The organism is Microbacterium sp. p3-SID336 (genome assembly GCF_025143365.1).
Classification (GTDB): Bacteria; Actinomycetota; Actinomycetes; order Actinomycetales; family Microbacteriaceae; genus Microbacterium.
The window spans coordinates 1-53,051 of sequence record NZ_JALXPE010000028.1 but is presented as its reverse complement, the minus strand read 5'-3'; the positions used below and the strand labels follow the sequence as shown (position 1 = coordinate 53,051).

The window sequence follows — 53,051 nt, the reverse complement described above, 5'->3', positions numbered from 1 at the left end:
AGTCCACGGTGGAGGTGCCCTCGGCCCCGGCCCCAGCGATCACAGTCGTCAAGTCGGCCACCCCATCAGCGATGACCACGGTGGGGCAGATGTTGACGTACTCGTTCGTCGTTACTAATGACGGCAACGTTGCGCTGAAGGACGTGACCGTCGACGAGACCGAGTTCTCAGGAGAGGGAGAACTGTCGTCCATCGAGTGCCCGGATGATGCGGCGAACCTGCTGCCTGGTCAGGTGATCGTCTGCACAGCGACTTACACGACCACGCAAGGCGATGTGGACTCTGGGCTGCTGACGAACACCGCCACAGCCACAGGCGTCCCGCCCGCAGGGGCACCGCCCGTCTCGCCTCCTTCAACGGTGGATGTGCCATTCGACGGTGCCACCACTCTTGGGATCGAGAAGCGCGCAACAACTGTCGACGTCAACCGAAACGGCGTCGCAGACCTCGGGGACCGCATCGAGTGGTCGATCCTCGTCACCAACACAGGTGCGCAGACCATCGATGACATCACCGTCTCCGACCCCGCGGCCGGAACTGTCACGTGCCCGACCACGACGCTTGCATCGGGCGAGACCATGACATGCACGGTGCCAACTCATTCGATCACGGCGGCGGATGTGAGCCGTGGCGAGGTATGGAACGTTGCGACGGCGTCGGGCAACGCGCCGAACGGGGACCCGGTCGACCCGCCATCGGCGCGTGCGGTGACTCCAGTCGTGCCGACCCCCGCATCCGGGCTGGCTGTCACCGGAGGTACAGTGTCCGGCGGCGTGCTCATCGGTGTACTGATGCTGTCTCTCGGCGCGCTACTTCTTCCTGGAGCGCGGAGGCGCAAGAGTCACGCGTAGAAAGCTCAGATTCGCGGGGGTTCGCGTCGCGTTACCCCCGCGAATCTCGACATCAAAGGATTGAAAATGTCATTCTCCGAACGTGGACACCTCGTATCCCGCATCGTGGCCGTCTGTGCGGTCGTCCTCGCGATCACGGCCTGCACACCGCAAGCCCAGGAAGAGACGCCTCGTCCGAGTATCACAGCGACGAGCGGCCCGCAGCTCCCCGGCGAGGAACCAGGAGTCGTCGGCGCGACGAAGCTGCCGTCGGATATCCCGAACTCACCGGCCGTGCGTAGCGCCGCGAAGATCACCTCCTGTGCCGCGTCCGATGGCGGCTGGACGGCAGCTGGTACAGTCACAAACCCCACCGAGGATGACGCGTCGTACGTGGTGACCGTGTTCTTCACGAACTCGGCGGCTACGGTGGTTGGTTCCGGTCAGGCAACTGTCGAGGTCGACGGCGGAGCTACGACGGACTGGTCGGTGACCTCCGACTTCGTCGCTCCGAACGAGACACTGTGCGCGCTTCGCGGCGTCGGTTGATGGAGTCATTGAAGCGATGAGGGGCATCGACACGTCGATGCAGTGGGCAGCCGTGCGCTGATTTCGACGGCTGTCCACGACCGTCGATGGCCAGTGTGCGCACAGTGGAGCGGGGCGTCCGACGGGTGACCCGTCAGACCTGCGACCCAGAGCGTGGCGTTCCTCCACAGATCGGTGTTTTGCGGGGGTGTCCACGAGCATCGTGGCGCGGTCCCGTGCGACGCGGGGCACAGGCTTAGCGTGGGCTGATGCCCGCTGCCGATGCCCCGTCGCCTCCGCCACCCTTCCGCCGGCGCCTGCGACTGAGCGTGGGCGCGGCCGTCGTGCTCGGCATCGTAGTGCTGTCCGCGGCGGTCGGCCTGGGGCTTCTCCGGGGTCGGGCCGCACCGGACGCCGCGGTGCCGTGGACAGAGCAGAGTGCGCCGGCCACCGCGGTTGCCGCGGTCGGAGAGCTCTACGTGCACGTGCTCGGGGCGGTCGGGAGCCCGGGGCTGTACGTGCTCGCTGCGGATGCGCGCGTCATGGATGCGATCGCGGCGGCGGGCGGTACGAGCGACACGGCCGACCTCGCGGCGGTGAACCTCGCACGACGGCTCGAAGACGGAGAGCAGCTCGTCGTGCCCGCCGTGGGAGCTGCGACGGCGACGACGAGCGCGGAGACGGATCCGCGCATCGACCTCAACGCCGCAGACGAGGGCACGCTCGACACGCTGCCGCGCATCGGTCCCGCATTGGCTGCGCGCATCGTCGCCTGGCGGGACGAGAACGGACCTTTCCGTGCGGTGGACGACCTGCTGGCCGTGCCGGGCATCGGGGAGAAGCTGCTCGCAGGTCTGCGTGACGCGGTGCGCGTGTGAAGGGGGCAGACCTGCGCGTGGTGCCGGTGGCTCTGGGCGCGTGGGTGTCGGCGCTCCTGTCGGTGCTCGTGCCTCCGGCGGCGTGGGCGAGTGCGGGCGTGAGCCTGGGGGCGGCGCTGGTGACTCTGGCGATCGAGTGGTGGCAGCGCCAGGCGACGAGGGCGAGTCCTGCGGCAGCGGCGGCGGGATCGCGCACGCGCCACGGCAGACGAGGGCGAGCGACGTGCTCCGCCGATCCGAAGGGTGGCCGGACGACCACGGCCGGAGGCGAGGGAGCAGCGCCCGGTCGGGCGTCCACGGCCGGGCTGATCGTGCTGATGTGCGCGGCGGCGTCCGGCGTGGCGTTCTCGGCCGCGCTCGCTCTTCCGGCGCGAGAGGCGGTCGCCGCGCAGCGCGGGCGGGTGGTGGAGGCGGTGGCTGACGTCGCCTCGTCCGCATCGGTGGGCGCGGACGGCCGGCTCTGGTTCGACGCGGTCACGAGCGACGTGGGGCCGCCGGGGCATCTCTCGCCGGTGACCGCGCCGATCCGAGTGGGGGTCGCGCCGCTCGCGGGCGTCGATCTCGGTGCGAGGATCCGTGTCGTGGGCGAGACGGTGGCGACGGGGCCGGAGGAGCGCGCCGCTCTCGTGCTGTTCGCGTCCACGGTCGATGTCGCCGCCCCTGCCACGGGGGTCTTCGGGATCGCGGCGAACCTGCGCCGGAGCTTCGTGTCCCGGGCCACGGAGCTGCCCGAACCGGGAAGCGGCCTGCTGCCCGGACTGGCGGTGGGCGACACGACCGCCGTGTCGCCAGAGCTCGATGCCGACATGCGCACGAGCGGCCTGAGTCATCTCACGGCCGTGTCCGGAGCGAACTGCGCGATCGTGGTGGGGGCGGTGTTCGGCCTCACCGCACTGTGCGGTGGTGGACGACGCCTGCGGATCCTGCTCGCCGCGGCGTCGCTGGCGGGGTTCGTGGTGCTGGTCACCCCCGAGCCCAGCGTGATCAGGGCGGCCGTGATGGCGGGCGCCGGGATGCTCGGACTGCTGGTGGGGCGGCCGAGTGCGGGCGCGGGGATCCTCGCAGTGTGCGTGGTCGCGATCCTGCTGGGGGATCCCTGGCTCGCGTCGACGCCCGGCTTCGCGCTCTCGGTCGCGGCTTCCGGAGCCCTCGTCCTGCTCGCGCCACCGCTGGCCGCGGGGCTGGGGCGGTGGCTTCCGGTGCCTCTCGCGGTGGCCGTCGCCGTCCCGCTCTCGGCACAGCTGGCGTGTGCGCCGATCATCGCTCTGTTCGCCGCGCAGCAGTCCCTGGTGGGCGTCGTCGCGAACCTGATCGCGGAACCCGCAGCACCGGTGGCGACGGTGATCGGCCTGCTGGCGTGTCTGACAGCCCCGATCCCGCTGCTGGCGGACCTGCTGGCGGCAGCAGCCTGGCTTCCTGCTGCCTGGATCGCCACGGTCGCCCGGACGACCGCCGAGCTGCCCGGTGCCGCGATGCTGGTTCCCCCCGGAATCGTGAGCGCCCTGCTCGTCGCGGCTGTGAGCGCGTCGATCGGCATCGTGTGCATCGGTCCCGGCCGCATGCCGTCCACGCGCGGTACGGATCGCATTCCGGGAAGTGTGTGGAGTGTGGGGACCGTCGGGAGTGCGGAGGAGCCCAGGAATCCGGAGGGGCCCACGGGGACGGGGCGTCCGGGGAGTGCCGAGAGCGTCGAGAGTGCCGACACGGCGGTGAGGACGGGGCGTCCGGGGAGCACAGAGGGTGCGGAGGGACTCGGACGCATCGCGAGTGCGGAGGGGCCCGGGTGGGCGCGAGTGCGCGAGCCGACCGCGCGCACCGACAGTGTGCTGAAGCGGTCGACCCGCGAGCGTCGTCCAGGGGCACCGCGTGCACCGGGCGGTCGCGCCCTGGCTCACGCCGGGGCAGTGGCCGTCCTGGTGGTGACGGGGGCGTTGGGCGGGTCGACCGCCCTTCTGGACGGTCCGCTCGCTGCCGCGACCACGCCCGAGTCGTGGACGATCGCCGCGTGCGATGTCGGGCAGGGCGATGCGCTCGTGGTGCGCTCCGCCGGGGCCGTCGCGCTGATCGACACGGGTCCGGCGCCCGAGCCCCTGGCCGCGTGTCTGCGATCGCTCGGCGTTGACCGCATCGATCTGCTGGTCCTCACGCACTTCGACCTCGACCATGCGGGCGGGCTCGACGCGGTTCGCGGCCGCGTCGCGACGATGCTCCACGGGCCGCCCGCGGATGCTCGCGACCGCGCGACGATCGCGTCCTTCGAGTCCGAGGGCGCCCGTGCCCAGAAGGGCGCAGCGGGGCAGCGCGGAGACCTCGGGGACGCGAGCTGGCGCGTGCTGTGGCCTCTTGCTGATTCCGTCGCCTTCCCGCCGAGCAATGACACCGGGGTGGTCGTCGAGTTCCGCGGGGGCGGAGTGCCGCCGTCGCTGTTCCTCGCCGACCTGTCCGCCGCCCCGCAGCGGATGCTGCAGCGCACCGCCCGGCTGTCCGAGGAGGCGGTGGTCAAGGTCGCCCACCATGGCAGTGCTGACCAGGACGCCGCGCTCTACGAAGCGCTCCGCCCGAAGATCGCCCTGATCAGCGTCGGCGCCGACAACGACTACGGGCATCCGCGCGGCGAGACTCTCGACCTGCTCGCGGGCCTGGGCGCACGCGTGCTGCGCACGGATCAGTGCGGACGGATTCTGGTCGGGGTGCAGGACGGCGCACTCGCCGTGTGGACGGATAGCGTGCCTCCGTGAGCGGCGTGCGTCCGTGTGCGGTGCCTCTGGGTGCGGCGTGCCTCCATGTGCGAGATGCCCCCGTGAGCGGGGTGTCCGGGGCCGCCGGTAGGCTGGATCCATGGCTGCTTCCCGTCCTCCCGCCCGTGGTGGCGCGAAGCCCAGCAAGATCCCTCAGGTGTCGTGGCGAGAGCCGCATCCGGCGCCGCTCGTGCTGGTGTCCGGGCCCGAGGAGGTCTGCGCCGAGCGGGCGATCGCCGGTGTCCGCGACTATCTGCGCGCGGAGGATCCGGCTCTCGAGGTCAGCGACGTGCGGGCCGATGACTACGCGCCGGGCACCCTCCTCGCGCTCACGTCGCCCTCCCTGTTCGGGGAGCCGCGTCTGGTGCGGGTCTCCGGGGTGGAGAAGTGCTCGGACGCATTCCTGCAGGAGGCCGTCTCCTATCTGGACAATCCGCAGGAGGGCGCCACGGTCGTGCTGCGCCACACCGGAGCGAGCGTCCGCGGCAAGAAGCTGCTCGACGCGCTGCGCGCCGGGACCGGAGGCGGCATCGAGATCGCGTGTCCCGCGATCAAGCGCGACGGGGACCGGGTCGACTTCGCGGCGGGGGAGTTCGCGGCGGCGAAGAAACGCATCGCGCCCGCCGCACTGCGCGCCCTCGTCTCCGCCTTCGCGGACGACCTCACCGAGCTCGCGGCCGCCTGCCAGCAGCTGATCGGCGACGTCGAGGGCGACATCACCGAAGACGTGGTGACCAAGTACTACGGCGGCCGGGTGGAGGTGTCGGCCTTCGTCGTGGCGGACACCGCGATCGCCGGGCGCTACGGCGAGGCGCTCATCGCGCTGCGGCATGCCCTCGCGTCCGGCGCCGACCCCGTGCCCATGGTTGCGGCCTTCGCGATGAAGCTGCGCACGATGGCGCGCGTCGCGGGCAACCGTGAACCGAGCCGTCAGCTCGCGCAGCGACTCGGAATGAAGGACTGGCAGGTCGATCGGGCCCGGCGCGACCTCACCGGCTGGAACGAGCGTTCACTCGGCATGGCCATCCAGGCGACCGCGCGCGCGGGCGCCGAGGTCAAGGGCGCCGCGCGCGACCCGATCTTCGCCCTGGAGCGCATGGTCACGGTCATCGCGACGCGTGAGCCCTTCGGGGGATAGGCGATAGTCCGAGCGGGAAAGCAGAAGGCCCGCCTCACGAGGAGACGGGCCTTCCGGATGATCGGTGGCTCAGAGAGCGGCGACCTTCTTGGCGATGGCCGACTTGCGGTTGGACGCCTGGTTCTTGTGCAGCACGCCCTTGCTGACGGCCTTGTCGAGCTTCGCCGAGGCCTTCTTGAGGACCTTCTCGGCGGCGGCCTTGTCGCCGGCGGCGACGGCCTCGCGGGTCTGGCGGACGAGAGTCTTCAGCTCGCTCTTCACGGCCTTGTTGCGCTCGTGAGCCTTCTCGTTGGTCTTGTTGCGCTTGATCTGCGACTTGATGTTTGCCACGTGTGGACGCTTTCTGTACAGGAGTGATTCGGAGTGCCGGCAGCAGAAGAGGGCTGCTGCACGGCGGTCGTGAGGGAAGAACCCACACGCAAGCCAAGAGCCGAGTCTACCAGCACCTGGGCGGGTGACGCGAAACGACGCCGCTCCGAAGAGACTGCGTCGCGCTCACCACGGTACCGGGTGCAGAATCATGCTGACCCGACAATGACGTCAAGGAGCCCCATGACCCCCGACTCCGTTCTCTCCCCAGCACTCGCCCGACTCCGGTGGTCCGCCGCGACCTCCGCCTTCCAGATCGAGGGCTCTCGCACCGCGGACGGGGGAGGGCGCTCCATCTGGGACGACTACCTCGCGGCGCCGGGTGCCATCATCGACGGCTCCACGGCCGAGCCGGCGTGCGACAGCTACCGTCGCAGCGAGGAGGACGCCGCCCTGGCCGCGGGCCTCGGACTCGACCGGTATCGCTTCTCGATCCCGTGGGCGCGGGTGCAGCCGGATGGACGCGGTCACGGCAACACGGCGGCTCTCGACCACTACTCGCGCGCGGTCGACGAGATGCTGGAAGCCGGTGTCACGCCGTTCCCCACGCTGTTCCACTGGGAGATGCCGAGCGCCGTGGAGGCCGCGGGAGGCTGGCTGAACCGTGACACCGCCGAGCGTTTCGGTGAGTACGCCGCCCTTGTCGCGGCGCGTCTCGGCGACCGCGTGAGCAGCTGGTACACCCTGAACGAGCCGGCGATGACGACCCTCCAGGGCTATGCGGTGGGCGCGCTCGCACCGGGGAAGCAGCTGCTGTTCGGCGCGCTGCCGACCGCGCACCATCAGCTGCTCGCCCACGCCAGAGCGGCCGCGGCGCTCCGCGAGCACGGAGCCGGTGCCGTGGGCTTGGTGAACAACCACACCTGGGTGCTGCCGCTGCACGACACCGCGGAGGACAGGGAGGCCGCCTTCCTGTACGACCTGCTGCACAACCGGATCTTCAGCGAACCTCTCCTCGCGGGGTCCTACCCGGATCTGCAGGCGTACGGCCTCCCGCCGCTGCCGGTCCTGGAGGACGATCTCGAGACGATCGGCGCGTCGATCGACTTCTATGGTGTCAACTTCTACAACCCCACGACGGTGACGGCGGCCGCCAAGGGCAGCCCGATCCCGTTCGACCTCGTTCCCACTCCCGGTGTCCCGGTCACGGGCTTCGGGCCGGAGTGGCCCATCATGCCCTCCGCGCTGCGAGAGCTCCTCGTCGATCTGCACGGGCGGCACCCGGGGCTGCCGCCCGTGATCATCGGCGAGAACGGCGCCTCCTTTCCGGAACCGGAGAGCGCAGGACGCGTCGAGGACACGCAGCGCATCGAGTACCTGGCCGGACACATCGCCGCCGTGGGCGAGGCCATCGAGGCGGGCGTGCCGGTCGAGGAGTACACGGTGTGGTCGCTGCTCGACAACTGGGAGTGGGCGGACGGCTACACGCAGCGCTTCGGGCTCGTGCACGTCGACTTCGCGTCCGGCGTGCGCACACCCAAGGCCTCGTACGACTGGTACCGCGAGCTGATCGGGCGGGCGCGTGCGCTCGCATCGACCTCCGCAGCGGCGGCGCAGCGATGACCGCGCTGCCCGCGACCCGCGTCGGCCGCGTCGGGCTGCGGTGGATGTCGCTGTTCACGTTCGCGTGGCTCGCGATCTGGACGGTGCAGCTCACGCCCGTGCAGCTGCTGCTGCCGCTGCAGCTCGACACCCCGGAGGGTGACTGGATCCTCGGCGTCGTCTCCTCCGGCCTCGTGCTCGGTGTGGGCGGACTCGCCGGCGTCGTGGCGGGTCCACTCGCCGGCGCGCTGTCGGATCGCGCGAGGGCCGGACGACATCGTCGCCGCCCGTGGGCGCTCGGCGGCGTCTGGCTGACCGCGGCGTGCCTGGTGCTCACCGGCTTCGCCGCGGGTCCGTGGGCCGTCGGAGCAGGGTGGGTGGGGGTGTCGGTGGGGGTCGCGGTGTCCTCTGCCGCGTTCACGGCCCTCATCGCCGATCAGCTGCCGACCCCGCAGCGGGGTGCGGCGTCGGCGGCGGTGGGCTCCAGCCAGGCGGTCGGCATCGTGCTGGGCGTGGGGCTCGTCGTGCTGCTCGGGCTCGACATCGTCTCCGGCTACCTGCTGCTCGCGGGGGTGATCGCCGTGGCGGGGACGGCCGCCGCGCTGCTGCTGCCCGATCCGCCGACCACGGTGGCCCAGCGTCCCTCCACCGTGGGGCGTCCGCGCCTCGCCTCGCTGCGGGACCGGGACTTCGCGTGGATGCTGTCCGGCCGGCTCGTCACCAACATCGGCAATGCGCTCGGCACGGCGCTGTTCCTGTTCTTCCTCCTGCACGGTCTCGGGCAGGAGAGCACCGCCGCTCAGGACAACCTGCTGCTGCTGATCGTGGTCTACACGGTGTTCGTGGTGCTGGCCTCGGTGGTGACGGGCATCGTGTCCGATCGCACGGGGCGTCGGCGCACGCTGACCGTCGCGGCGACCGTGGTGCAGGCGGCCTCGGGTGTCGCGATCGTGCTGGTTCCCACGTTCGAGATGACGATGGTCGCCGCCGCCCTGATGGGGCTCGGCTACGGCGCCTTCTCCACGGTCGGCCTCGCGTTCGCCGCTGATCTGCTCCCGGACGAGCAGGACCATGCGCGCGACCTCGGCATCGTGAATGTGACGGCGGCCCTGGGGCAGCTGATCGGGCCGGTCCTCGGCGCGGGGCTCGTGGCGCTGGTCGGCGGCTTCTGGCTGGTGTTCCTCGCCGCGGCGGTGCTCTCCCTCGTCGGGGGCGCGCTCACGGCGTGCGCACGGCAGCCGTCGCGGTCATGACGACGAAGCCCGCTCGGTCACGGTGGCGATCGCGAGGGCCAGCACCGCGTTGAACACGCGGGGACGCATGGCCGTGACCAGGTGCGTCGTGCGCGGCACGATGATGAGCTCGGCCTGCGGCGCCAGGCGGCGGAACAGGGCCTCGTTCATGCGCAGCTGGTCGTACTGGCCGTTCACGAACCACAGCGGCACGTCGATGCGTGGCACGGCGGCGGCTACGTCGAGCGCCGCCAGGCTCTGCAGCGCCGTGTCCTGCATGTCGAGCGCGTAGCCGCCCGCCGCGAAGTCGGCCCGGTTCTCCAGCGGGATGGTCGCGGCGAGCATGCGCTGCGTGAGCCACATGCCGCGGTCGGGCAGCGAGTCCACGGCCCGCGCGAACAGCCGGTACGCGCGGAGCCCGGCGCCCTGGGGGAGCGAGGTGCACGCCGCCGCGACGAGCCCGTCGACCGGCGGCCGCTCGGCCCCACCGGTGTAGGCGAGCGAGAGCAGCCCGCCCATCGAGTGCCCCGCCAGCAGCACGGGTCCCTTCGCCGCCGCCTGACGCACAGCGGCGTCGATCGTGTGCAGCGCCTCGTGCAGCGTGAAGTCCTCGTCCATCCGGGAGCCGTGTCCGGGAAGGTCGACCGCGCTGACGGGGTGCCCTGTCTCCTCCAGGTACGCGACCTGCGAGCGCCACATGGTGGCCGACGTGCGGATGCCGTGCACGAGGACGGTCTGCACGCTCACGCCCTCAGCATACGGAAGCGGGGCCGGTGGAAGGACCACCGACCCCGCTTCGACACGAGCTGTGTCAGAGAGTGTTACTTCTCCCAGCCGACGTTCTCGACCGGCGTGACGCCGAACAGGTCGAGACCGACGTAGGGCTCCGGCGTGAGGTTCGCCAGGCCGTTCTTGACCACGTAGATCGAGGGGCCGCTGTACAGCGGGATGACGCCCCACGTCTCCTCGACGATCTTCGGCTCGAGCTCCATCGCGGCCGCGGTCCAGGACTCGGCGTCCTTCTGCGACTCGACGTCGTCGGCGATCTGCTTGTCGATCTCCGCGGAGCCGGTCGCCGAGAGGTTCAGCTGGCTGTCCGAGCAGTACAGCTGGCAGAACCAGGCCGGACCGAACGGGTCGGAGTCGGTGAAGCGGAGGGACACGGCGTCCCAGTTCTTCGAGGTCAGGTCATTCGAGAAGTCGGCCGAGGGGCGCACGTCGATCTGCATGTCGATGCCGATCTCCTTCTGCTGCGCCTGGAGCGACTTCGCGAGGGCCTCCAGCGTCGGGTCCTCACCGAACACCGGGTAGGTGATGGTCAGCTTCTCGCCGTCCTTCTCGCGGATGCCGTCCTCGCCCTCGGTCCAGCCGGCGTCGTCGAGCAGCTTCTTGGCCGCGTCGACGTCGTGCTTCAGGCCGGCGGTGGCGAAGGAGTCGGCGTAGCCGTCCTGGAACGAGTACAGGTTCAGCGAACCGGCGACGGGCTCCTCGTAGCCGAGGCCGTTCCACGCGATCTGCTTCTGCTGATCGATGTTGATGCCCATGAAGAACGCCTTGCGCACGTCGATGTCCTCGAACTGCGGCTTGTCGGCGTCGACCATGATGATCGTCTTGGCGGTCTGCTGTGCGCGACGCACCGTGGTGTCATCGACGTCCTGGACCTGCTTGAGGCGGTCGTTGGTGTTGGTGTTCACCATGTCGATCTCGCCGTTCTTGAAGGCGTTGATCGCAGCGTCGGGCTCCATGGCCGTGAAGGTCACCGAGTCGAGCAGGGGAGCGTTGCCCCACCACTCGGGGTTCGGCTTGAAGGAGACGAAGCCGCCGTTGGCGTCGAACGTGTCGATCGTGTACGGACCGGCGCCCCACTCGGGGTGCGGGTTGCCGATGAAGCCCTCGTTGAAGACGGCCGGGTCGGCGACGGCCGGGTGCAGCACGCCACCGGTGAGGAACGCCATGGACGGCCAGGCGTACACGCCGTCGAAGGTGACGACGGCGGTCTTCGCCGTGTCGCCCTGCTCGACGCTCTTGATCTGCTTGTAGCCGTCAGTCGCGTTGGGGGTGAAGCCCTCGTCGTACGAGCGGTTCGCCTTCCACGTCGCGTCGATGGCGGTCCAGTCCATGTCCGTGCCGTCGTTGAAGTGGGCCTCGTCCTTGAACGTGAAGGTGATGGTCGTGTTGCCATCCTTCTCGCCGATGTCGTAGGCGTCGAGATAGGCGTCGTTCTTGGTGACCTCGCCCTCCGGCGACACGAGCAGGATCTGCGGCATGTACCACGACCACAGACGAACGGTGTCTGCGCTGCCGTCGCCGTTGAAGGCGTTGAGCTGCTCCGGGATCTCGTTGATCGGGAAGTTGACCTCGCCACCCTCCTGGAGGTTGCTGCGGTCCTGCGGGTTGTAGTCGGCGGTCTTGGTCTCGACCGGCTCGCCTCCGTTGTCCCCGCCACCGGTGTTTCCGGAACCGCTCGCGCAGCCCGCGAGGGCGAGTGCGAGGGCGCCGCTGATCGCGATCGCCCCCAGCAACTTCTTGTTCTTCATGGTGCTCCTTTCGCCTTTCGGCGTTTCATAAAGGGAAGAATAGTTCGCGGTCGCGACCGGTATACCGCCCCGGAGTGAATCGCGCCTAACCGTTATCGGACGGTGACCAGGGACGAGCGGGCTGCCGCTCAGACCGTGGCGGGCTTCGTCGTCATGGTCTCCGCGTCGAAGACGACCCGCTCGCGGGTGCGCTCGATGTCGGGGTCGGGCACCGGGATCGCCGAGAGCAGCGCCTGCGTGTAGGGGTGCTTCGGGTTGTCGAAGACCTCGTCCACGTCGCCGTGCTCCACGAACTCGCCCAGGTACATCACGGCCACGCGGTCGGCGATGTGCCGGACGACCGAGAGGTCGTGCGCCACGAACAGGTAGGACAGCCCGAGCTTGACCTTCAGCTCGTCGAGCAGGTTGATGACGCCGGCCTGGATCGACACGTCGAGCGCGGAGACCGGCTCGTCGAGGACGACGATCTTCGGATTGGTCGACAGGGCCCTGGCGATGCCGATGCGCTGTCGCTGACCGCCCGAGAATGCCTGGGGGAAGCGGTCGCTGTGCGCGGGGTTGAGGCCGACGAGATCCATCAGCTCGTCCACGCGGCGGTGGGCCTCCTCCTTCGGCGTGCCGATCGCGAACAGCGGCTCGGAGATGATGTCGGCCACCGTCATGCGCGGGTCCAGCGCCCCCATCGGGTCCTGGAACACGATCTGGATGTCGCGGCGCAGCGCCCGCTCCACCTTGCGGCTGCGGATGTCGTTCACGCTCGTGCCGGCGATCACGATGTCGCCCTCCGTCTGCTTCACCATGTCCATGATCTGCAGCAGGGTGGTGGTCTTGCCGCTGCCGGACTCGCCGACGATGGCCATGGTCTCGCCCTCGCGCACGTCGAAGGAGATGCCCTTGATCGCGTGCACCTCGCCGACCTTGCGCTTGAGGAACGCGCCCTTGAGCAGCGGGAAGGTCTTGCGCAGGTTCTTCACCTCGAGCGTGATGGGACGCTCCTCGCGCGGTGTGACCGTCAGGCTGCTCTCGGGCGTCTGCCGCACGGGGTAGATGGGCAGACCGCCGAGCAGGCCGTCGTCCTCGATCTCGTGCGCGCGGATGCAGGCCGCCTGGTGCATGCTGCCGGAGCCGGTGGCCACGGGCAGCAGCTCGGGCTCCTTGGCGCGGCAGGCGTCCATGACGATCGGGCAGCGGTCGGCGAACGGGCACGCGTCGGGCAGGTCGATCAGCAGCGGCGGGTTGCCCTTGATCGGGGTCAGCGGCTCCTTCTCCACCTTGTCCACGCGGGGGATCGCGCCCAGCAGGCCGATCGAGTACGGCATGCGGGTCTTGTGGAAGAGCTCGCGCACGGGCGCGTGCTCCACGGGCTTGCCCGCGTACATCACGAGCACGTCGTCGGCGGTGCGGGCGACGACGCCCATGTCGTGCGTGATCATGATCACGGCGGCGCCGGTCTCGTCCTGCGCCTTCTCGATCAGATCGAGGATCTGCGCCTGGATCGTCACGTCGAGCGCCGTGGTGGGCTCGTCGCAGATGATGAGCTTGGGGTTGTTGGCCATCGCGATGGCGATCACGACGCGCTGCCGCATGCCGCCGGAGAACTCGTGCGGGAACGACTTCATCCGCCGCTCCGGCTCGGTGATGCCCACGAGGGTGAGCAGCTCGACCGAGCGGTCCCACGCCTCCTTCTTGGAGAGGCTGCGGTGCACCGTGAGCGCCTCGATGAGCTGGTCGCCCACGGTGTACACGGGCGTGAGCGAGGTCAGCGGGTCCTGGAACACCATCGACATGCCGTTGCCGCGGATCACGGACAGCTGCTTGTCCGTCATGCCGATGAGCTCCTGCCCGTCGTACATGATCGATCCGGTGACCTTGGCGTTCTCGTCGAGGAGTCCCATGATCGCGAGCGACGTGACCGACTTGCCGGAGCCGGACTCGCCGACGATGCCGAGCGTCTTGCCGGCCTCGAGATCGAAGGAGACACCGCGGACGGCGTCGACGCGGCCGGCTTCGGAGGCGAAGCTGACCTTGAGGTCGCGGACGGAGAGGACGTTGGTCATGCGCGGCCTCCTGCAGCCGAGGTGGGGTCGAGGGCGTCGCGCAGGCCGTCGGCGATCAGCGCCATCGACACGGTCAGCAGGGTCAGCGCCGCCGCCGGGAAGTAGAACAGCCAGGGGGCCGTGGTGAGCGAGCTCGAACCGGCGCCGATCAGCGCACCGAGCGACACGTCGGGGATCTTCACGCCGAACCCGAGGAAGGACAGGCCGGTCTCGGTGACGACCGCGGTCACGACGCCGAGCGTGAAGTTGATCACGAGCAGCGAGCCGATGTTCGGCAGCAGGTGACGCAGCACGATCTTCATGCCGCCGACGCCCATGTACCGGGCCGCGCTGACGTACTCGCGCTCACGCAGGGACAGCGCCATGGTCCAGATGACGCGGGCAGGGAAGTACCACCCGATCACGAAGATCATGATGAGCGCGATCACGCGCCAGTCGCCGCCCGCCTTGTTGGAGATCATCGCGAGGATGAGGAAGCTCGGGATCACCATCATGAAGTGGATGACGAGGAGCGAGATGCGCTCGGTCCAGCCGCCGAAGTAGGCGGCTGCGGTGCCGACGAGCGCGGACACGATCGTCACGCCGATCGAGACCGTGAGGGCGATCATGAGTGAGCGCTGCAGGCCGACGGCGACCTGGGCGAACAGGTCGTTGCCGGCGTTGTTCGTACCGAACCAGTGCTCCGCCGACGGCGGGGTGCTGAGGTTCAGGAAGTCGAGTTCGGTGTGGTCGTAGCGGGCGATCAGCGGCCCGAAGATCGCGAACAGCACGAGCAGGGCGAAGATCACGAGGCCGATGAGCGCGCCGCGGTTGCGGGAGAACCGGCGCCAGTACAGCGTCCACTTCGACAGGCGCTTGGTGGCGACGCGCGTGGTCTCCGGGCCCGCGGCCTCCGGCTCGGGGTGGATGGTCGGGTCGAGCATGTCGGTGCTCATGTCAGCTCACTCTCACACGAGGATCGAGGACCACGACGGCGATGTCGGCGAGGATGGCGCCGATCGCCGTGAGGACCGCGCCGAAGGCCGCGATGGCGACCGTGCCGTGGATGTCGTTCTTCGAGATGGTCTCGATGAAGTACTTGCCCATGCCGTTCCAGGCGAAGATCGTCTCGGTCAGGACGGCGCCGGTGAAGATCGCGGGGATCGTGAAGGCCACCTGGGTGGCGACCGGGATCAGCGACGTGCGCAGGGCGTGCTTGCGGATGGCCTGCTGCTTGGTGAGGCCCTTGGCCCGCGCGGTGCGGACGTAGTCGGCGTTGATGTTGTCCAGCAGCAGCGAGCGCTGGAGGAAGTGGATGCTCGCATAGCCGGTGAGGACCAGGGCTATGGTCGGCAGCGTCAGATGCTGCAGGACGTCTATCAAGGTCGGGAAGAAGCCTTCGACGCCTTGGCTCGCATTGCCGGTCACGTAGAAGATGCGGGTGCCGGTGGCGTTGTTGAGGCCGATCGCGAGCAGCACGATCGCGAAGGCCGCCACGACGATCGGGATGTTCAGCGTGATGATGCTGGTGGCCTGCCCGATGCGGTCGGCGAGCTTGTACTGCCGGGAGGCGGTGTAGACGCCCAGCGCGATGCCGAGGACCGTCGTGATGATGGTGGCGCCGAGGACGAGCTCCGCGCTGACCCACATGCGGTAGGCGACCTGCTCGTTGACCGAGCCGCCGGTCGGGCTGACACCCCAGTCCCAGCGCAGCAGGATGCCCGTGAACCAGTTCCACCAGCGCTCGATGAGCGGCACGGTGTCGCTGAGGTTGCGAGGCACGAGGAGGTTGTTGATCTGCTCTTCACTGAGCGGAGGGCGACGGCCCACGTAGTTGCTGCGCGGATCGAGGAAGCCCCACGCGAGGAAGTAGGTGAGGTTCGTCGCGACCACGATCATGAGCAGCCAGCCGAGGGCACGGCGCGCGAGGTACTTGATCAAGGGGGATTGTCTTTCTCTTCTCCAGACGCGCTCGGGATCCGCCGACGCAACGCTGAGCCGGGCGGATGAATCGGGCGCCATCCGCCGTTCTGCGCGACGCGACAGCCCTCACGGTGTCTGTGACGGAGTCGTATCGCTTACGGGATCCGGTGTCACGGATTGATCCCGGGCAACTTCGGGAGACTATCACCGATACACCCGAATGGGGATTCCCTGCCCCTCACCGTAGAATCGACGGGACATGTCCCCACGCGCTCTCACCCCGCTTCAGCCTGCCGCGACGCCGGCTGCGCAGATCCGCAATTTCTGCATCATCGCCCACATCGATCACGGCAAGTCGACCCTCGCCGACCGCATGCTCCAGATCACCGGCGTGGTCTCGGATCGCGACATGCGGGCGCAGTACCTCGACCGCATGGACATCGAGCGGGAGCGCGGCATCACGATCAAGTCCCAGGCCGTGCGTATGCCCTGGGAGCTCGAGGGCGAGACGTTCGCGCTCAACATGATCGACACGCCGGGTCACGTCGACTTCACCTACGAGGTGTCCCGGTCGCTCGCCGCGTGCGAGGGCGCGATCCTCCTGGTCGACGCCGCGCAGGGCATCGAGGCCCAGACGCTCGCCAACCTGTACCTGGCGCTGGAGAACGACCTCCACATCATCCCGGTGCTCAACAAGATCGATCTGCCGGCGGCGGACCCCGAGAAGTACGCCAAGGAGCTGGCGTCGTTGATCGGCGGCAAGCCGGAGGACGTGCTGCGCGTCTCCGGCAAGACCGGCGTCGGCGTGGAGGAGCTGCTCGACCGGCTGGTGCAGGAGATCCCCGCCCCCGTGGGCGATGCGGAGGCCCCGGCGCGCGCCATGATCTTCGACTCCGTGTACGACGCGTACCGCGGCGTGGTCACCTATGTGCGCATGGTCGACGGCAGCCTCTCGCCGCGCGAGCGCATCCAGATGATGTCGACCGGCGCGAACCACGAGGCGCTCGAGGTCGGCGTGTCCAGCCCCGAGCCGACGCCCACCAAGGGCCTCGGCGTCGGCGAGGTGGGCTACCTCATCACGGGCGTGAAGGACGTGCGGCAGTCGAAGGTCGGTGACACGATCACGAACGCGCGCAAACCCGCGGCCGAAGCCCTTCCCGGGTACACCGATCCCAAGCCGATGGTGTTCTCGGGCATCTACCCGATCGACGGCAGCGACTACGCGGAGCTCCGCGAGGCCCTCGACAAGCTCAAGCTCTCCGACGCCTCCCTGCAGTACGAGCCGGAGACGTCCGTGGCACTCGGGTTCGGCTTCCGCTGCGGCTTCCTGGGGCTGCTGCACCTGGAGATCGTGACGGAGCGACTCGCACGCGAGTTCGGCCTCGACCTCATCACGACCGCGCCGAGCGTGATCTACGAGGTGCTCACCAGCGACACCGGCGAGACCGTCACCGTGACGAACCCGAGCGAGTACCCGGACGGGCGCATCGGTTCGGTGTCCGAGCCCATGGTCAAGGCGGCGATCCTGCTGCCGAAGGACTACGTGGGTACGGTCATGGAGCTGTGCCAGTCGCGCCGCGGCTCGCTGCTGGGCATGGAGTACTTCTCCGAGGAGCGCGTCGAGCTGCGCTACAACATGCCGCTCGGCGAGATCGTGTTCGACTTCTTCGACCAGCTCAAGTCCAAGACGCAGGGCTACGCCTCTCTGGACTACGAGCCCTCGGGCCAGCAGGAGGCCGACCTGGTGAAGGTCGACATCCTGCTGCAGGGCGAGAAGGTCGACGCGTTCAGCTCGATCGTCCACCGCGACAAGGCGTACGCCTACGGCACCATGATGGCGGAGCGGCTGCGCAAGCTGATCCCGCGCCAGCAGTTCGAGGTGCCGATCCAGGCCGCGATCGGCGCGCGCATCATCGCCCGCGAGACGATCCGGGCGATCCGCAAGGACGTGCTGGCGAAGTGCTACGGCGGTGACATCACCCGCAAGCGCAAGCTCCTCGAGAAGCAGAAGGAGGGCAAGAAGCGCATGAAGATGGTGGGTCGCGTCGAGGTCCCCCAGGAGGCGTTCATCGCCGCGCTCTCGGGCGACGTCGAGGGCAAGGACAAGAAGTAACCAGGGCGATCCTGTGACCTCCCGCGATGCGGAGGGTGTTCGTCCAGGCAACGCGAAGTAGGCTGGAACTCATGCGGCGCGGGACTTTCCGAGACGACACGGTGGACTATGCGGCCGTGGGTGCGACCCACGCCCCCGACCTGATGCAGTACCCGCCGGAGCGCAGCATCCCGGCGGAGGAGTCCTGGCGCATCGGCAGCGGGGAGGAGCGCTTCCAGATCGCCGGCGAGGCGCTGCTGTCGTGGACGGCGCAACGTGCGGCCGGCCTGTCGGTGGAGGACGTGCGTCCGGCGCCCGGCCCCGCCTACGCCGGCGTGAGCTTCGATGCGGAGGGCAACCCCATCGCGCCGAGCAAGCGCGACGTGGAGCCCCGCTACGACGCGGAGGGCATGCCCTTCGTCGGAGCCGGTATGACGCTGCATCTGCGCGGACGCGTCGGCGGCATGCGCGCCGACTCCGAGCTGCGCGTCATCTCGGTCACCGAGGAGACGCGGCGCATCGGCTTCGTGCTGGGGACGGTCGGCGGCTCGGTCGTCAGCGGTGAGGAGTCGTTCGACGTCGACTGGCGCGAGGACAACGACGAGGTGTGGTTCACGGTGCGCGCCTTCGATGCGCCCAACACGCTCATCTACCGCCTGGTACCGGCACTGATGAAGCGCCGTCGCCGCGAGCTCTTCGCGCGCTACCTGCGCGCGATCTCGCCGCTGTACGCGACGCCCGTCTGATGGCGGGACCGCTTCCGCTCGGAGACCCGGCCCCGGCCGACGGACGACTGCCCGACGATCTGCCGATCGCTGTCGACACGCCCTTCTCCGCGTACCTGCACGTCCCGTTCTGCCGAGTGCGCTGCGGATACTGCGATTTCAACACCTATACGTCGAGCGAGCTGCGCGGCGCGAAGCAGGAGGACTACGCGTCCACCCTCATCGGCGAGATCGCGCTGGCGCGGCGCGCGCTGGACGACGCCGGCGCGCTGCGCCCCATGGACACGGTTTTCTTCGGCGGCGGCACACCGACGCTGCTCCCCGCCGGTGACCTCGCCCGCATGCTCGGCGCCGCGACCGCCGCGTTCGGTCTCGCGCCCGGCGCAGAGGTGACGGTGGAGGCGAATCCCGACACGGTCACGCCCCAGGTGGCGCAGACCCTGGCGGAGGCGGGAGTCACCCGGCTGTCGATCGGGATGCAGTCGGCCGTGCCGCATGTGCTCGCCGCGCTCGACCGCACGCATCGACCGGAGAACGTCCGCACGGCCGTCGCCGCGGCGAAGGACGCGGGGCTGGCCGTGAGCGTCGACCTGATCTACGGGGCGCCGGGGGAGTCGCTGGCCGACTGGGAGGCCTCGCTCGATGCGGCACTGTCCCTGGACTCGGACCACATCTCGGCCTACGCGCTCATCATCGAGGAGGGCACGAAGCTGGCGCGACAGATCCGCCGCGGTGAGGTGCCGATGCCGGACGACGACCTCCAGGCGGACATGTACGAGCTGGCAGACCGGCGTCTCGCCGCCGCGGGGTTCGAGTGGTACGAGGTGAGCAACTGGGCGCGCACGCCGGCACAGCGCTCGCGTCACAACCTCGCGTACTGGCGGGGGAGCGACTGGTGGGGCTTCGGTCCCGGCGCTCACAGCCATGTCGCGGGGCTCCGCTGGTGGAACGTGAAGCACCCGGCCGCCTACGCCCAGCGGCTCGCCGCCGGATCCTCGCCGGCCGCAGGGCGCGAACGACCGGACGAGGCCGCGCGATCCCTGGAGCGGATCCTGCTGTTGAGCCGCATCCGCGAGGGCATCGCGGTCGCGGACGTGCCGGAGGGGAACCGGGACCGCGTGGCTGGCCTGATCGCGGACGGGCTGATCGATGCCGCGGCCGCCATCCGCGGTCGCGTCCAGCTCACGTTGCGCGGGCGGCTGCTCGCGGATGCGGTGGTGCGCGAGCTCACGGACTGAGCCGACTGCAGGCTCTCCTCCTCCGCGTCATCCTCAGCAGCACGGGGTAGGATTGGCACTCAGGGTGGCAGAGTGCCAATCGGACGGTCAGCGGGAAGGGGAAGGCCATGGTCACCGAGCGAGGACTCCAGGTGCTTCGCGCGATCGTGCAGGACTACGTCGAGACCCACGAGCCGGTCGGCAGCCGCTCGATCGTCGACCGGCACTCCTTCGGCGTCTCCGCGGCGACGATCCGCAACGACATGGCGCAGCTGGAAGACGAAGAGCTCATCACCGCCCCGCACACGTCCTCCGGCCGGGTCCCGACCGACAAGGGCTACCGGGTGTTCGTGAACCATCTCGCCCAGCTGCGGCCGCTCTCCTCGGCGCAGCGCTCGGCGATCGAGTCGTTCCTCACCGACCCCGCCGACCTCGACGACCTCATGGTGCGCACGGTGCGGGTGCTCACGCAGCTCACCGGGCAGGTGGCGCTCGCGCAGTACCCCTCGTTCGCGCGCGCCCACGTGACCCACCTCGAGCTCGTGGCGCTCGCCCCCAACCGCCTGCTGACCGTGCTCGTGACGGATGCGGGCGGCGTGTCCCAGCGCATGACGGTGCTGCCGGACACGATCGACGAGACCGACCTGGCGGTCCTGCGGGCACGGCTTTCCGCGCTGATCACGGGCCAGGCGATCGCCGAGGCCTCCGACCGTCTCCAGACGCTGCTCGCCGCGGAGGAGACTCCGCGGGACCGGGTGCTGCGCACGCTCGCGGGCGTCGTGGTCGACGAGCTCAGCGGCTTCCGGCAGGAGCGACTGGTCATGGCGGGCGCGGCGACCCTGGCGCGCCGGGAGCAGGACTTCCGCGGCAGCATCCATCCGCTGCTCGAGGCGATCGAGGAGCAGGTCACGCTGCTGCGGCTGATGAGCGAGATGGTGCCGGACGAGCACGGACTCGCCGCGAGCATCGGCACGGAGAACGCCTCCTTCGGGCTGGGAGAGGCATCCATCGTCGCCAGCGACTACGCGGCGCCGACGGGGACGGCGCGAGTCGGCGTGATGGGGCCGACGCGCATGGACTATCCGAGCAACCTCGCGGCGGCGCGGGCCGTGGCCCGCTACCTGTCGCGGATGCTCGACGATGACGAGACCGGCCGCTGACGCGGCCCACGGAACACACGCAGAAGGGCGATTGTGGCGGACCACTACGAGGTTCTCGGGGTGTCCCGGGACGCTTCCACCGATGAGATCAAGAAGGCGTATCGGCGCCTGGCGCGGCAGCTCCACCCGGACGTGAACCCGGGCGAGGAGGCGGCCGAGAAGTTCAAGCTGGTCACCCACGCCTATGACGTGCTCAGCGACGAGGAGTCGCGCCGCCGCTACGACATGGGCGGCGGAGACGGAGCCGCAGGCAACTTCGGCGGGTTCGGCGGCTTCGGCGACATCTTCGAGACGTTCTTCGGAGCCGCGCAGGGCGGCGGGCGCGGGGCCCGTCCGCGGTCGCGCCGTGAGCGCGGCCAGGATGCGCTCGTGCGGGTCACGCTCGACCTGGGCGACGTCGTGTTCGGCGCCCACCGGGACATCGAGGTCGACACGGCCGTGCTGTGCGAGACGTGCCAGGGGTCGTGCTGCCAGGAGGGCACCTCGCCCGTCACGTGCGACATCTGCGGCGGTACCGGGCACGTGCAGCGCCAGGTGCGCAGCCTCCTCGGCAACGTCGTCACGTCGCAGCCCTGCGGTACGTGCGAGGGCTACGGCACGACCATCCCGTACCCCTGCGGTACCTGCGGCGGTCAGGGGCGCGTCCGCTCGCGGCGCACGGTCTCGCTCGACATCCCGGCCGGCGTGGAGACCGGTCTGCGACTGCAGCTGCCCGGCTCGGGCGAGGTCGGACGCGCGGGCGGCCCCAACGGCGACCTCTACGTCGAGGTGACCGTCAACGCGCACCCGGCGTTCAGCCGCGACGGCGACGACCTGCTCGCCACGCTCGAGGTCTCCATGACGGACGCGATCCTCGGTACCGAGACCTCCATCGAGGGGCTCGACGGCGAGGTCGACCTGGAGATCCGTCCGGGCGTGCAGTCGGGTGACGTGCTGACCATCAAGGGCCGGGGCATCACGCCGCTGCGCGGCACCCAGCGCGGCGACCTCCGCGTGGGCGTGCAGGTGGTGACCCCGACGAAGCTCGACTCCGCGCAGCGCAAGCTGATCGAGGACTTCGCGAAGAAGAACAAGGCGCCGGGCCCGCAGCTCGCGCAGTTCCAGCAGGGGCTCTTCTCGAAGCTGCGCGACCGGTTCCGCGGGCACTGATCGTGGCGCTGCACTTCCTGGTCGAGCAGGCCGGCGCGTGCGCGGTCGGGGAGCTCGTGACGCTCACGGGCGCCGAGGCGAAGCACGCGGCCGTCGTGCGTCGACTGCGGGTGGGCGAGGAGGTCACGGTCGGCGACGGTCGCGGGGTCTGGCTCTCCGGCGTCGCCGAGGAGGTCTCGCCGACACGGGTCGACGTGAGGGTCGCGGAGCGCATCGAGCACCCGCCGGCGACACCGCGGGTCGTGCTGGTGCAGGCGCTGGCCAAGGGTGATCGTGATGAGCTCGCGGTGCAGGCCGCGTGCGAGCTCGGCGTCGATGAGATCGTGCCGTGGCAGGCGGGTCGCAGCGTGTCGCGGTGGGAGGGGCCGAAGGCGGCGAAGGGCCGCGAGCGGTGGGCGAGCATCGTGCGTGAGGCGGCCAAGCAGGCCCACCGCGCCTGGGTACCCGAGGTCGCTCCGGTGGAGACCACCGCGCAGCTGGCCGCGCGGGCGGCGTCGCAGCGCGTGCTGCTGCTCGACCCGACGGCTCGGATGCGACTGTCAACGCTCCAGCCGGATGGGCGCGATCTCGTGCTCGTGGTCGGTCCCGAAGGCGGCATCTCGCCGGAGGAGCTGGCGCGTCTCGAGGCAGCCGGGGCTGAGCGCGTGCTGCTGGGAGATACGGTCCTGCGTACCTCGACAGCAGGTCCTGCCGCGATCGCCGTGCTGTCGGCCGCGCTCGGCCGCTGGTGACCGCCGCCCCATACAGGCGCCCCGGTAAGCTGAAGGCATGAGCGAACCCTCGATCTTCACGCGCATCCTCAACGGGGACATCCCCGGGGAGATCCTGCTCGACACCGGTCGCGTGTTCGTGATCCGCGACATCAACCCGCAGGCGCCGCTGCACGTTCTCGTGATCCCGAAGAGCGAGGAATACCGGGACGTCACCGAGCTCGCGGCCGGGGATCCGGGGCTGCTGGCCGAGATGGTCGCCGCGGCCAAGAGCATCGCCGACGAGCATGCGAACGGCGAATACCGCCTCATCTTCAACAACGGCGCGAGCGTCGCGCAGTCCGTCTTCCACGTGCACGCCCATGTGCTCGGCAACCTCGAGGAGAACAAGCTCGTTGGCTTCTGACGATCAGGAAACCGTCACCGAACGCATCTACGCCGACGGTGTCGCGATGGTGCAGCTGCTGGGTCCGCAGGACCGGCTGCTGCGGATGCTCGAGCGGGAGCACCGCGACGTGCAGGTGCTGGTCCGCGGCAACGAGATCACGCTGACGGGCGAACGCGACGCCGTGGCGAAGGCGAAGACGCTCGTGGACGAGCTGCTCGCGATGACGAAGGCCGGACACGACCTCGCACCCAGCGACGTCGCCAGCTCGGCGCGCATGCTGCGCCAGGAGGGCGGTCCGCGGCCGAGCGAGGTGCTGGGCGAGGCGATCCTCTCCACACGCGGCAAGGTGATCCGTCCCAAGACGCTCGGCCAGAAGGAGTACGTCGACGCGATCGAGGAGAACACGATCGTGTTCGGCATCGGTCCCGCCGGCACCGGGAAGACGTACCTCGCGATGGCCAAGGCCGTCCAGGCGCTGCAGCGCAAGGAGGTCACCCGGATCATCCTCACCCGGCCCGCGGTCGAGGCGGGGGAGCGGCTGGGCTTCCTCCCCGGCACGCTGACCGACAAGATCGACCCGTATCTGCGCCCGCTGTACGACGCGCTCAACGAGATGATGGACCCGGAGATCGTGCCGCGGCTGATGGCCACCGGGACGATCGAGGTCGCCCCCCTCGCCTACATGCGCGGCCGCACGCTGAACGACTCGTTCGTCGTGCTCGACGAGGCGCAGAACACCACGCCCGAGCAGATGAAGATGTTCCTGACCCGTCTCGGCTTCGGCACGAAGATGGTCGTCACCGGTGACATCACGCAGGTCGACCTCCCGCAGGGCTCGTCGGGTCTGCGCCTGGTCACCCGGGTGCTCGACGGCATCGACGACATCCACTTCAGCCGTCTGACGAGCGACGACGTGGTCCGGCATTCGCTGGTGGGACGCATCGTCGACGCCTACAGCGAGTACGACGAGAAGCGCACGGCCCAGCGGTTCGAGCGCGAGCAGGCCGCGGAGTTCGCGAACAGGGCGGAGCGCCGCGGGGCACAGCGCCCAGGACCCCGTGACCGGATGCCGAAACGAGGACTCTCATGATCGAGATCAACAACGAGTCGGCGATCGACGTCGACGAGACGGTGCTGCAGCGCCTGACGGACTTCAACCTCGCGCAGCTGCACGTCAGCCCGGACGCGGAGGTGGCGATCGTCCTCGTGGACGAGGGCGCCATGGAGGCCCTGCACGTGCAGTGGATGGACGAGCCGGGACCGACCGACGTGCTCAGCTTCCCGATGGACGAGCTGCGCCCCGGCACCGAGGACCGCCCGACGCCGCCCGGCCTGCTCGGCGACATCGTGCTGTGCCCGCAGGTCGCCGAGACCCAGGCGCAGGCAGCCGGCCACACCCTCATGGACGAGCTGATCCTGCTCACCACGCACGGTCTGCTGCACCTGCTCGGCTTCGACCACGCCGAGCCGGAGGAGGAGCGGGAGATGTTCGGACTGCAGAAGCAGCTCATCCAGGGCTTCGCCGTCTCCGAACGCCGCCGCCGATGACGGAGATCCTGCTGCTGATCGCCGCCGTGCTGCTGGTGGCGTTCGGCGGTCTGATGGCCGCGATCGACGCGGCCTACGGCGTCACCTCGCGTGCCGGGCTCGCCGATCTGGCGACCGAGGGGCGGCGGGCGAAGGCGCTCGAGCGGATCGCCGCCGACCTCGACGCGCACGTCAACGCAGTGGCGTTCATCCGTGTGCTCGCGGAGGTCACCGCCGCCGTGTTGGTCACGGTGGCGTTCACGATCATGTTCGAGAACCTGTGGTGGGCCATGCTCGCCGCGGCCATCCTGATGACCGGCATCACGTTCGTCCTGGTGGGGGCGAGTCCCCGCACATTCGGCCACCAGCACGCCGAGGCGATGATCCGCGGCAGCGCGGGGATCGTACGGGGGCTCCGCATCATCCTCGGGCCGTTGGCGCAGGGGCTGGTGGTGCTCGGCAACCGCGTCACGCCCGGCACGGGCCGCAGCTCCTTCTCGAGCGAGGATCAGCTGCTGAGCATGGTCGACGAGGCGGCGTCGAACGACCTCATCGAGGAGGACGACCGCGACCTCATCCATTCGGTGTTCGACTTCACGGATCAGTTCGTGCGCGCGGTGATGGTCCCGCGCACGGAGATGGTCACGGTCGGTGCCGAGGCGACGACCGACGAGGCCATGTCGCTGTTCCTGCACCGCGGTGTCTCCCGCATGCCCGTGGTCGACGACGAGGCCGACGACGTGGTCGGAGTGCTGTACCTCAAGGACCTCGTGCAGTTCGCCTACCGGGACGACTCCGCGTGGCGCGCGGCCTCCATCCGCCCGATCGCCCGCCCGGCGACGTTCGTGCCGGAGTCGATGCGCGCCGAGACGCTGCTGCAGCAGATGAAGCGCGACGCCGTGCACGTGTGCCTCGTGATCGACGAGCACGGCGGGATCTCGGGGCTCGTGACGCTGGAGGATCTCATCGAGGAGCTCGTCGGCGAGATCTCCGACGAGTACGATCAGGTATCCGCCGAGTTCGTGGACCTCGGAGCCGGTCGCTACCGCGTGAGCTCCCGGCTGTCGCTGGAGGACGTGGGCGATCTGTTCGGTCTCGAACTGGAGGATGAGGACGTCGACTCGATCGGCGGCCTGCTCGGCAAGGCGCTCGGCCAGGTGCCGCAGCCCGGAGCCACCGCCACGGTCGAGGGGCTGGTGCTCACGGGCGGGGCGTCTCGCGGACGCGGGCGGGGGATCGCGACGGTGTTCGTGGAGAGAGCGGCGCAGCCGGACGACACGCAGGAAGAAGGAGAGCGACGCGATGACTGAGGACACCCGGAGCGGTTTCGTGACCTTCGTCGGCCGGCCGAACGTGGGCAAGTCGACCCTGACCAACGCACTGGTCGGAGAGAAGATCGCCATCACGAGCGAGAAGCCGCAGACCACGCGGCGCGCGATCCGCGGCATCCTGAACCGCCCCGACGGGCAGCTCGTGATCGTGGACACCCCCGGCATCCACAAGCCGCGGACCCTGCTCGGCGAGCGGCTCAACGACCTGGTCGAGCAGGTGCTGGGCGATGTCGACGTGATCGGCTTCTGCGTGCCGGCGACCGAGAAGGTGGGGCCGGGAGACCGACGCATCGCCGCCTCCCTGGACGGGTATCCCCGCGCACAGAAGATCGCGATCGTGACGAAGACGGATGCCGCGGGGCGGGACGAGATCACGGAACGGCTCATGGAGGTCGATTCGCTGCGTGAGGACTGGGCGGCGGTGATCCCGCTGTCCGCCCTCACGCGCGATCAGCTCGACGTGCTCGCGGACGAGATCCTGCAGCTCATGCCGGAAGGGCCTGCGCTGTACCCCGAGGGCATCGCGACGGACGAGTCGGCGGAGGACCGCATCGCCGAGATCATCCGCGAGGCGGCGCTCGACGGTGTCCGCGACGAGCTCCCGCACTCCATCGCCGTGGTCGTCGATGACATCGCGCCCCGCGAGGGCAGTGACCTCACCGATGTGCATGCCTCGATCGTCGTCGAGCGCGACAGTCAGAAGGCGATCATCATCGGCCACAAGGGCGGGCGGCTGCGCGACGTCGGCGCCCGCGCTCGCTCCGGCATCGAGGAGCTGCTGGGCACCCGCGTGTTCCTCGGACTGCACGTCAAGGTCGCGAAGGAGTGGCAGCGCGACCCCAAGCAGCTCGGGCGTCTCGGGTTCTGACATGCGCCAGTGCAGGACGTCGGAGGCGGCGGGCAGACCGCCGACCCCACCCGCATGAACGGCCGCAGCGAGGACCCGAACACGCTGCGGAACGAGGTCTTCACACGAGTGTTCGACGAGCACTGGGCGGCGGTGCGCCATCACATCGAGGGTGTGGTCGGCGACGACGACGAGGTCACCGAGATCGTCTCGGAGGTGTTCCTCGCCGTGTGGTCGCGTCTGCGCCCGGCGAGGCCGCCCGGACGCGTCCAGCTGCTGCGGGAGACGGATCGCCGCCTGCGCGCACGACCCGGCCGGTCGATGACCCGACTCACGGCGCTGGATGCCGTGCACGTGGGGCTGTCCGGCGACCCCGCGCTGCCCGGGATCGTCGGCCGCAGCGAAGTGCTCAGAGCTTTGGGTGTCCTCACTCCCACGCAACGGCGTATCATCATGCTCACGTACTGGGATGGACTCGCGGTGGGGGAGATCGCGGAGCTGTTGCGCGCATCGGAGTCACGGGTACAGAAGACGTTGCGTCTGGCGGAGGATCGGCTTCGTGCGGCGCTGGGCCTGGAGGGGACTGATACGCGTGACGCCTGACAATGCCGTGCTCGAGCGAGCGCTCACCGACGCCGACCCCGCGCGCACTCCGCGTGACGCGCACCCCGATGCGAGGGCCATCGCGACGCGCGATCGGATCATCCGTTCCTCGCGCGCCCCGGAGCGGCGCCGTGCCCGCACGTTCGGGTGGGCTGCGGGGCTCACCGCCGTCGTGGCCTCGACGGCCTTGGCGATCGGCGTCCTGATGCCGCAGGGCGCCGCCGTCGCCGGCACGCCCGCGCCGCTGTCGTTCGAGGGCTCCGCCTCGCTCGCCGAGACCGTGGCGACTGCGGACGCCGATCTGAGCGTGTTCAGCGAACCCGTCACGCCGATGCGCACCGTGCGCACCGCCTCATGGTCGTTCTCGGTGGACGTGGACGCCGGGCACGCGGAGGTCGTGCCGCAGCTGGCGACGTTCGCCTGGAGCGAAGACCTGTCCGGCGAGTCGGTCGTGATCAACGGAGTCGCCTACGACCCGGGTGACGCGGTCGCCAACCAGAACGCCGAGGTCGTCAGCAGCGGCGAGGTCGCCGCGCGCATCGTCTACGCCCCCGGCGAGTTCGAGACGCCGGTGGTCGCCATTCCCGGCGAGTCGTCGTCGGACGTGCGCGCACTGCTGGAGGCGTTCGGCCTCCCTTCCGACCCGACCGCTTTCGACGTGATGACCTCCATCACCTCGGTCTTCGGACAGTGGACGCTGACCAACGCGCAGCATGCTGAGCTGCTGGCGCTCCTGGAGGAGGCCGGCGGCGCGCAGGCGCTCGGCACCTCCACCGACCGCCTCGGCCGTCCGGTCGCAGGCATCCGCGTGATCGCACCGGACGGCGTCGTGAGCGACGACGTGCTGGTGTCGCTCGATACCGGCCGGATCGTCGGCGTCGAGCGCACCGTGCTCGTCGACGACGGCATCGTGGCGCCGGGCTCGATCACGGACTACCGCATGTGGGATCTCGATGAGGAGATGGTGGAATGAGGCGCACGCGCGCGACGATCGGGGCCCTGGTGGGCCTGATGCTGGTCCTGACCGGGGTGCCGACGGTGGCCTCCGCGGGGACGGGGCAGGATGAGCGGGATTCTCAGACGGCGCAGCTGCTGGAGGAGGTCCCCGGTGGGGAGCTGGTGGCCCCGGGACACATCGTCTGGCCCGAGCTCGACATGGAGTTCACCGCGGCCGGAGCGAACACGACCTTGAGCGCGCGCTCCGTCGGCAGCTGCGCGACCGGTCGCATCTGCGCGTACACGGCATACGGCCTCTCCGGGAGCATCCTGAGCTGGGGCACCTGCGGGAGCATCGCCATCCCGTCGACCTTCACGGCCCGGTCCGTCGCCAACGCCCGCACGTCCGGCTATGCGCAGGTTCGCAACAACACCACGGTGCTCGCGACGGTGTACGCGAACGGCTCCGCGAACATCTACGGCGCGGCGAACAACATCCGCTGCTACCTCTGACCGCACGGCGAACATGGGTGGGGGGACGGGGCGTCCGGTGCGCCCGGTGTCGGCCGACCGGCGGAGGCTCGGTCGGTGAGTCGCGGCAAGAAGGCGTGGGAGGCGGAGCGCGAGCGCGTCTTCACGGAGTTGTACGCGCAGCACTGGGCCGCGGTGCAGCGTCACGTGGAGTGCCTGGTGGACGAGGACGCGGAGGTCGCCGAGATCGTCGCCGACGTGTTCCTCCTCGCCTGGCGGAAGCTCGACGTCTCGCGCCCGCTCGGTGTGGTGTGGCTGCTCCGAGCGTGCGACAACAAGCTCAAGGATCGCGCCCGGAGTCAGCGCGCGCATGCGCGGGCTATCGACGCCGTTCGCGCCGCGCACACCCATCGGAACGACGATGTGCTCGACACGCTCGCCGTGCGGCGTGCCATCGCGACCGTGCTCACACCGCGCGAGCGGCGCATCGTGATGCTCGCCTACTGGGATCGGCTCGCAGCCGGTGAGATCGCCGAGCTCTTGCGGTGCACGCAGGGGACGGTGTGGACCACGCTGAGCCGTGCCCGCGGAAAGCTGCAGGCGGAACTGGTCTTCGCCGAGGACGCCGCACGATCGTCGGCGGCACTGTGGAACCGGGATATTGCACGAGACGGCAATACCTTACAAACGGAGATTTCGGCTCTCCGCACGTAGACGGTGCACTCGCGCGGCCAATAGCGTGCGCCTGTGACCCACCCCCGCACCAGCGTGCGCACGCGCGCGATCCTGCGTAGGAATCAGCAGCGACGGCTTGTGACCGTCATGACGGCGACCGCTCTGGTGGGCGGCCTCTTCGTGGCCGTTCCCGGTGCCGCGTTCGCGGACGACCCGACGCCGACGACAGGCTCCGCGGTCTTCGGCGACCCGATCCCTGGCGCTGCTCTCGGCGCGGTCGAGGACCCGATCGGTGCCGATGCCTCGCTCAATGCGGACGCACCGCCGGTCGCGCCGCTGCCGAAGCCGCAGACCGCGGAGCTCCGACTCGAGCCGACCCCCGGGGCGAGCGACATCCAGACACGGGGCGATGAGGGTTCCGTCTCCGCGGCGGTCGCCGGCGCGTGGCAGGCGGTCGGAGATTCGGGCATCAGCCTCGCGGTGGCGGAGGCGCGAGGACCGGCAGGCGGCGCGACCACGCCGTCGGGCGAGCCCGAGGCTCCCCCGACGAAGGAGCCGGGGGAGCAGGACGCGGAGGCCGGCGCGGAGGAGCCAGGGGAGGGCAGCACGCCGCCGGGGGAGGGTACTGGCCCGGACGAGGTGACGCCGCCGGAAGAGGAGAAGCAGCCGGAGGAGACGGCGACTCCCGCGCCCGAATCGACGACCGTCACAGTCGAGATCATGGGGAAGAAGGCCGCATCGAAGAAAGGACTCGACGGTGTCGTGCTGACTCTGTCGTCGTCTTCGCCTGTCGAGCAGGGAGGATCACCGGTGGCGCTCCTGCTGCCCGAGGAGCTGCTGGCCGGAGCCTATGGCGGCGACTACGCCGGTCGTCTGCAGTGGGTGCAGGTGCCAGCGGACACCACGGCCGGCGATGTCCGCGAGGATGCCGTGCCTATCGCCTCCGCGGCCACGGCCGACGGGGTCGTGCTGACGCCGTCCCTCGCAGGCTCGCCGACGATGGTGACGGCTCTGGCCGGTGCGAGCTCCGCGAACGGCACGGGGTCGTATGCGGCGACGCCGCTGAAGTCGTCCTCCACGTGGGACGTCGCCGAGCAGACGGGCGCGTTCACCTGGAGCTATGACATGGCGGTCCCCGCACCCGCCGCCGGGCCTGCGCCGAGCGTGGCGCTCAGCTACAACTCGCAGTCCGTCGACGGCCTCACGGCATCCACGAACAATCAGCCGTCGGTGGTCGGCGAGGGGTGGGAGCTCGCCGCGGCAGGATTCATCGAGCGCAGCTACGTGCCCTGTGCGAAGGACGACGGAGCGAGCGGCGCCGTCGCCACCTCCGGAGACCTGTGCTGGAAGACCGACAACGCCACGGTGTCGATCGGCGGACGGGCCGGCGCGCTCATCAAGGACTCCAGCAGCGGGAAGTGGCGGCTGCAGAACGACGACGGCACGCGCTTCGAGCGCTTCACCGGCACGGCACAGGGCTGCGCGCCGAACGGCACCGCGAACACCGAGTGCTGGCGAATGACCACCACCGACGGCACGCAGTACTGGTTCGGGTTGAATCAGCTTCCGGGCTGGTCGGCGGGCAAGGCCGTCACCAACTCGACCTGGACGGTCCCGGTCTACGGCAACGACGCGGGCGAGCCCTGTCACGCCTCGACCTTCGCGGCCTCCTCGTGCCAGCAGGCCTGGCGGTGGAACCTCGACTACGTCGTCGATGTGCACGGCAACGCCCAGACCGTGTACTACACGGCCGAGACGAACAAGTACGCCAAGGGCGGCTCCGGCGCGACGGCGTATCAGCGCGGCGGAGTCGTCTCGCGGATCGAGTACGGGCTCCGGGCGTCGGACGTCTACGCGAGCAAGGGCGCGGGCTATCGCGTGCTGTTCACCTACGACGCCAAGGGGCGGTGCAACGACGCGACCGGCGCGAAGTGCACGACGGCCGCGCTCGACAGCGCCGTGAAGCCGGCGAACCCGTCCGCGTACCCGGATGTGCCGTTCGATCAGCTGTGCACGGGGACCTCCTGCACCGCCGCGCAGATCGCGCCCACGTTCTTCACCAACGCCAGCCTCGTGAAGGTCGAGTCGCAGACGCTCGTGTCCAGCGCCTACTCGACCGTCGACACGTGGACCATCGGTCACTCGTTCCCCGACCCGGGTGACGGCACCTCTGCCGCGCTCTGGATGACGCAGGTGCAGCGCTCTGGCACCGCCGCAGGCAAGGCTGCGATCGCCGAGCCGCCGACCGTGTTCTCCGGCGTCACGATGCAGAACAGGGTCTGGGTGGTCGACGGGCTCGCACCCCTCGACAAGTGGCGTCTCAGCTCGATCCGCACGAACCTCGGCGGAGAGATCAGCGTCAACTACCAGGCGCAGCAGTGCACACCGGCGCAGGCGTCCGCGATCCTCGCCGACCTGCCGAACAACACGCGGTGGTGCTTCCCCGAGTGGTGGGTGCCGCAGTCGACGATCCCTCTCGGTGGGCGACAGGACCTGTTCCACAAGTATCCCGTGGCCTCAGTTCTGGTGAACGGGCGCACGGGCGGGCCGCTGAGCCAGGTCCAGCAGACCCAGTACGTGTACGGGACGCCGAAGTGGCGGTACAACGACTCGCCGCTGACCGTCGCGAACTCCCGCACCTGGAACGTGTTCGCCGGCGTGAACACGGTGGAGGTGCGCGAAGGGAACCCGGCGGCGCCCGCCGCGCAGAAGGTCACCGCCTACACCTATTACCAGGGCTTGAACGGGGACAGGGCCGCGGCATCCGGAGGCACGAAGTCGGTCACGGTCACCGGCACGACGATTCCGGACGAGCGCTGGCTGGCCGGTCAGGTGTATCGGGAGCAGACGCGCAACGGCGTCGGCGGGGCCGTGGTCTCCGATCTGATCAGCACCCCGTGGGCGTCGGCGGTCACATCCAACGACGGCTCCAGGCAGGCGCGGATGACGGCGGTCGAACGCACCGTGCGCACCGAGCCGCTGTCGACCGGCGGCAATCGCACGCTCGACACCAGGACGACCTACGACCCCAGCTCGGGGAAGCCGCTGACCGTGTCCACGATCCCGTCGGATGCGACAAGCACCTGTGTGACGACAACCTATGCGACGGCGAACACGACCGCGTGGATCGTCGGACTACCGAGCCAGGTGCGCACGGTCAACGCGACCTGCGCCGGCCTGTCGGGAGCGCAGTTCCCGCGCGACCTGGTGAGCGACGTGAAGACGAGCTACGACGGTCTCGCGTGGGGCGCCGCCGCCACGAAGGGCCTGGTCACGTCGACGCAGGTGGTCGACAGGTACGAGAACGGGCAGCCGCATTGGGTGTCGGCGGGGTCGGTCACCTACGACTCCCTCGGCCGACCGCTCGTGAAGACCGACGCCCTCGGGCGCACGACCTCCACCGCCTACACGCCCGCGGCGACGCAGCCTCTGCTCAGCACGGCGGAGACGAACACCGCGCCGTTCTCGTGGACCACCACGACCACGTTCGAGCCGACGACGGGCACCAAAGCCCAGATCGTCGATCCGAACGGCGCGACGACCACCATCGCAGTGGACGCCCTGGGCCGCACGAGCAGTGTGTGGCTCCCGCTGCGACCGCAGGCCGCCAACCCGAGCTCGCCCTCGCTGGCCTTCACCTACACGCTGTCGCACACCGCGCCCAACGCGATCAAGACGGACACCGTGACGGGTGGCGGCGTCGTCACGAAGTACGAGCTCTTCGACGGGCTCGGTCGCCCCACGCAGACGCAGTCGGCCGCCGTCGGGGGAGGCGCAGTTATCAAGACGACGAACTACGACCACCAGGGGCGCGTGTACTTCGTCGACAACGACTACTGGACCGCGTCGATCACCCCGGGCACCGCGTTCTTCACGCCGACCACGGAGAACAACATCCCCTCGCAGGTCGTCACCTCCTACGACGCCGTCGGGCGCGCCCTGACCTCCACCCTCAACACGACGGGCACGGTGCACTCGCAGACCGTGACCGCGTACCTCGGCGCGGACCGGGTGGACACGGTGCCGCCGGCCGGAGGCACGTCGACCAGCACGTTCACGAACTCGCTCGGGCAGAAGACCAAGCTCGTGCAGTACCTCTCACCGGGGATCACCGGCGCGGGGCAGGCGACGACGTTCGCGTACGACGGCGGAGGCCGCATGACGAGGATGACCGATCCCGCGGGCAACAACTGGACCTGGACGTTCGACCTGTTGGGGAACCGCATCGGCCAGGACGACGCCGACTCGGGGGCATCGAGTGCCACCTACGACCTCGTCGGGAACCTGACATCGACGACCGACGCCCGTGGGACGACGGTCACCACCACATACGACGAGCTGAACCGCAAGAAGGCGACCTACGCGGGCGGCCCCAGCGGTGCGCTGCTCTCCAGCTGGACGTACGACTCCGTCAAGAAGGGGCTGGTGACGACGACCACCGCGTTCAGCGGCTCCACGCCAGGCACCCCGGGGCTCGCCTACACGACCACGGTCGGGAGCTACGACGCGGCGGGCAATCCCACGGAGACGACGCTCGCGATCCCGACCGGCGCACCGGCGTTCGGCGGCACCAGCTACAAGACGACGCTGTACTACAACGCCGACTCGTCGCTGCAGGCGAAATCCCTGCCTGCGATGGGCGGCCTTCCGGCAGAGATCGTCCGCAACAGCTACGACTCCTGGGGCCGGCTCAGCGGCGTGCGCGGCACCTCGATCGTGCTGGCGAACACGGTGTACTCGCCGATCGGACAGCTCGCCGAGTTCGCCAGGGTCAACGGCTCCACGAGCAGCGCTTACTCCACCTACGGCTACGACCCGGCGACCGGGGCCGTGCTCGCCATCAAGGACAACGCGGTGTTCGGCGGTCTCGGGCACTACGTCGCCGACCGCACGTACACGCGAGACGGTGTGGGGAACGTCACCTCGGCGACCCTGAACTCGGTGCTGCCGACCAGCGGGACGCAGAAGACGTGCTACACGTACGACAGCCTGCGGCAGCTCACCCGGGCGTGGACGCCGAACGCCGCGACCACGTGCGCCGCCGCCCCCACGGCCGCGACGATGGGCGGACTGGAGCCGTACTGGCACGACTACAGCTACGACAATCAGACCGGCAACCGCACGGCGCTCGTGCGGCGGTCGACGCTCGGCACCGCGACCACGGCCACCTACACGTATCCTGCGGCCGGAAGCGCCCGTCCACACGGCGTGACCGCCGTCACTGGTCCTGCCTCGGCGGGCCCGGGTGCGTACGGCTACGACGACGCGGGCAACATGACAACCCGCCCGGGGCAGACGGTCACGTTCGACGCGTCAGGGAAGGCAACGAAGGTGGTGTCGGGTTCTGTGACGCAGAACACCGTGTACAACGCGGACGGCAGCATCCTCCTGCGCACCAACACCAGCGAGGGTGCGAGCCTGTTCGTCGGCGACACCGTGCTCACGCAGGCCCCGGGGTCGAGTGTCGTCGCGGGCGTGCGCACGTACAGTGGGGCCGAGGGCAAGCCCGTCGCCGAGAAGTCCGCCAAGAGCGGCACTCCCGGCACGACCCTCACATGGTTGTTCACGAATCTGGAGGGGACGGTGGACGTGCAGACCGTGGCGAACGCGACCGGCACCACCACGCGCATGCTGCGCGACCCCTACGGCGCGCCGATCGGCTCCTCCGGCGTGTGGAGCAGCGGCACGGGGTACATGAACAAGCCCGCCACCGCCTCGACAGGGCTCACGACGGTGGGCGCGCGGACGTACGACCCGGTGCTGGGCAAGTTCCTCTCCGTCGACCCCGTCATCGACACGAACCTGCCGCAGCAGAACACCGGCTACACCTATTCCGGCAACAACCCCACCACGTACATGGACCCGACCGGACTCGCCTTCAAGATCGACTGCGGCTCAGAGTGTGGAGGCGGTTCGAAGCCGTCGGCCAAACCGGGTCGGCAGGGCGGGACACCCTTCGCGAAGGGCACTCCATCGTGCAAGTGGGGCAGCGCCGGGTGCCGAGGTGCATCTGCACCTCGCCAGAATGACGGCATCGCGTCCGGGGTGGTCAATCCCTGCCGGGCCTTCAACGGCGCGAAGTGCGAGAAGAAGGACGCATGGGTGAATCCCTTCCTTCCGATCAAGGGGATCAGCGCGCTCTCTGATCTCATGCAGAAGAACCGATTCCTTCGCGGGATGGCGAACATGCCCGTGACGACGGTCGCTCTCGTCTCGGTCTACCTGAGCGACGGCGACTGCGGCTATTCGTCAGGCCATGGCATCTGGGTCTGCAGCGGAAGCATGCTCGCTCAACAGGGCGGCACCACGTTCGGTGATGTCTTCCTCCTGAATTCGGAGAGTTCCGTGGCCGCAGTTCTCGATGGCGATCCCGACGACGAGGCCCTTCTCTCTCACGAATCGAGGCATTCCGCTCAGTGGGCGGCGCATGGCGGGGTGGCCTACCCGCTTATGTACGGTGTAGAAGCCGCGAAATCCACCGTTCTCACTGGCTCCTACGGGTGTGCGAACTGGTTCGAGTTCGACGCCGGTCTCCACGAAGGGAGGTACTCGTCATGCTGAAGGAGGCGGTGACCCGGGTCGCAGCGGGCGCACTGGGGTTGCTCGGTGCAGTGATCCTGGCGGGATGCGTGCCGTCACGGCCAGTTTTCATGGAGCCGGTCGCCCTGACGGTCGTCGACGACCAGTTCGCGTGGGTGCAGTGCCTCGACGAGACGTGGGACATCGACTACATCTCCACGGCCCTGCGGGAAGAGTGGGGATCAGAGGACGAGGTGGTGCTGTTCTCCGCGACCGCCGACGAGGGGCAGGCCGTCGCCGTGCCTCCCGGTGAACCGATCCTCCCTGACACCTTCCCTGACTTCTCCGTGACCAGCAGCCGCGAGTACCCGGTGTCGAGTCTGGACGGCCCCGTCACGGTGTACGTCATCCTTTCCGGGCCGGACCACCGCGCGGAGATGTCTTTCAAGAACGTCGCGATCGATTCGCTTGTGGAAGGCACCTACGTGTACCACTCCGGGGAAGTGAGCAATGAACCCTGCGACATGGACGACGAGTGAGCGTTGCGGTCTTCTCGCCGCGACGCGGCGTGCTTCACATGCTGAACTACTCCGCTCTACGCCTGTGGACGGTGGTTTCGATGACGGTCGTGACCACCTTCGGGCTACGGAGCAGGATCCGTGGGCGTGACGGAATGAAGCAGGATGGTGGCGTTCACCGTCTTCGGTACCCGATCGTGGCCGTGCTCCTCTGCGCGGGTCTCGCGCTCGTCCTGGGGTTCCTCTACCGGCTCGTCTTTCTCGCACCATTGCTTCGTGAGCGAGGAGGAGCTGAAGCGATAGAGGATGCGCTCCGATCGAGCGTCGCGCTCTTCGTGGTGCTTCTTGTTGCATCTCTATCACCGCTCATCGCGCACAGAATGAGTGCGCGATGGTGGGGAAGAGTTCTCGCCGTCGCGATCTCAGGGTTCCTGGTCGCTGCGGGCAGCTGGTTCTTGGTGGCGCAAGCAAACAGGTTCCCGATAGCTGCGGGATTGATCGCCTCACTCGGTTTCTTCGTGCTGCTGGTCGCGGGCCGCCGGGCGGTACCAGTCGCGGCAGAGAGTGGGCTGAGATCGACGACGTGGGCGTGTCCTGTCGCACACTGACGGCGGGGGCCATGGTGCTCGCGAGTTCGCTTGTCCTCTCCGCCTGCGCGTTTCTGCCTGGGGTGCCAGAGGACCAGCCCCTCTCCCTTGCGGTGCGTGACGGGACTCCGATCCTGAGCTGGTGTGCGCCCAGCGCCGAGATCGTCCGCGTGCGTGTGTACTACGGGACGACGTCCGCCGACGACGCGACGCTGGTGCTCGACGCCAGAGGGCGCCTCCCCGTCGCTCCCGGAGCGGAAGTAGCACCTGACAGGCCCCCCGAGGAGTGGATCGTGGAGCGCCACGACTACGCCGGGGCGGAGTTGTCGGAGATCGGCGTGACCGTGGACTACCAGGCGCGGGACGCCGAGGGGGAGCTGGTCGAAGGGAGCTTCGGCGCAGACTTCGAGAGCGAGAACGCGTCCGATCTCGACTCTTGGCCGGCGAACGAATGGATCTGGGCGAACGGGACCGTGTCGACAGATCCGTGCGGCATGCCGAGTGCCCATGGCGCCGTGCCTGATGTGGATGTGTCCGAGGACGACCTCGTCGGCGTCTGGACGGCGACGTCCGGGACGGCGGAGTTCGAGCTGCACGAGGGGGGTGTCGTGAGTGCAGAGGACTCGCCGGCATCGATGTGGTGTGACGCCGCGCCGGACACCGGGGCGTCTTTCCCTTCTCTGACGGGCCAATGGTCGGCGGGATACGGGGACAGTGCTATCGCGTTCAGTCTGAATCCGCCCTGCAACGCGATGCCTGCCCTCTTCGCGTTCGAGAGCGAGCAAGGCGCGGTTGAGCTCTGGTACTTCACGCCGGGCGTTGACCGCGATTCGCACCCCGACCCCGAGGTCGTCTTCACGAAGTCCGGCTGACGTCCCGGCTGCGGACGCGGCTTCACCGGCCGACTGACGCGCCCTCCCTCCGTCCCACGGGAGCATGATGGAGGCAACGACGGAGGGCGGGGTCATGGCGAAGCACTGGGTGGCGACGGCGGCGGGGTCTCCCGAGTCGTGGGGGTTGCGGGGGTACGAGCCGGCGGCGCCGCGCGAGGGCGAGGTCACGATCCGGGTTCACGCGGCAGGCGTGAACCCGGCCGATGCCAAGCACGTCGCGGCGGCCCGCCCGGGAGTCGAGTTCCCGGTATCGATCGGGTACGAGGTGTCGGGGGAGCTCGCGGCGATCGGCCCCGCGACCCGCATCGGCTCCGGTGAGGCCGAGGTCGGCGACGAGGTTGTGGCGTTCCGCGTGCGGGGCGGTTATGCGACCGAGGTGACGGTGCCGGCGGCCAAGGTGTTCGCGAAGCCGACGACGCTCACGCACCCCGAGGCCGCGAACCTCCTGCTCGTGGGTACGACCGCGGCCGAGATGCTCGCCGTGACCGGGGCCGCACCGGGGGAGACGACCCTGCTGCACGGGGCGTCCGGCGCGGTCGGCGTCAGCGTGCTGCAGCAGGCGCGGCTGCGCGACGTGCGGGTCATCGGCACCGCCAGCCCCGAGCGCTTCGACGAGGTGCGACGCTTCGGCGGGCTCCCCGTCGCCTACGGCCCCGGCCTCGCGGATCGGGTGACCGCGCTGACGGACGACCCGATCGCCGCTGCGCTCGACGCGGTGGGCACCGACGAGGCGATCGACGTATCGCTCTCCCTGGTGCGCGACCGGAACCGCATCGTCACGATCGCCAATCCTGCACGGGCCGCCGCCGACGGCTTGCTCGCGATCGCGGGGTCGATGCCGGACAGCGCCCGCTTCCGCGACGAGGTGCGCAGCGAGCTCATCGCCCTCGCCCAGGTCGGCGACCTGGTGGTGCCGCTCGCCCGCACGTTCCCGCTCGCGGAGGCACCGGCCGCCCACCGTCTGCTCGCCACGGGTCACCCCGGCGGCAAGCTCGCCCTGATCCCCGAGGAGTGACAGGCGCCCTCGCCTGATAACGCCGGGCGTCGATACGGGCGCATCGACCCTGCTAGCATGACCACATGCCTTTCGGCGGTCTGCTTCTCCTTAGCTGCCGCGACGAGTCCTGACACTAGGGCCTTCCTCGTCGCGGCGCTTGTGTTGGCCCGTCCCTTTCGACGAAGAGAAGTAGCCCATCATGCAGAACACTCAGCGCCCGTCCGCGATGCCGATCCACAAGTACCGGCCGTACCACGAGCAGATCCGCGTCGACCTGCCGGACCGCACCTGGCCCGACGCCCGCATCACCCAGGCCCCTCGTTGGTGCGCGGTCGATCTCCGCGACGGCAACCAGGCCCTCATCGACCCGATGTCCCCCGAGCGCAAGCGCGTCATGTTCGAGCTGCTCGTGAGCATGGGGTACAAGGAGATCGAGGTCGGCTTCCCCTCCGCGAGTCAGACGGACTTCGACTTCGTGCGTCAGCTCATCGAGGAGGATCTGATCCCCGATGACGTCACGATCCAGGTGCTGACCCAGGCGCGGGAGCACCTGATCGAGCGCACCTACGAGTCCCTGGTCGGCGCCAAGCAGGCGATCGTGCACCTTTACAACTCGACGAGCGTGCTGCAGCGCGAGGTCGTCTTCCGCACCGACAAGCAGGGCATCATCGACATCGCGCTCGAAGGCGCCCGCCTGTGCCGCAAGTTCGAGAAGACGATCCCGGACACGCAGGTCTACTACGAGTACTCGCCGGAGAGCTACACGGGCACCGAGCTCGAGTTCGCCGTCGACGTCTGCAACCAGGTCATCGAGATCTTCGAGCCGACGCCCGACCGCAAGGTCATCATCAACCTGCCCGCGACGGTGGAGATGGCGACCCCGAACATCTACGCCGACTCGATCGAGTGGATGAGCCGGCACCTGGCGCACCGCGAGAACGTGATCCTGTCGCTGCACCCGCACAACGACCGTGGCACTGCGATCGCTGCGGCCGAGCTCGGCTACATGGCCGGCGCCGACCGCATCGAGGGGTGCCTGTTCGGCAACGGCGAGCGCACGGGCAACGTCGACCTGGTGGCGCTGGGCATCAACATGTTCACGCAGGGCATCGACCCGCAGATCGACTTCAGCGACATCGACCAGGTCAAGCGCACGGTCGAGTACTGCAACCAGCTGCCGGTGCCGGAGCGCAGCCCGTGGGCGGGCGACCTGGTCTTCACGGCGTTCAGCGGCTCGCACCAGGACGCGATCAAGAAGGGCTTCGAGGCCATGGCGGCCAAGGCCGAGGCGCAGGGCGTCACGGTCGACGAGATCGAGTGGGCGGTGCCGTACCTGCCGGTCGACCCGAAGGACCTGGGCCGCTCGTACGAGGCGGTCATCCGCGTGAACTCGCAGTCCGGCAAGGGTGGCGTCGCGTACCTGCTGAAGTCGGACCACGCGATCGACCTGCCGCGCAAGCTGCAGATCGAGTTCTCCGGGGTCGTGCAGGCGAAGACCGATGCCGAGGGCGGTGAGGTCACGAGCGAGCAGATCTGGTCGATCTTCACCGATGAGTACCTGCCCGCGACCGACACCGAGGCGAAGTGGGGCCGGTTCGAACTGCTGGCGACGCAGACCCGCAGCGACATGTCCGGCGACGTTGTTCTCGACGTGGTGCTGCGCGACGACGACGAGCAGGTCGCGGTCTCCGGCAACGGCAACGGTCCGGTCGCCGCGTTCGTCGAGGTGTTGCGCGGTCAGGGCTTCGACATCACGGTGTACGACTACGTCGAGCACGCTCTCAGCGCCGGCGGCGACGCGCAGGCGGCCGCCTACGTGGAGCTGCAGGTGGGCGACCAGCGCCTGTGGGGCGTCGGCATCGACGGCGACATCTCCACTGCGTCGCTCAAGGCCATCGTGTCCGGCGTGAACCGTTCGATCCGCACGCGGCAGCAGGAGCTGGCCACGGTCTGATCCGCGGCACGCACTCTCCGGCCGGGGCCTGCACGGGTCCCGGCCGTAGAGTGTTCGGAGATGACGAAGAATCTGGTCGACCTGCTCTGGCGGGAGAGCGCGACGGCGCGGACGGGCGGTCGTCGCGGCCCCCAGGCCCGCGTGTCGACGTCCGCCGTGGTGGACGCGGCCATCGCGATCGCCGATGCCGGCGGGGCCGCGGCCGTCACGATCCGCGCTCTCGCACAGGAGCTCGGCATCACGACGATGTCGGTGTACACGCACGTCAACAGCCGTGCCGACCTGCTCGTCCTGATGGCCGACGCCGTGCACGCGCGCATCGAGCCGGACGAGTCCGAGGCTTTTGCGTCGAGCTGGCGGGACCGGGTGCGCGCCGTCGCCGAGACCAACCTCGCGCTGCTGCGCGCGCACCCGTGGCTGCTCGACGTCACGGATCCGCGCCTGGCGGTGGGCCCCGGCACGATCGCGAAGTACGACCGCGAGCTGCACGCGTTCGATGGCCTCGACCTGGCGGACGTCGACCGCGATGCCGCGCTGTCCTTCGTGCTCGATTTCGCGCGCGCGGCCGGCGCCCGGGCGAACGCGGAGGCGACCGCGGGGGAGTTCGGCGGCTTCTGGGCGGACGCGGCACCCCGGCTCGCGGCCCACCTGGGCGACGCGTTCCCGCTCGCGCAAGCGGTGGGCGCGGCGGCAGGGGAGTCGATGGGAGCTCCGTACGATGCGCGGGCCGCATGGGCGTTCGCCGTGGAGCGGATGCTCGACGGTCTCGCCGGGCTGGTGGAGCGGCGTTGAGCGCCGCGCTCAGTCCTTCGGCTTGACGATCGCGATGGCGCCGGTCTCCGCGGCGACCTTGCGGCGGTAGAGGCGTCGCTGCTCCGGGAGGGACACATCGAACGCGACCGCGAGGATGCGGATGACCGCGGTGAGGGCGATCCCGATGACGGCGGCGAGGGGGATGGCCAGTCCGAGCGCGTGCGAGATCACGATGAACGCGCAGCCGGCGGCGGCGGCCACGGCGTAGAGCGAGCCCACGTGCATGATGGCGGTCGGCAGTCCCATCAGCATGTCCCGCAGCACGCTCCCGCCCACCGCGGCGCACACCCCGATGAAGACTGCCGGGACCTCCGGGATTCCCACCGCGAGGGCCTTGCTCGTGCCGAAGGCGCCGAACATCCCGATCACCACGGCGTCGAGCACTACGATCGCGGTGTTGAGCCGTGTGAACAGCCCCGCCAGCAGCATGCCGAGCAGCGCCGCGCCGGCAGCGGTCACCAGGTACCACTGGTTCTGCAGCGTCGCGGGCGTCTGCCCAAGCAGGATGTCGCGGATCAGACCACCGCCCATGCCGATCATGATCCCGATGATCGCGACGCCGAGCCAGTCGAGTCGCCGCTGGCCCTGGAATCCTGCGGCGAACATCGCGCCCTGCACTCCGCCGAGTCCGACACCGAGAAGGTCCGCCCACAGCGGAATGATGAAGAGCGGTTCGGTCACGCGTCCATTGTCCCGCACGGAGGATAATCGAAGGGTGCCCACCTACCGAGACGAAGCGGTGATCCTGCGCACCCACAAGCTGGGCGAGGCGGATCGCATCGTCACGATGCTGTCGCGCCGGCACGGCAAGGTGCGCGCGGTGGCGAAGGGCGTGCGGCGCACGTCGTCCAAATTCGGTTCGCGTCTGGAGCCGTTCATGGTGGCCGATGTGCAGCTGTACGAAGGGCGTTCGCTCGACATCGTGCAGCAGGCCGAGTCACTCGGGTCCTACGGCACCGACATCGCGGCGCACTACGACCGGTTCACGGCGGCGAACGCGATGGTCGAGACCGCCGACCGGCTGAGCGATGCCGAGGCCACGCCCGAGCAGTACCTGCTGCTCGTGGGCGGCCTGCGGGCGCTGTCCCGCGGCGAGCATGCCCCGCGCAGCATCCTCGACTCGTACCTGCTTCGCGTCATGTCGCTGTCCGGATGGGCGCCGTCGCTCGACGACTGCGCGCGCTGCGGAACCCCCGGCCCGCATTCGGTGTTCGTGGCGCAGCTCGGCGGCCTGATCTGCCACGCGGACGCCCCGGCGGGCAGCCCCCGCATCGCCGACAGGACGCTCGCGCTGCTGCGGGCGCTGATCCGTGGCGACTGGGAGCACATCGATGCGGCGCCGCACGCCGACACGGCCGCCGCCTCCGGGCTCGTCGCGGCCTATGCGCAGTGGCACCTGGAGCGGGGCATCCGCTCGCTCGCGCACGTGACGACCACCCCGGGAGAAGGAGCACGGTGAGCCCGAAGCCCTATACGCACAAGGACGCCGTGGCCTACCGGCCGCTCGACTGGACGGGCGTGTACCCGCCGGCGTTCCCCGCGGTGCCGGAGCATGTCGCGATCGTGATGGACGGCAACGGCCGCTGGGCGAACCGTCGCGGACTCAACCGCATCGAGGGGCACAAGGCGGGGGAGGAGGTGCTGCTGGACGTGGTGGCCGGAGCCATCCAGGCCGGAGTGAAGCACCTCTCCGTCTACGCCTTCTCCACGGAGAACTGGGCGCGCTCCCCGGAGGAGGTCCGCTTCCTCATGGGTTACAACCGGGACGTGCTGCACCGCCGCCGCGACCAGCTCAACGAGTGGGGTGTGCGCGTGCGCTGGGCCGGGCGCAAGCCGCGGCTGTGGGGCAGCGTGATCAAGGAGCTGCAGTACGCCGAACAGCTCACCCGCGGCAACGACGTGCTGACGCTCACGATGTGCGTGAACTATGGCGGCCGCGTGGAACTCGTCGACGCCATGCGCGTGATCGCCGCCGATGTCGCGGCCGGGCGGCTGAAGCCGAACGCCATCACGGAGAAGACGATCCGCCGTCACCTCTACGTGCCGGACATGCCAGACGTCGACCTGTTCCTGCGCAGCTCGGGGGAGCAGCGCACCTCGAACTTCCTGCTGTGGGAATCCGCCTACGCCGAGATGGTGTTCCTCGACACGCTGTGGCCGGACTTCTCCCGTGAGGAGCTCTGGCGCGCGATCGGCGTCTATCTCTCGCGCGACCGCCGCTTCGGCGGCGCGATCGACACCCCCGACGCCTCGGCCTGAGCGCGCAGCCATCGCTCCGTGTCGCGCGGGTGCGTCAGTCGCACGATCGTGAGGTGCGGGAAGCGCTCGACGTAGCCGGGCATCCTGTCGGTCCAGTTGCGGAGCGTCGCGGTCTGCCACGCGAGGATGTTCTGCTCCGGATCGCGGTTCAGCAGGTTCCACGGCCCTTTCTCGCGATTGCCGTTCCACAGCTCTCGGCGCAGGATGCCGCGCGCCAGGGTGCGACGGATCAGGCGCGACCTCACCACATGCCGGGGATAATCGAGCCAGATCGCGAGCTGCGCCCGGGGCGGGAGGATATCGTCCGTGCCCTTGCTCGTGTACTGCCACTCGGTGACCCAGCGCTCCCGTGCCGCGAAGGCCCGCACATCGTCGAGGAACTCGGGGCGCGGCGTCCAGTCCGGCCCGTGGAACAGCGCGTCGATCTCCACATGCCGCAGGCTCCACATCGCCGCGAGGCGCCGGGCGAGGGTGGTCTTCCCTGATCCGGTGACCCCGGCGACCAGGACGCGCTGCGGGCGGATCGGCAGCGGGTCGGCGGCGGAGAGCATCCGAGGATTCTATCGACGGAATACACGTCGAGTGCATGCGGTTGGATGAAGATGTGACTGAACCCATCGCCATCGACATCTGGTCCGACATCGCCTGCCCCTGGTGCTACATCGGCAAGCGCAACCTGGAGAAGGGTCTCGAAGCGGTCGCCGCCGATGAGGATGCGCCGCAGGTCACCATCACCTTCCACTCCTTCGAGCTCTCGCCCGACACCCCGGTCGACTTCGACGGCGACGAGGTGGACTTCCTCGCCGGCCACAAGGGCATGCCGCGCGCGCAGGTCGAGCAGATGCTGTCGCACGTCACGGGCGTCGCGGCCGACGCGGGACTCGAGTACCGCTTCGACCTGCTGCAGCACACCAACACCGTGAAGGCGCACGAGCTGCTTCACTTCGCCAAGGCGGAGGGGCGCCAGCACGAGATGGAGGAGCGCCTCATGTCGGCGTACTTCACCGAGGGCAGGCACGTCGGCCGTATCGAGGAGCTGGTGGCCCTCGCGGCCGAGGTCGGGCTCGACGCCGACCGTGCCAGGGCGGCCCTGGAGAGTGAGCAGTTCCTACCCGCCGTGCGCCAGGACCAGGCGCAGGCCCGTGCCTACGGCATCCAGGGAGTTCCGTTCTTCGTGGTCGACGGCCAGTACGGCATCAGCGGCGCGCAGCCGCCCGCGGCGTTCGAGAACGTGCTCCGCGACCTGTGGGCGCAGCGCGGACAGAGCGAGGCCGAGGAAGCAGCCGCGGTCTAGCGGGTCAGCGCGGTCTCGATCGCCTCGACGATCTCCGGGGCGTCCGGCTTCTGCTTCGAGCGGAAGCGCAGGACGTCTCCGCCCGGCAGCACGAGGAACTTCTCGAAGTTCCATCCGACCCGGCCGGCCTTGCCGTCGGCGTCCGGCGCCTGCTTGAGGGCCTTGTAGAGCTCGGCGGCGTTCTTGCCGTTCACCTTGACCTTGTCGTTCACCGGGAACGAGACGCCGTAGGTGGTGGAGCAGAACTCGAGGATCTCCTCGACGGATCCGGGCTCCTGCCCGAGGAACTGGTTGCACGGGAAGCCGACGACCGTGAACCCGCGGTCGCCGAAGCGGCGCTGCAGCTCTTCCAGCTGCTCGTACTGCGGGGTGAGCCCGCACTTCGACGCGACGTTGACCACCATCACCACATCGGCCCCGAGATCGTCGAGCGTCTTCTCCCGCCCCTGGGCGTCGGTGAACGGGATCGAGCGGAGCGGAGAATCGGTCATATGCACAGCTTAGGTCGCCGCGTCCGTACCGGCTCCGGGTCTGGGAGAATGGTCACGCCATGACTCTCGCCACCGCACCCGCCCGCCCCCTCCGCATCGGCCCGATCGATCTCGACGTGCCCGTCGTGCTCGCACCGATGGCCGGGATCACCAACACGGCGTTCCGTCGCCTGTGCCGGGAGTACGGAGCCGGGCTGTACGTGAGCGAGATGATCACGTCGCGCGCGCTGGTCGAGCGGAACGAGACCACCATGCGCCTTATCCGTCATCACGAGTCGGAGACGCCGCGGTCGATCCAGCTGTACGGTGTCGACCCGAAGACCATCGCCGAGGCCGTGCGTATCATCGTGGCCGAGGACCACGCCGACCACATCGACCTGAACTTCGGCTGCCCCGTTCCCAAGGTGACCCGCAAGGGCGGCGGCGCCGCTCTGCCGTGGAAGTCGAAGCTCTTCGCCGACATCGTCGACCGGGCCGTGAAGGCAGCGGGGAACATCCCGCTCACGGTGAAGATGCGCAAGGGCATCGACCGCGACCATCTCACGTTCCTCGACGCCGGCCGTGCCGCGGAGGACGCCGGAGCGGCCGCCGTGGCCCTTCATGCCCGCACCGCGAGCGAGTTCTACTCCGGCCACGCCGACTGGCACGCGATCGGGGAGCTCAAGCAGGCGGTCACGAGCATTCCGGTGCTCGGCAACGGCGACATCTGGTCGGCGGACGACGCGGTGCGGATGATGGCGGAGACGGACTGCGACGGCGTCGTGGTCGGCCGCGGCTGCCTCGGTCGGCCGTGGCTGTTCGGTCAGCTCGCCCTGGCGTTCGGCGGCGAGGGTAAGACGGTCGATGCGACGCTCGGCTTCGTCGCCGACGCGTTCCGTCGGCACGCCGAGCTGCTGGTCGAGTTCTTCGAGGACGAGGACCGCGGCTGCCGCGATGTGCGCAAGCATGTCTCCTGGTACTTCAAGGGCTACCCGGTCGGCGGTGACATCCGCACGGGCCTCGCCACGGCGTCGAGCCTGCAGGAGATCGACGATCTGCTCGGCCGTCTCGACCGCACGGCGCCGTACCCCGGTGCGGACGCCGAGGGCCAGCGGGGACGCGCCGGGCACCCGAAGCGCACGGCGCTGCCGGAGAAGTGGCTGGAGTCGCGCGAGCTCGCCTCGTCCGCCTCCGAGATGATGCGTGGAGCGGAGATCGAGAACAGTGGCGGTTGACCCCCTGGTCGGCTCTCGCGCCGACGGATACGACGCGCGCGACGCCGAGCGCTTCTTCGCGGAGACCCACCGCTCCGAGCGCGACGACTTCGCGCGTGACCGCGCCCGCGTGCTGCACTCCGCAGCCCTGCGCCGGCTCGCCGCGAAGACCCAGGTGCTGAGCCCTGCGAGCACGGCGGACTTCGCGCGCAACCGGCTGACGCATTCGCTCGAGGTGGCGCAGGTGGGGCGCGAGCTCGCGACGGCGCTCGGGGTGTCGGCGGACGTCGTCGACACCGCGTGCCTCAGCCACGACCTCGGCCACCCGCCTTTCGGCCACAACGGCGAGCGCGCGCTGAACGAGTGGGCGGAGGACATCGGAGGCTTCGAGGGCAACGCCCAGTCGCTGCGCATCCTCACGCGGCTGGAGGCGAAGGTGCTCGACGGCGACGACCGCTCGGTCGGCCTCAACCTGACGCGCGCCAGCCTCGACGCCACGTGCAAGTACCCGTGGACGGTCGACAGCCCGGTGCCGGATCCCGGTGGCCGTCTCAAGTTCGGCGTCTACCCGGAGGACGAGGCCGTGTTCCGCTGGATGCGCGAAGGGGCCCCCGGCCGTCTGCGCTGCATCGAGGCCGAGATCATGGATCTCTCCGACGACATCGCCTACTCGGTGCACGACTTCGAGGACGCGATCGTCAACGGGTACGTCGACGTGGCGCAGCTCGCCGACCCCGCCGCGCACGAGGCGCTGCTCAGCCGCATCCAGCAGTGGGTGGGCTACGACTTCACGCGTGACGAGCTCGCCGACGCGCTGTATCGCCTGTCGACCCAGTCCATGTGGCTCGCCTCGTTCGACCGCTCCCGGCAGGACCTCGCGCGCCTGAAGAACCTCACGAGCGACCTGATCGGGCGCTTCGCCAGGGCCGCCGTGTCCGCCACGCGCGAGACCTATGGAACCGCGCCACTGGTGCGTTACAACGCGCATGTCATCGTGCCGCGCGTGGTCGAGGTCGAGATCGCCGTGCTCAAGGGCATCATGGGCCAGGCCATCGTCACGATCGACGCCAGGAAGGGCGTGTACAAGGAGCAGCGGCGTGTGCTCAAGCGGCTCGCCGACGCGCTCTGGTCGACCGACACGCTGTGGTCGGCGGGCGCGGACGTGTTGGAGCCGGCCTTCGCCGCCGACTTCGTCGCCGCGCAGGACGACGCCGAGCGCGCACGGGTGGTGGTGGATCAGATCGCGAGCCTCACCGATCAGAGCGCGATCGACTGGCACAACCGTCTGGTCGGCGAGATCGACCCCGCCGAGGTGGGCATCTGGACGCCGCGACACGCGCGTCCGAGAGCGCGCACGCACGTCGAGAGGCGGCCCGTCGCAGAAGGGTCCCGCTGATGCCTCGCATCCGGCAGGCCGACGTCGACGAGGTCAAGGCCCGCACGAACATCGCCGACATCGTGGGCGAGCGCGTGGCGCTGAAGTCGGCCGGCGTCGGGTCCCTCAAGGGCCTGTGTCCCTTCCACGACGAGAAGAGCCCGAGCTTCCACGTGCGCCAGCAGGTTGGCTACTACCACTGCTTCGGCTGCGGCGAATCGGGCGATGTCTACTCGTTCCTGCGTGCCATGGACCACGTCAGCTTCACCGAGGCGGTCGAGCGGCTCGCGGGCCGGATCGGCTACACGCTGCACTACGAGGACGGCGGTGCCGCACCGGAGACCAGCGGCCGCAGCCGTCTGTACGCCGCCAACACCGCGGCGGCGGAGTTCTTCCGGGGGCAGCTGCTGTCGCCTGACGCCGAGGCCGCACGCCGGTTCCTCGGCGAGCGCGGGTTCGACGCGGGAGCCGCCGCCCACTTCGGCGTCGGGTTCGCACCCCGCGGGTGGGACGGCATGCTGAAGGCACTGACCGCCCAGGGGTTCACACGGGAGGAGCTGAGCGCCGCCGGACTGGTCTCGACCGGGCAGCGCGGCGTCTACGACCGTTTCCGCGGGCGCCTGGTGTGGCCGATCCGGGATGTCTCAGGGCAGACGATCGGCTTCGGTGCGCGCAAGCTCTTCGACGACGACCAGGGGCCGAAGTACCTGAACACGCCGGAGACCCCGATCTACAAGAAGGCCCAGGTGCTGTACGGCCTCGACCTCGCCAAGCGTGACATCGCCCGAGGCGACCCTCGGCGGGTCGTGGTCGTCGAGGGGTACACCGACGTGATGGCCTGCCATCTGGCTGGGCTCACGACGGCGATCGCCACGTGTGGCACCGCGTTCGGGACGGAGCACATCAAGGTGCTGCGCCGCGTGATGGGCGACGACAATGCCTCGGGCGAGGTCGTGTTCACGTTCGACGGCGACGAGGCGGGGCAGAAGGCGGCGCTGCGGGCGTTCACGGAGGACGACCGCTTCAACGCGCAGACGTTCGTCGCCGTGGCGCCGGACGGCCTCGACCCGTGCGATCTGCGGCTGCAGCGCGGCGACGCCGCCGTGCGCGGGCTGATGGATGCGAAGCAGCCGATGTTCGAGTTCGCGATCGATCGGAAGCTGGGCGGCTTCGACCTCGGCACGGTGGAGGGGCGCGTGGGCGCGCTGCGCGCGGCGGCTCCGATCGTCGCGGAGATCCGCGACCGGCTGCTGCGCCCGGGCTACGAGCGCGTGCTGGCCCGCCGACTCGGCATGGACCCGACCGAGGTGCACGGGGAGGTGGAGCGTGCCGCCCGGGGCGCCGCTGCAGCTCCGGCGCGACGCGAGGCCTCGGCGACGGACGCCCCGGCAGGCGCGCCGGTCATGGCGGCGGTCACGCTCGCGAGCCTGCCCCGCACGGCCGATGTGGCGGTGGAGCGTGACGCGCTGATGGGCGCGCTGCAGTACGGTCACCAGGTCGACGCGGCGCTGCTGAACCGTGCGCTGGCGGAGCCCTTCCGCACGCCGGGGCTCGACGCGGTGCGCGAGGCGGTGGCTGCCGCCCCGGACCGCAGTCGCCCCGGGTGGGTGACGGAGGCGGTGAACACCGTCCGCGAGCCGTACCGCTCGCTCGCGGGCGAGCTGCTGATGACGCCGTTCCCCGCGCGGGATGAGGCCGGTGCGGTGGCCTCGGCGACGGACCTCGCTCGGCGGCTCGTCGTCCGACAGCTGGAGCATGAGAAGCAGGAGCTCCTCGGTGCGGTGCAGCGCGTGCCGGCGGACTCCGACGGGGGACGCGCCCTGCGGGTGCGGCTGCGTGACATCGACGTGGAACGCCAGCGGTTCTTCGCCGAGTCGTAACAGGGGCGGCCGCCGTCCAGAGGGCAGGATGGAAGACATGTCCCGACGGCCCGAGTCCACGAATGCGATCGAGTGCTCGGATCTGGTGATCGACCGGATCGGGCACGGCCTGCCCAACCGAGCGGTCGACGGCGTGACGTTCTCGCTCGCCCCCGGTGGCCTCATCTGCGTCGCCGGTCCGACCGGCTCGGGAAAGTCGACCCTCGTCGCGGCGCTGGCCGGGTCGACGGATCCCTCGGTGCGCGTGGTGGGCGGCAGCGCGCAGGTCTGCGGCGTCGACATCCGCCGCCCCGGTCGCAAGCATCGCGTGCTCACCTATCGGACCGGCTTCGTGCCGCAGGGCGCGGGTGCGGATCTGCCGCCTCGGCTGACGGTCAACGAGGTCATCGCGGAGCCCATCCTGATCCGCGAGCGCCGGGTCAACACCAAGGCGCTGTCGATCCGGGTCGCGACGCTGCTCGACGAGCTGCATCTGCCCCTGGGCACCGCGGCGAAGTTCCCCTACGAGCTGAGCGCGGGGATGCGGCAGCGCGTGGCGATCGCGCGGTCGTTCGTGCTGGAGCCGAAGGTGCTGATCGCGGACGAGGTGCTCGCCAACCTCGACCTGGAGGTGCGTCCGGTCGTCTTCGACGCGATCACTCGGCGGCGCAAGGAGCAGGGGATGGCGGCGCTTCTGGTCACGAACGACGCCGACTTCATCCGCGAGCTCAACGCCGAGACCCTGATGCTCCGCAGCGGTCATGTGGTCGCACGCGGGGTGGGGAAGGACCTGCTCTGGGTTCCCAACGCGGAGACGGATTCCCGGCGCTGAGCGCGACACGCCCGGCGGCCGGTGATCGGTGCCCGGTGTCACGAACAGCGGCGGGAGTTTGCTAAGCTTGACGAGTTGCCCGCACAGCGGCGCACATTCCTCGGTAGCTCAATTGGCAGAGCAGCCGGCTGTTAACCGGCAGGTTCTTGGTTCGAGTCCAAGCCGGGGAGCCAACAGAAGGCGCCACATCCCAGTATTTTCAAGGGATGGGGCGCCTTCTCCCATGTACGACCGAAACCGTCGACGCGGCTCAACTCACCTTTTACTCACCAAAAACCCCCAAATCGGGGGTTTGGCCGGGGGAGGCGAGCAACGCCTACGTGTTGGTACGCGCGCCCGCGCACAGAATCTGGATGACACCGGGTATGTGCTCGGCATGGGCAAGAAGAAGGCAACTGCAGACAACGGGATCGGCGCACTCGGGAAGGTCGAGCTCCCTGCTCTGCTGACCAAGGAACAGGTCGCCGAGTACTTCGGTGTCTCGCCACGGACCGTCGAGGCATGGCGCTCCACGAACACGGGACCGGTGCCGATCAAGATCGGCAAGCACCTCCGCTGGACGGCTGAGTCCATCCGCGACTACATCTCGGGGCAGAGCGTTGCCTAGGCCGAAGAAGGCACCGGGTGAGCTCGGCAAGATCTCCACTCGCGAGGTTGGCGGGGCATACCGAAGCCGGGCGCGCGTCCGTGACGGCGTCGGAGAGCTCCATCTGCTCGAGGCATGGGGCACGAGCTTCGAGGAAGCCGAAGACGCGGTCAGGGTCAAGGCGAATCAGGTCTGGGCAGGGATGTTCGTACCCCTCACCAAGGTCTCGACCACCGAGCAGCTGGCGGCGTTGTGGCTCGCTGACATCGACCTGCGGCCGGAGGACTCGCTGGAGCAGTCGAGTCGTGAGGCCTACCACAACAGGGTCAAGAACAACATCCTCCCGTACATCGGGGCGGTGCCAATCGGCTCCCTTTCGGCGGGGTTCATCCACAACCTGCTGCAGCGCCTTGCCCGGGAACGCAGCTACAGCTTCGCATCGGTGACGCGGAAGACCCTGTCCGGCATGCTCACCTTCGCAGCGCTCAACGGAGTCATCGACACGAGTCCGATGAACGACGTGCCCAAGCTGAAGAACAACGCACCGAGGAAGAAGATCCAGCTGGACGAGGACCAGCTGTTGCTCATCATCGCGCTCATCAGGGACTGGGAGGGGAAGCAAGGTCCGGGTCGCTTCGGCGGCAGCAAGCCCAACGTCCGCGTGATGGAGGACTTCCTCCTCATCACGCTCGGCACTTCGCTGCGTCCCGGTGAGGTGCTGGGGCTGTCGCTCGACGATGTCCACCTGTTGAGCGAGTCAGCCAAGGTCTCCGTCACCGGCAACGTGAACCGCACGAAGAAGCACAAGAACATCCGCAAGGATCACCCGAAGGGGCGTGGGCAGCAGCGCACGATGAGCGTGCCCAAGTACGCAGACACGGTGCTGCGGCGCCTGGTCGCCTCGTACAAGCCGAACCCCGATCAGCTGCTCATAGCGACGAAGAAGGGCACACCGATGTCGGTGAACTATATCGACCGCCTCTTCCGTGAATTCCGCAATCAGCACCGAGACCTGCTCACACGGATCGGAATCGACGTGGACCTCCTCACCCCGTACTCCTTGAGGAAGACCGTCGCTTCCGTGGTCAACGAAGGCGGTGGAGCCGAACTCGCCGCGAAAGTGCTCGGTCACACGGACTCGCGCATCACCAAGAAGCACTACATCCACGAACTCAAAGAAGTCGACCCGGAAGCGGCTCAGATCCTCGATCGCGCCTTCTCCCGGCTCACCGACGCCGGCATCTAGCTGTACTTCCCCGACAGGTTGTGAACGGCTGAGGTAGCGAAGACCTCCGGGCA

Annotated in this window: 46 protein-coding genes, 1 tRNA gene and 1 pseudogene; 39 read left to right on the top strand and 9 right to left on the bottom strand. The window is 69.4% G+C overall.

All coding sequences use genetic code 11. From position 1 onward, the window contains the following. The 5 genes and pseudogenes from M3C17_RS10090 to holA all read left to right on the top strand — a co-directional run. Positions 1-851: pseudogene (locus M3C17_RS10090) on the top strand (hypothetical protein); the annotation flags it as partial. A gap of 66 nt (positions 852-917) precedes the next feature. After that, complete coding sequence (locus tag M3C17_RS10085) at positions 918-1,379, top strand: hypothetical protein (protein ID WP_259977586.1); 462 nt, start codon at positions 918-920, stop codon at positions 1,377-1,379. 248 nt (positions 1,380-1,627) lie between these two features. Continuing rightward, on the top strand, positions 1,628-2,236 hold the full coding sequence (locus M3C17_RS10080) for a ComEA family DNA-binding protein (protein WP_259977584.1): 609 nt from the start codon (positions 1,628-1,630) through the stop codon (positions 2,234-2,236). Further along, positions 2,233-4,974, top strand: coding sequence for a ComEC/Rec2 family competence protein (locus tag M3C17_RS10075; protein ID WP_259977583.1), 2,742 nt, complete (start codon positions 2,233-2,235; stop codon positions 4,972-4,974). The genes M3C17_RS10080 and M3C17_RS10075 overlap by 4 nt, the downstream gene beginning before the upstream one ends. A gap of 100 nt (positions 4,975-5,074) precedes the next feature. Next, positions 5,075-6,112, top strand: coding sequence for a DNA polymerase III subunit delta (gene holA / locus M3C17_RS10070; RefSeq protein WP_259977582.1), 1,038 nt, complete (start codon positions 5,075-5,077; stop codon positions 6,110-6,112). A 69-nt stretch (positions 6,113-6,181) separates the two neighbouring features. Here the strand turns inward: holA and rpsT are convergent, their stop codons facing one another. Beyond that, positions 6,182-6,442 (bottom strand): 30S ribosomal protein S20, encoded by a 261-nt coding sequence (gene rpsT, locus M3C17_RS10065; RefSeq protein ID WP_259977581.1) that lies wholly within the window; start codon positions 6,440-6,442, stop codon positions 6,182-6,184. A gap of 222 nt (positions 6,443-6,664) precedes the next feature. On the opposite strand from rpsT, the gene M3C17_RS10060 reads away from it, so the two are divergent. Both M3C17_RS10060 and M3C17_RS10055 read left to right on the top strand, forming a co-directional pair. Then, complete coding sequence (locus tag M3C17_RS10060; protein WP_259977579.1) at positions 6,665-8,044, top strand: GH1 family beta-glucosidase; 1,380 nt, start codon at positions 6,665-6,667, stop codon at positions 8,042-8,044. Further along, on the top strand, positions 8,041-9,276 hold the full coding sequence (locus tag M3C17_RS10055) for an MFS transporter (RefSeq protein WP_259977577.1): 1,236 nt from the start codon (positions 8,041-8,043) through the stop codon (positions 9,274-9,276). Before M3C17_RS10060 ends, M3C17_RS10055 begins: the two co-directional genes overlap by 4 nt. Here M3C17_RS10055 and M3C17_RS10050 read toward each other — a convergent pair. From M3C17_RS10050 to M3C17_RS10030, 5 genes are all read right to left on the bottom strand, one after another. Further along, positions 9,271-10,002 carry an alpha/beta fold hydrolase gene (locus tag M3C17_RS10050; RefSeq protein WP_259977576.1) on the bottom strand — a complete coding sequence of 244 codons (732 nt, stop codon included), beginning with the start codon at positions 10,000-10,002 and terminating at the stop codon, positions 9,271-9,273. The genes M3C17_RS10055 and M3C17_RS10050 overlap by 6 nt on opposite strands. A gap of 74 nt (positions 10,003-10,076) precedes the next feature. Beyond that, positions 10,077-11,792 (bottom strand): ABC transporter family substrate-binding protein, encoded by a 1,716-nt coding sequence (locus M3C17_RS10045; RefSeq protein ID WP_259977575.1) that lies wholly within the window; start codon positions 11,790-11,792, stop codon positions 10,077-10,079. A 128-nt stretch (positions 11,793-11,920) separates the two neighbouring features. Beyond that, a complete protein-coding gene (locus M3C17_RS10040; RefSeq protein WP_259977574.1) occupies positions 11,921-13,849 on the bottom strand; it encodes an ABC transporter ATP-binding protein in 1,929 nt (642 codons plus the stop codon). After that, positions 13,846-14,784 carry an ABC transporter permease gene (locus M3C17_RS10035; protein ID WP_259977573.1) on the bottom strand — a complete coding sequence of 313 codons (939 nt, stop codon included), beginning with the start codon at positions 14,782-14,784 and terminating at the stop codon, positions 13,846-13,848. The genes M3C17_RS10040 and M3C17_RS10035 overlap by 4 nt, the downstream gene beginning before the upstream one ends. A 1-nt stretch (position 14,785) precedes the next feature. Then, complete coding sequence (locus tag M3C17_RS10030; RefSeq protein ID WP_259977571.1) at positions 14,786-15,769, bottom strand: ABC transporter permease; 984 nt, start codon at positions 15,767-15,769, stop codon at positions 14,786-14,788. A 241-nt stretch (positions 15,770-16,010) separates the two neighbouring features. Here M3C17_RS10030 and lepA point away from each other — a divergent pair, with 241 nt between their 5' ends. From lepA to M3C17_RS09920, 22 genes are all read left to right on the top strand, one after another. Continuing rightward, positions 16,011-17,864, top strand: coding sequence for a translation elongation factor 4 (gene lepA, locus M3C17_RS10025; RefSeq protein WP_259977569.1), 1,854 nt, complete (start codon positions 16,011-16,013; stop codon positions 17,862-17,864). A gap of 71 nt (positions 17,865-17,935) precedes the next feature. After that, positions 17,936-18,589, top strand: coding sequence for a DUF1990 family protein (locus M3C17_RS10020; RefSeq protein WP_259977567.1), 654 nt, complete (start codon positions 17,936-17,938; stop codon positions 18,587-18,589). Continuing rightward, the gene (gene hemW, locus M3C17_RS10015) at positions 18,589-19,806 is read left to right on the top strand and encodes a radical SAM family heme chaperone HemW (RefSeq protein ID WP_259977566.1); all 1,218 of its coding nucleotides are present in this window, start codon (positions 18,589-18,591) and stop codon (positions 19,804-19,806) included. Before M3C17_RS10020 ends, hemW begins: the two co-directional genes overlap by 1 nt. A gap of 107 nt (positions 19,807-19,913) precedes the next feature. Then, positions 19,914-20,945 (top strand): heat-inducible transcriptional repressor HrcA, encoded by a 1,032-nt coding sequence (gene hrcA / locus M3C17_RS10010; RefSeq protein ID WP_259977565.1) that lies wholly within the window; start codon positions 19,914-19,916, stop codon positions 20,943-20,945. Between the two features lie 33 nt (positions 20,946-20,978). Beyond that, positions 20,979-22,094 carry a molecular chaperone DnaJ gene (gene dnaJ / locus M3C17_RS10005; protein ID WP_259977563.1) on the top strand — a complete coding sequence of 372 codons (1,116 nt, stop codon included), beginning with the start codon at positions 20,979-20,981 and terminating at the stop codon, positions 22,092-22,094. A 2-nt stretch (positions 22,095-22,096) separates the two neighbouring features. Then, positions 22,097-22,825 carry a 16S rRNA (uracil(1498)-N(3))-methyltransferase gene (locus M3C17_RS10000; RefSeq protein ID WP_259977562.1) on the top strand — a complete coding sequence of 243 codons (729 nt, stop codon included), beginning with the start codon at positions 22,097-22,099 and terminating at the stop codon, positions 22,823-22,825. Positions 22,826-22,862: 37 nt separating this feature from the next. Continuing rightward, entirely contained in the window at positions 22,863-23,210 is a 348-nt protein-coding gene (locus M3C17_RS09995; protein ID WP_259977560.1) for an HIT domain-containing protein, read from the top strand. Between the two features lie 46 nt (positions 23,211-23,256). Beyond that, the gene (locus M3C17_RS09990) at positions 23,257-24,282 is read left to right on the top strand and encodes a PhoH family protein (RefSeq protein ID WP_259977587.1); all 1,026 of its coding nucleotides are present in this window, start codon (positions 23,257-23,259) and stop codon (positions 24,280-24,282) included. Beyond that, positions 24,279-24,740 (top strand): rRNA maturation RNase YbeY, encoded by a 462-nt coding sequence (gene ybeY, locus M3C17_RS09985; protein ID WP_259977559.1) that lies wholly within the window; start codon positions 24,279-24,281, stop codon positions 24,738-24,740. The genes M3C17_RS09990 and ybeY overlap by 4 nt, the downstream gene beginning before the upstream one ends. Then, on the top strand, positions 24,737-26,029 hold the full coding sequence (locus tag M3C17_RS09980) for a hemolysin family protein (protein WP_259977558.1): 1,293 nt from the start codon (positions 24,737-24,739) through the stop codon (positions 26,027-26,029). The genes ybeY and M3C17_RS09980 overlap by 4 nt, the downstream gene beginning before the upstream one ends. Beyond that, positions 26,022-26,918: a GTPase Era gene (gene era / locus M3C17_RS09975; RefSeq protein WP_259977557.1), complete on the top strand. Its 897-nt coding sequence runs from the start codon at positions 26,022-26,024 to the stop codon at positions 26,916-26,918. The genes M3C17_RS09980 and era overlap by 8 nt, the downstream gene beginning before the upstream one ends. Before the next feature lie 9 nt (positions 26,919-26,927). Continuing rightward, positions 26,928-27,500, top strand: a complete 573-nt coding sequence (locus M3C17_RS09970) for an RNA polymerase sigma factor (RefSeq protein WP_259977556.1) — start codon at positions 26,928-26,930, stop codon at positions 27,498-27,500. Then, the gene (locus M3C17_RS09965; RefSeq protein ID WP_259977555.1) at positions 27,490-28,473 is read left to right on the top strand and encodes a hypothetical protein; all 984 of its coding nucleotides are present in this window, start codon (positions 27,490-27,492) and stop codon (positions 28,471-28,473) included. Before M3C17_RS09970 ends, M3C17_RS09965 begins: the two co-directional genes overlap by 11 nt. Continuing rightward, the gene (locus tag M3C17_RS09960) at positions 28,470-28,949 is read left to right on the top strand and encodes a hypothetical protein (protein WP_259977554.1); all 480 of its coding nucleotides are present in this window, start codon (positions 28,470-28,472) and stop codon (positions 28,947-28,949) included. Before M3C17_RS09965 ends, M3C17_RS09960 begins: the two co-directional genes overlap by 4 nt. Before the next feature lie 75 nt (positions 28,950-29,024). Next, entirely contained in the window at positions 29,025-29,621 is a 597-nt protein-coding gene (locus M3C17_RS09955) for an RNA polymerase sigma factor (RefSeq protein ID WP_259977553.1), read from the top strand. Between the two features lie 33 nt (positions 29,622-29,654). Continuing rightward, complete coding sequence (locus M3C17_RS09950) at positions 29,655-36,143, top strand: RHS repeat-associated core domain-containing protein (protein ID WP_259977551.1); 6,489 nt, start codon at positions 29,655-29,657, stop codon at positions 36,141-36,143. Further along, positions 36,137-36,640: a hypothetical protein gene (locus M3C17_RS09945; RefSeq protein ID WP_259977550.1), complete on the top strand. Its 504-nt coding sequence runs from the start codon at positions 36,137-36,139 to the stop codon at positions 36,638-36,640. The genes M3C17_RS09950 and M3C17_RS09945 overlap by 7 nt, the downstream gene beginning before the upstream one ends. Before the next feature lie 38 nt (positions 36,641-36,678). Further along, positions 36,679-37,227 carry a hypothetical protein gene (locus M3C17_RS09940; protein WP_259977549.1) on the top strand — a complete coding sequence of 183 codons (549 nt, stop codon included), beginning with the start codon at positions 36,679-36,681 and terminating at the stop codon, positions 37,225-37,227. Positions 37,228-37,238: 11 nt separating this feature from the next. Further along, the gene (locus M3C17_RS09935; protein ID WP_259977548.1) at positions 37,239-38,078 is read left to right on the top strand and encodes a hypothetical protein; all 840 of its coding nucleotides are present in this window, start codon (positions 37,239-37,241) and stop codon (positions 38,076-38,078) included. A gap of 94 nt (positions 38,079-38,172) precedes the next feature. After that, positions 38,173-39,114 carry an NADP-dependent oxidoreductase gene (locus M3C17_RS09930; RefSeq protein ID WP_259977547.1) on the top strand — a complete coding sequence of 314 codons (942 nt, stop codon included), beginning with the start codon at positions 38,173-38,175 and terminating at the stop codon, positions 39,112-39,114. A gap of 181 nt (positions 39,115-39,295) precedes the next feature. Further along, positions 39,296-41,050, top strand: coding sequence for a 2-isopropylmalate synthase (gene leuA, locus M3C17_RS09925; protein WP_259977546.1), 1,755 nt, complete (start codon positions 39,296-39,298; stop codon positions 41,048-41,050). Between the two features lie 60 nt (positions 41,051-41,110). Then, positions 41,111-41,842 (top strand): TetR/AcrR family transcriptional regulator, encoded by a 732-nt coding sequence (locus tag M3C17_RS09920; RefSeq protein WP_259977543.1) that lies wholly within the window; start codon positions 41,111-41,113, stop codon positions 41,840-41,842. A 9-nt stretch (positions 41,843-41,851) separates the two neighbouring features. On the opposite strand, the gene M3C17_RS09915 is transcribed toward M3C17_RS09920, so the two are convergent. Further along, positions 41,852-42,544, bottom strand: a complete 693-nt coding sequence (locus M3C17_RS09915; RefSeq protein ID WP_259977542.1) for a trimeric intracellular cation channel family protein — start codon at positions 42,542-42,544, stop codon at positions 41,852-41,854. A gap of 34 nt (positions 42,545-42,578) precedes the next feature. On the opposite strand from M3C17_RS09915, the gene recO reads away from it, so the two are divergent. Both recO and M3C17_RS09905 read left to right on the top strand, forming a co-directional pair. Further along, on the top strand, positions 42,579-43,322 hold the full coding sequence (gene recO / locus M3C17_RS09910; RefSeq protein ID WP_259977540.1) for a DNA repair protein RecO: 744 nt from the start codon (positions 42,579-42,581) through the stop codon (positions 43,320-43,322). Next, positions 43,319-44,122, top strand: coding sequence for an isoprenyl transferase (locus M3C17_RS09905; RefSeq protein ID WP_259977539.1), 804 nt, complete (start codon positions 43,319-43,321; stop codon positions 44,120-44,122). Before recO ends, M3C17_RS09905 begins: the two co-directional genes overlap by 4 nt. Here M3C17_RS09905 and M3C17_RS09900 read toward each other — a convergent pair. Further along, complete coding sequence (locus tag M3C17_RS09900) at positions 44,062-44,673, bottom strand: AAA family ATPase (RefSeq protein WP_259977537.1); 612 nt, start codon at positions 44,671-44,673, stop codon at positions 44,062-44,064. The two genes, M3C17_RS09905 and M3C17_RS09900, sit on opposite strands and share 61 nt — an antisense overlap. 53 nt (positions 44,674-44,726) lie before the next feature. Between M3C17_RS09900 and M3C17_RS09895 the strand changes: the two genes are divergently transcribed. Continuing rightward, positions 44,727-45,416 (top strand): DsbA family protein, encoded by a 690-nt coding sequence (locus M3C17_RS09895; RefSeq protein WP_259977536.1) that lies wholly within the window; start codon positions 44,727-44,729, stop codon positions 45,414-45,416. Here M3C17_RS09895 and M3C17_RS09890 read toward each other — a convergent pair. Beyond that, positions 45,413-45,907 carry a glutathione peroxidase gene (locus tag M3C17_RS09890; RefSeq protein ID WP_259977535.1) on the bottom strand — a complete coding sequence of 165 codons (495 nt, stop codon included), beginning with the start codon at positions 45,905-45,907 and terminating at the stop codon, positions 45,413-45,415. The genes M3C17_RS09895 and M3C17_RS09890 overlap by 4 nt on opposite strands. A 59-nt stretch (positions 45,908-45,966) precedes the next feature. Between M3C17_RS09890 and dusB the strand changes: the two genes are divergently transcribed. The 7 genes from dusB (at position 45,967) to M3C17_RS09855 (ending at position 52,998) form a co-directional block, all read left to right on the top strand. Then, positions 45,967-47,121: a tRNA dihydrouridine synthase DusB gene (dusB, locus tag M3C17_RS09885; protein WP_259977534.1), complete on the top strand. Its 1,155-nt coding sequence runs from the start codon at positions 45,967-45,969 to the stop codon at positions 47,119-47,121. Then, complete coding sequence (locus tag M3C17_RS09880) at positions 47,111-48,496, top strand: deoxyguanosinetriphosphate triphosphohydrolase (RefSeq protein WP_259977533.1); 1,386 nt, start codon at positions 47,111-47,113, stop codon at positions 48,494-48,496. The genes dusB and M3C17_RS09880 overlap by 11 nt, the downstream gene beginning before the upstream one ends. Beyond that, the gene (gene dnaG, locus M3C17_RS09875; RefSeq protein ID WP_259977532.1) at positions 48,496-50,355 is read left to right on the top strand and encodes a DNA primase; all 1,860 of its coding nucleotides are present in this window, start codon (positions 48,496-48,498) and stop codon (positions 50,353-50,355) included. Before M3C17_RS09880 ends, dnaG begins: the two co-directional genes overlap by 1 nt. A gap of 37 nt (positions 50,356-50,392) precedes the next feature. After that, on the top strand, positions 50,393-51,166 hold the full coding sequence (locus tag M3C17_RS09870) for an ATP-binding cassette domain-containing protein (protein WP_259977531.1): 774 nt from the start codon (positions 50,393-50,395) through the stop codon (positions 51,164-51,166). A 97-nt stretch (positions 51,167-51,263) separates the two neighbouring features. Next, a tRNA-Asn gene (locus M3C17_RS09865) sits at positions 51,264-51,339 on the top strand. 203 nt (positions 51,340-51,542) lie between these two features. Further along, positions 51,543-51,773: an AlpA family transcriptional regulator gene (locus tag M3C17_RS09860; protein WP_167540717.1), complete on the top strand. Its 231-nt coding sequence runs from the start codon at positions 51,543-51,545 to the stop codon at positions 51,771-51,773. A gap of 181 nt (positions 51,774-51,954) precedes the next feature. Beyond that, on the top strand, positions 51,955-52,998 hold the full coding sequence (locus M3C17_RS09855; protein ID WP_259977529.1) for a site-specific integrase: 1,044 nt from the start codon (positions 51,955-51,957) through the stop codon (positions 52,996-52,998). The last annotated feature ends 53 nt before the right edge of the window (positions 52,999-53,051 follow it).

What these genes read in the sequence shown, in the direction of transcription:
- M3C17_RS09890 (WP_259977535.1), bottom strand. Translation starts at nt 45,907, where the DNA reads ATGACCGATTCTCCGCTCCGCTCGATCCCGTTCACCGACGCCCAGGGG.
- M3C17_RS09930 (WP_259977547.1), top strand. Translation starts at nt 38,173, where the DNA reads ATGGCGAAGCACTGGGTGGCGACGGCGGCGGGGTCTCCCGAGTCGTGG.
- M3C17_RS09995 (WP_259977560.1), top strand. Translation starts at nt 22,863, where the DNA reads ATGAGCGAACCCTCGATCTTCACGCGCATCCTCAACGGGGACATCCCC.
- ybeY (WP_259977559.1), top strand. Translation starts at nt 24,279, where the DNA reads ATGATCGAGATCAACAACGAGTCGGCGATCGACGTCGACGAGACGGTG.
- M3C17_RS09960 (WP_259977554.1), top strand. Translation starts at nt 28,470, where the DNA reads ATGAGGCGCACGCGCGCGACGATCGGGGCCCTGGTGGGCCTGATGCTG.
- M3C17_RS09860 (WP_167540717.1), top strand. Translation starts at nt 51,543, where the DNA reads ATGGGCAAGAAGAAGGCAACTGCAGACAACGGGATCGGCGCACTCGGG.
- M3C17_RS10040 (WP_259977574.1), bottom strand. Translation starts at nt 13,849, where the DNA reads ATGACCAACGTCCTCTCCGTCCGCGACCTCAAGGTCAGCTTCGCCTCC.
- M3C17_RS09855 (WP_259977529.1), top strand. Translation starts at nt 51,955, where the DNA reads ATGTTCGTACCCCTCACCAAGGTCTCGACCACCGAGCAGCTGGCGGCG.
- hrcA (WP_259977565.1), top strand. Translation starts at nt 19,914, where the DNA reads ATGGTCACCGAGCGAGGACTCCAGGTGCTTCGCGCGATCGTGCAGGAC.
- M3C17_RS09920 (WP_259977543.1), top strand. Translation starts at nt 41,111, where the DNA reads ATGACGAAGAATCTGGTCGACCTGCTCTGGCGGGAGAGCGCGACGGCG.
- dnaG (WP_259977532.1), top strand. Translation starts at nt 48,496, where the DNA reads ATGCCTCGCATCCGGCAGGCCGACGTCGACGAGGTCAAGGCCCGCACG.
- M3C17_RS10055 (WP_259977577.1), top strand. Translation starts at nt 8,041, where the DNA reads ATGACCGCGCTGCCCGCGACCCGCGTCGGCCGCGTCGGGCTGCGGTGG.
- M3C17_RS10080 (WP_259977584.1), top strand. Translation starts at nt 1,628, where the DNA reads ATGCCCGCTGCCGATGCCCCGTCGCCTCCGCCACCCTTCCGCCGGCGC.
- M3C17_RS10020 (WP_259977567.1), top strand. Translation starts at nt 17,936, where the DNA reads ATGCGGCGCGGGACTTTCCGAGACGACACGGTGGACTATGCGGCCGTG.
- M3C17_RS09935 (WP_259977548.1), top strand. Translation starts at nt 37,239, where the DNA reads ATGGTGCTCGCGAGTTCGCTTGTCCTCTCCGCCTGCGCGTTTCTGCCT.
- M3C17_RS09900 (WP_259977537.1), bottom strand. Translation starts at nt 44,673, where the DNA reads ATGCTCTCCGCCGCCGACCCGCTGCCGATCCGCCCGCAGCGCGTCCTG.
- M3C17_RS10035 (WP_259977573.1), bottom strand. Translation starts at nt 14,784, where the DNA reads ATGAGCACCGACATGCTCGACCCGACCATCCACCCCGAGCCGGAGGCC.
- M3C17_RS09990 (WP_259977587.1), top strand. Translation starts at nt 23,257, where the DNA reads ATGGTGCAGCTGCTGGGTCCGCAGGACCGGCTGCTGCGGATGCTCGAG.
- M3C17_RS09940 (WP_259977549.1), top strand. Translation starts at nt 36,679, where the DNA reads ATGCTGAACTACTCCGCTCTACGCCTGTGGACGGTGGTTTCGATGACG.
- M3C17_RS10045 (WP_259977575.1), bottom strand. Translation starts at nt 11,792, where the DNA reads ATGAAGAACAAGAAGTTGCTGGGGGCGATCGCGATCAGCGGCGCCCTC.
- dusB (WP_259977534.1), top strand. Translation starts at nt 45,967, where the DNA reads ATGACTCTCGCCACCGCACCCGCCCGCCCCCTCCGCATCGGCCCGATC.
- hemW (WP_259977566.1), top strand. Translation starts at nt 18,589, where the DNA reads ATGGCGGGACCGCTTCCGCTCGGAGACCCGGCCCCGGCCGACGGACGA.
- M3C17_RS10085 (WP_259977586.1), top strand. Translation starts at nt 918, where the DNA reads ATGTCATTCTCCGAACGTGGACACCTCGTATCCCGCATCGTGGCCGTC.
- lepA (WP_259977569.1), top strand. Translation starts at nt 16,011, where the DNA reads ATGTCCCCACGCGCTCTCACCCCGCTTCAGCCTGCCGCGACGCCGGCT.
- M3C17_RS09945 (WP_259977550.1), top strand. Translation starts at nt 36,137, where the DNA reads ATGCTGAAGGAGGCGGTGACCCGGGTCGCAGCGGGCGCACTGGGGTTG.
- holA (WP_259977582.1), top strand. Translation starts at nt 5,075, where the DNA reads ATGGCTGCTTCCCGTCCTCCCGCCCGTGGTGGCGCGAAGCCCAGCAAG.
- M3C17_RS10060 (WP_259977579.1), top strand. Translation starts at nt 6,665, where the DNA reads ATGACCCCCGACTCCGTTCTCTCCCCAGCACTCGCCCGACTCCGGTGG.
- M3C17_RS09980 (WP_259977558.1), top strand. Translation starts at nt 24,737, where the DNA reads ATGACGGAGATCCTGCTGCTGATCGCCGCCGTGCTGCTGGTGGCGTTC.
- leuA (WP_259977546.1), top strand. Translation starts at nt 39,296, where the DNA reads ATGCAGAACACTCAGCGCCCGTCCGCGATGCCGATCCACAAGTACCGG.
- M3C17_RS09870 (WP_259977531.1), top strand. Translation starts at nt 50,393, where the DNA reads ATGTCCCGACGGCCCGAGTCCACGAATGCGATCGAGTGCTCGGATCTG.
- era (WP_259977557.1), top strand. Translation starts at nt 26,022, where the DNA reads ATGACTGAGGACACCCGGAGCGGTTTCGTGACCTTCGTCGGCCGGCCG.